At 61.9% G+C, this 53,446-nt stretch carries 59 protein-coding genes, 4 tRNA genes and 1 rRNA gene (1 of these 64 cut by a window edge); 26 read left to right on the top strand and 38 right to left on the bottom strand.

The genetic code is table 11. From position 1 onward, the window contains the following. A protein-coding gene (locus ACIP6G_RS15020; protein ID WP_400291074.1) for a MerR family transcriptional regulator crosses the window boundary here: on the top strand, nucleotides 1-782 show its 3' portion. 28 nt of this gene lie to the left of the window's left edge; 782 of the gene's 810 nt are visible here — the last part of the coding sequence; its start codon lies off the left edge, out of view; its stop codon occupies nucleotides 780-782. Here ACIP6G_RS15020 and ACIP6G_RS15015 read toward each other — a convergent pair. Then, the gene (locus tag ACIP6G_RS15015) at nucleotides 767-2,002 is read right to left on the bottom strand and encodes an ROK family protein (RefSeq protein ID WP_400291072.1); all 1,236 of its coding nucleotides are present in this window, start codon (nucleotides 2,000-2,002) and stop codon (nucleotides 767-769) included. The genes ACIP6G_RS15020 and ACIP6G_RS15015 overlap by 16 nt on opposite strands. Nucleotides 2,003-2,135: 133 nt before the next feature. Between ACIP6G_RS15015 and xylA the strand changes: the two genes are divergently transcribed. The 4 genes from xylA to ACIP6G_RS14995 are packed head-to-tail and all read left to right on the top strand — an operon-like array spanning nucleotide 2,136 to nucleotide 6,636. After that, nucleotides 2,136-3,323 carry a xylose isomerase gene (gene xylA / locus ACIP6G_RS15010; RefSeq protein WP_400291070.1) on the top strand — a complete coding sequence of 396 codons (1,188 nt, stop codon included), beginning with the start codon at nucleotides 2,136-2,138 and terminating at the stop codon, nucleotides 3,321-3,323. Between the two features lie 40 nt (nucleotides 3,324-3,363). Continuing rightward, nucleotides 3,364-4,791 carry a xylulokinase gene (xylB, locus tag ACIP6G_RS15005; RefSeq protein ID WP_400291068.1) on the top strand — a complete coding sequence of 476 codons (1,428 nt, stop codon included), beginning with the start codon at nucleotides 3,364-3,366 and terminating at the stop codon, nucleotides 4,789-4,791. A gap of 9 nt (nucleotides 4,792-4,800) precedes the next feature. Beyond that, nucleotides 4,801-6,069, top strand: a complete 1,269-nt coding sequence (locus ACIP6G_RS15000; RefSeq protein WP_400291066.1) for an FAD-binding protein — start codon at nucleotides 4,801-4,803, stop codon at nucleotides 6,067-6,069. A gap of 33 nt (nucleotides 6,070-6,102) precedes the next feature. Beyond that, nucleotides 6,103-6,636, top strand: coding sequence for a TetR/AcrR family transcriptional regulator (locus ACIP6G_RS14995; protein ID WP_400291064.1), 534 nt, complete (start codon nucleotides 6,103-6,105; stop codon nucleotides 6,634-6,636). Here the strand turns inward: ACIP6G_RS14995 and ACIP6G_RS14990 are convergent. After that, nucleotides 6,633-6,839 (bottom strand): hypothetical protein, encoded by a 207-nt coding sequence (locus ACIP6G_RS14990; RefSeq protein WP_400291062.1) that lies wholly within the window; start codon nucleotides 6,837-6,839, stop codon nucleotides 6,633-6,635. The two genes, ACIP6G_RS14995 and ACIP6G_RS14990, sit on opposite strands and share 4 nt — an antisense overlap. Before the next feature lie 341 nt (nucleotides 6,840-7,180). Next, a complete protein-coding gene (locus tag ACIP6G_RS14985) occupies nucleotides 7,181-7,588 on the bottom strand; it encodes a winged helix-turn-helix transcriptional regulator (protein WP_400291060.1) in 408 nt (135 codons plus the stop codon). An 87-nt stretch (nucleotides 7,589-7,675) separates the two neighbouring features. Here ACIP6G_RS14985 and ACIP6G_RS14980 point away from each other — a divergent pair, with 87 nt between their 5' ends. After that, on the top strand, nucleotides 7,676-8,080 hold the full coding sequence (locus tag ACIP6G_RS14980; RefSeq protein WP_133834957.1) for a RidA family protein: 405 nt from the start codon (nucleotides 7,676-7,678) through the stop codon (nucleotides 8,078-8,080). A 121-nt stretch (nucleotides 8,081-8,201) separates the two neighbouring features. Here ACIP6G_RS14980 and ACIP6G_RS14975 read toward each other — a convergent pair whose 3' ends face one another. The 3 genes from ACIP6G_RS14975 to kynU form a co-directional block, all read right to left on the bottom strand. Further along, nucleotides 8,202-8,825, bottom strand: a complete 624-nt coding sequence (locus tag ACIP6G_RS14975; RefSeq protein WP_105658007.1) for a thymidine kinase — start codon at nucleotides 8,823-8,825, stop codon at nucleotides 8,202-8,204. Between the two features lie 106 nt (nucleotides 8,826-8,931). Then, nucleotides 8,932-10,314 carry an amino acid permease gene (locus ACIP6G_RS14970; RefSeq protein WP_400291058.1) on the bottom strand — a complete coding sequence of 461 codons (1,383 nt, stop codon included), beginning with the start codon at nucleotides 10,312-10,314 and terminating at the stop codon, nucleotides 8,932-8,934. A gap of 123 nt (nucleotides 10,315-10,437) precedes the next feature. Then, complete coding sequence (gene kynU, locus ACIP6G_RS14965) at nucleotides 10,438-11,718, bottom strand: kynureninase (RefSeq protein ID WP_400291056.1); 1,281 nt, start codon at nucleotides 11,716-11,718, stop codon at nucleotides 10,438-10,440. Nucleotides 11,719-11,845: 127 nt separating this feature from the next. Here kynU and ACIP6G_RS14960 point away from each other — a divergent pair, with 127 nt between their 5' ends. From ACIP6G_RS14960 to ACIP6G_RS14945, 4 genes are all read left to right on the top strand, one after another. Next, nucleotides 11,846-12,331, top strand: a complete 486-nt coding sequence (locus ACIP6G_RS14960; RefSeq protein WP_105662647.1) for an Lrp/AsnC family transcriptional regulator — start codon at nucleotides 11,846-11,848, stop codon at nucleotides 12,329-12,331. A gap of 72 nt (nucleotides 12,332-12,403) precedes the next feature. Further along, nucleotides 12,404-12,835, top strand: a complete 432-nt coding sequence (locus ACIP6G_RS14955; RefSeq protein WP_400291054.1) for a hypothetical protein — start codon at nucleotides 12,404-12,406, stop codon at nucleotides 12,833-12,835. After that, entirely contained in the window at nucleotides 12,828-14,276 is a 1,449-nt protein-coding gene (locus tag ACIP6G_RS14950) for a sensor histidine kinase (protein WP_400291053.1), read from the top strand. The genes ACIP6G_RS14955 and ACIP6G_RS14950 overlap by 8 nt, the downstream gene beginning before the upstream one ends. Then, on the top strand, nucleotides 14,273-14,941 hold the full coding sequence (locus ACIP6G_RS14945; protein ID WP_400291051.1) for a response regulator transcription factor: 669 nt from the start codon (nucleotides 14,273-14,275) through the stop codon (nucleotides 14,939-14,941). The genes ACIP6G_RS14950 and ACIP6G_RS14945 overlap by 4 nt, the downstream gene beginning before the upstream one ends. Nucleotides 14,942-14,959: 18 nt before the next feature. Here ACIP6G_RS14945 and ACIP6G_RS14940 read toward each other — a convergent pair whose 3' ends face one another. The 6 genes from ACIP6G_RS14940 to ACIP6G_RS14915 all read right to left on the bottom strand — a co-directional run bounded on the left by ACIP6G_RS14940 (nucleotide 14,960) and on the right by ACIP6G_RS14915 (nucleotide 20,522). Beyond that, the gene (locus ACIP6G_RS14940) at nucleotides 14,960-15,778 is read right to left on the bottom strand and encodes a polyphosphate polymerase domain-containing protein (protein WP_400291049.1); all 819 of its coding nucleotides are present in this window, start codon (nucleotides 15,776-15,778) and stop codon (nucleotides 14,960-14,962) included. Beyond that, nucleotides 15,778-16,446, bottom strand: a complete 669-nt coding sequence (locus tag ACIP6G_RS14935; RefSeq protein ID WP_400291047.1) for a DUF4956 domain-containing protein — start codon at nucleotides 16,444-16,446, stop codon at nucleotides 15,778-15,780. The genes ACIP6G_RS14940 and ACIP6G_RS14935 overlap by 1 nt, the downstream gene beginning before the upstream one ends. Before the next feature lie 286 nt (nucleotides 16,447-16,732). Next, nucleotides 16,733-17,149 carry a DUF3151 domain-containing protein gene (locus ACIP6G_RS14930; RefSeq protein ID WP_105657906.1) on the bottom strand — a complete coding sequence of 139 codons (417 nt, stop codon included), beginning with the start codon at nucleotides 17,147-17,149 and terminating at the stop codon, nucleotides 16,733-16,735. A 2-nt stretch (nucleotides 17,150-17,151) separates the two neighbouring features. After that, nucleotides 17,152-18,174, bottom strand: a complete 1,023-nt coding sequence (fbaA, locus tag ACIP6G_RS14925) for a class II fructose-bisphosphate aldolase (protein WP_105657905.1) — start codon at nucleotides 18,172-18,174, stop codon at nucleotides 17,152-17,154. A gap of 191 nt (nucleotides 18,175-18,365) precedes the next feature. Then, entirely contained in the window at nucleotides 18,366-19,628 is a 1,263-nt protein-coding gene (locus ACIP6G_RS14920; RefSeq protein ID WP_400291044.1) for a peptidoglycan DD-metalloendopeptidase family protein, read from the bottom strand. Nucleotides 19,629-19,865: 237 nt separating this feature from the next. Continuing rightward, a complete protein-coding gene (locus ACIP6G_RS14915; protein ID WP_105657903.1) occupies nucleotides 19,866-20,522 on the bottom strand; it encodes an RNA methyltransferase in 657 nt (218 codons plus the stop codon). Between the two features lie 139 nt (nucleotides 20,523-20,661). On the opposite strand from ACIP6G_RS14915, the gene ACIP6G_RS14910 reads away from it, so the two are divergent. From ACIP6G_RS14910 to ACIP6G_RS14895, 4 genes are all read left to right on the top strand, one after another. After that, nucleotides 20,662-21,504 carry an HAD-IIA family hydrolase gene (locus ACIP6G_RS14910; RefSeq protein WP_105657902.1) on the top strand — a complete coding sequence of 281 codons (843 nt, stop codon included), beginning with the start codon at nucleotides 20,662-20,664 and terminating at the stop codon, nucleotides 21,502-21,504. 79 nt (nucleotides 21,505-21,583) lie between these two features. Then, complete coding sequence (locus ACIP6G_RS14905) at nucleotides 21,584-22,222, top strand: TetR family transcriptional regulator (RefSeq protein ID WP_400291042.1); 639 nt, start codon at nucleotides 21,584-21,586, stop codon at nucleotides 22,220-22,222. Nucleotides 22,223-22,257: 35 nt separating this feature from the next. Continuing rightward, nucleotides 22,258-22,983: an ABC transporter ATP-binding protein gene (locus ACIP6G_RS14900; protein WP_400291040.1), complete on the top strand. Its 726-nt coding sequence runs from the start codon at nucleotides 22,258-22,260 to the stop codon at nucleotides 22,981-22,983. Next, entirely contained in the window at nucleotides 22,980-23,705 is a 726-nt protein-coding gene (locus ACIP6G_RS14895; RefSeq protein WP_400291038.1) for an ABC transporter permease, read from the top strand. The genes ACIP6G_RS14900 and ACIP6G_RS14895 overlap by 4 nt, the downstream gene beginning before the upstream one ends. 3 nt (nucleotides 23,706-23,708) lie before the next feature. Here the strand turns inward: ACIP6G_RS14895 and ACIP6G_RS14890 are convergent, their stop codons facing one another. The 4 genes from ACIP6G_RS14890 to ACIP6G_RS14875 are packed head-to-tail and all read right to left on the bottom strand — an operon-like array spanning nucleotide 23,709 to nucleotide 29,313. Further along, nucleotides 23,709-26,039, bottom strand: coding sequence for a glycoside hydrolase family 3 N-terminal domain-containing protein (locus ACIP6G_RS14890; RefSeq protein WP_400291036.1), 2,331 nt, complete (start codon nucleotides 26,037-26,039; stop codon nucleotides 23,709-23,711). Nucleotides 26,040-26,084: 45 nt separating this feature from the next. Continuing rightward, nucleotides 26,085-26,972, bottom strand: coding sequence for a carbohydrate ABC transporter permease (locus tag ACIP6G_RS14885; RefSeq protein ID WP_400291034.1), 888 nt, complete (start codon nucleotides 26,970-26,972; stop codon nucleotides 26,085-26,087). Then, nucleotides 26,969-28,006 carry a carbohydrate ABC transporter permease gene (locus tag ACIP6G_RS14880; RefSeq protein ID WP_400291032.1) on the bottom strand — a complete coding sequence of 346 codons (1,038 nt, stop codon included), beginning with the start codon at nucleotides 28,004-28,006 and terminating at the stop codon, nucleotides 26,969-26,971. The genes ACIP6G_RS14885 and ACIP6G_RS14880 overlap by 4 nt, the downstream gene beginning before the upstream one ends. Nucleotides 28,007-28,014: 8 nt before the next feature. Further along, complete coding sequence (locus ACIP6G_RS14875) at nucleotides 28,015-29,313, bottom strand: ABC transporter substrate-binding protein (protein WP_400291030.1); 1,299 nt, start codon at nucleotides 29,311-29,313, stop codon at nucleotides 28,015-28,017. A 216-nt stretch (nucleotides 29,314-29,529) separates the two neighbouring features. Here ACIP6G_RS14875 and ACIP6G_RS14870 point away from each other — a divergent pair, with 216 nt between their 5' ends. Then, nucleotides 29,530-30,600 (top strand): LacI family DNA-binding transcriptional regulator, encoded by a 1,071-nt coding sequence (locus ACIP6G_RS14870; RefSeq protein ID WP_400291279.1) that lies wholly within the window; start codon nucleotides 29,530-29,532, stop codon nucleotides 30,598-30,600. 81 nt (nucleotides 30,601-30,681) lie between these two features. Here ACIP6G_RS14870 and pyrE read toward each other — a convergent pair whose 3' ends face one another. Further along, entirely contained in the window at nucleotides 30,682-31,239 is a 558-nt protein-coding gene (gene pyrE, locus ACIP6G_RS14865; protein ID WP_400291028.1) for an orotate phosphoribosyltransferase, read from the bottom strand. Between the two features lie 39 nt (nucleotides 31,240-31,278). On the opposite strand from pyrE, the gene ACIP6G_RS14860 reads away from it, so the two are divergent. Then, complete coding sequence (locus tag ACIP6G_RS14860; protein ID WP_400291026.1) at nucleotides 31,279-31,716, top strand: MarR family winged helix-turn-helix transcriptional regulator; 438 nt, start codon at nucleotides 31,279-31,281, stop codon at nucleotides 31,714-31,716. A gap of 92 nt (nucleotides 31,717-31,808) precedes the next feature. Continuing rightward, a complete protein-coding gene (gene nadE, locus ACIP6G_RS14855) occupies nucleotides 31,809-32,633 on the top strand; it encodes an ammonia-dependent NAD(+) synthetase (protein WP_400291024.1) in 825 nt (274 codons plus the stop codon). Nucleotides 32,634-32,636: 3 nt separating this feature from the next. Here nadE and ACIP6G_RS14850 read toward each other — a convergent pair whose 3' ends face one another. The 4 genes from ACIP6G_RS14850 to ACIP6G_RS14835 all read right to left on the bottom strand — a co-directional run bounded on the left by ACIP6G_RS14850 (nucleotide 32,637) and on the right by ACIP6G_RS14835 (nucleotide 34,832). Next, nucleotides 32,637-32,936: a transcriptional regulator gene (locus ACIP6G_RS14850; protein ID WP_105657891.1), complete on the bottom strand. Its 300-nt coding sequence runs from the start codon at nucleotides 32,934-32,936 to the stop codon at nucleotides 32,637-32,639. Beyond that, nucleotides 32,933-33,373, bottom strand: coding sequence for a hypothetical protein (locus ACIP6G_RS14845; RefSeq protein ID WP_105662662.1), 441 nt, complete (start codon nucleotides 33,371-33,373; stop codon nucleotides 32,933-32,935). Before ACIP6G_RS14845 ends, ACIP6G_RS14850 begins: the two co-directional genes overlap by 4 nt. Next, a complete protein-coding gene (locus tag ACIP6G_RS14840) occupies nucleotides 33,370-33,573 on the bottom strand; it encodes a hypothetical protein (protein WP_105657889.1) in 204 nt (67 codons plus the stop codon). Before ACIP6G_RS14840 ends, ACIP6G_RS14845 begins: the two co-directional genes overlap by 4 nt. A gap of 116 nt (nucleotides 33,574-33,689) precedes the next feature. Then, entirely contained in the window at nucleotides 33,690-34,832 is a 1,143-nt protein-coding gene (locus tag ACIP6G_RS14835; protein WP_400291021.1) for an acyl-CoA dehydrogenase family protein, read from the bottom strand. A 72-nt stretch (nucleotides 34,833-34,904) separates the two neighbouring features. Here ACIP6G_RS14835 and ACIP6G_RS14830 point away from each other — a divergent pair, with 72 nt between their 5' ends. Next, complete coding sequence (locus ACIP6G_RS14830) at nucleotides 34,905-35,408, top strand: MarR family winged helix-turn-helix transcriptional regulator (protein WP_400291019.1); 504 nt, start codon at nucleotides 34,905-34,907, stop codon at nucleotides 35,406-35,408. On the opposite strand, the gene mmsB is transcribed toward ACIP6G_RS14830, so the two are convergent. Beyond that, complete coding sequence (gene mmsB, locus ACIP6G_RS14825; RefSeq protein WP_332727630.1) at nucleotides 35,403-36,299, bottom strand: 3-hydroxyisobutyrate dehydrogenase; 897 nt, start codon at nucleotides 36,297-36,299, stop codon at nucleotides 35,403-35,405. The genes ACIP6G_RS14830 and mmsB overlap by 6 nt on opposite strands. Beyond that, nucleotides 36,296-37,348 carry a 3-hydroxyisobutyryl-CoA hydrolase gene (locus ACIP6G_RS14820; protein ID WP_400291017.1) on the bottom strand — a complete coding sequence of 351 codons (1,053 nt, stop codon included), beginning with the start codon at nucleotides 37,346-37,348 and terminating at the stop codon, nucleotides 36,296-36,298. The genes mmsB and ACIP6G_RS14820 overlap by 4 nt, the downstream gene beginning before the upstream one ends. A 105-nt stretch (nucleotides 37,349-37,453) precedes the next feature. Between ACIP6G_RS14820 and ACIP6G_RS14815 the strand changes: the two genes are divergently transcribed. After that, complete coding sequence (locus ACIP6G_RS14815; protein ID WP_105657885.1) at nucleotides 37,454-38,254, top strand: exodeoxyribonuclease III; 801 nt, start codon at nucleotides 37,454-37,456, stop codon at nucleotides 38,252-38,254. Nucleotides 38,255-38,256: 2 nt separating this feature from the next. Continuing rightward, complete coding sequence (locus ACIP6G_RS14810) at nucleotides 38,257-39,111, top strand: hypothetical protein (protein WP_286134704.1); 855 nt, start codon at nucleotides 38,257-38,259, stop codon at nucleotides 39,109-39,111. A 52-nt stretch (nucleotides 39,112-39,163) separates the two neighbouring features. On the opposite strand, the gene ACIP6G_RS14805 is transcribed toward ACIP6G_RS14810, so the two are convergent. From ACIP6G_RS14805 to ACIP6G_RS14790, 4 genes are all read right to left on the bottom strand, one after another. Then, nucleotides 39,164-39,237, bottom strand: a tRNA-Asp gene (locus ACIP6G_RS14805). A gap of 61 nt (nucleotides 39,238-39,298) precedes the next feature. Then, a tRNA-Phe gene (locus ACIP6G_RS14800) sits at nucleotides 39,299-39,371 on the bottom strand. Nucleotides 39,372-39,420: 49 nt separating this feature from the next. Then, nucleotides 39,421-39,494, bottom strand: a tRNA-Asp gene (locus ACIP6G_RS14795). A 55-nt stretch (nucleotides 39,495-39,549) separates the two neighbouring features. Continuing rightward, nucleotides 39,550-39,622: transfer RNA gene (locus ACIP6G_RS14790), tRNA-Glu, on the bottom strand. A 138-nt stretch (nucleotides 39,623-39,760) separates the two neighbouring features. On the opposite strand from ACIP6G_RS14790, the gene ACIP6G_RS14785 reads away from it, so the two are divergent. Further along, the gene (locus tag ACIP6G_RS14785; RefSeq protein WP_400291014.1) at nucleotides 39,761-40,132 is read left to right on the top strand and encodes a metallopeptidase family protein; all 372 of its coding nucleotides are present in this window, start codon (nucleotides 39,761-39,763) and stop codon (nucleotides 40,130-40,132) included. A gap of 778 nt (nucleotides 40,133-40,910) precedes the next feature. Continuing rightward, complete coding sequence (locus tag ACIP6G_RS14780; RefSeq protein WP_400291012.1) at nucleotides 40,911-42,659, top strand: NlpC/P60 family protein; 1,749 nt, start codon at nucleotides 40,911-40,913, stop codon at nucleotides 42,657-42,659. Nucleotides 42,660-42,736: 77 nt separating this feature from the next. On the opposite strand, the gene ACIP6G_RS14775 is transcribed toward ACIP6G_RS14780, so the two are convergent. Beyond that, entirely contained in the window at nucleotides 42,737-43,714 is a 978-nt protein-coding gene (locus ACIP6G_RS14775; RefSeq protein ID WP_133834979.1) for a universal stress protein, read from the bottom strand. 169 nt (nucleotides 43,715-43,883) lie between these two features. Here ACIP6G_RS14775 and ACIP6G_RS14770 point away from each other — a divergent pair, with 169 nt between their 5' ends. Next, nucleotides 43,884-45,335 (top strand): NCS2 family permease, encoded by a 1,452-nt coding sequence (locus ACIP6G_RS14770; protein ID WP_181148871.1) that lies wholly within the window; start codon nucleotides 43,884-43,886, stop codon nucleotides 45,333-45,335. Nucleotides 45,336-45,427: 92 nt separating this feature from the next. Further along, nucleotides 45,428-45,937 (top strand): DUF2087 domain-containing protein, encoded by a 510-nt coding sequence (locus ACIP6G_RS14765; RefSeq protein ID WP_400291010.1) that lies wholly within the window; start codon nucleotides 45,428-45,430, stop codon nucleotides 45,935-45,937. Here ACIP6G_RS14765 and ACIP6G_RS14760 read toward each other — a convergent pair. After that, nucleotides 45,934-46,761: a spermidine synthase gene (locus tag ACIP6G_RS14760; RefSeq protein WP_286134238.1), complete on the bottom strand. Its 828-nt coding sequence runs from the start codon at nucleotides 46,759-46,761 to the stop codon at nucleotides 45,934-45,936. The two genes, ACIP6G_RS14765 and ACIP6G_RS14760, sit on opposite strands and share 4 nt — an antisense overlap. Further along, nucleotides 46,754-47,260 (bottom strand): GNAT family N-acetyltransferase, encoded by a 507-nt coding sequence (locus tag ACIP6G_RS14755; protein WP_286134237.1) that lies wholly within the window; start codon nucleotides 47,258-47,260, stop codon nucleotides 46,754-46,756. Before ACIP6G_RS14755 ends, ACIP6G_RS14760 begins: the two co-directional genes overlap by 8 nt. Before the next feature lie 152 nt (nucleotides 47,261-47,412). On the opposite strand from ACIP6G_RS14755, the gene ACIP6G_RS14750 reads away from it, so the two are divergent. Further along, entirely contained in the window at nucleotides 47,413-47,793 is a 381-nt protein-coding gene (locus tag ACIP6G_RS14750; RefSeq protein WP_400291007.1) for a hypothetical protein, read from the top strand. On the opposite strand, the gene ACIP6G_RS14745 is transcribed toward ACIP6G_RS14750, so the two are convergent. From ACIP6G_RS14745 to ACIP6G_RS14715, 7 genes are all read right to left on the bottom strand, one after another. Beyond that, nucleotides 47,790-48,479, bottom strand: coding sequence for an O-methyltransferase (locus tag ACIP6G_RS14745; protein WP_133834982.1), 690 nt, complete (start codon nucleotides 48,477-48,479; stop codon nucleotides 47,790-47,792). The genes ACIP6G_RS14750 and ACIP6G_RS14745 overlap by 4 nt on opposite strands. Continuing rightward, entirely contained in the window at nucleotides 48,476-48,796 is a 321-nt protein-coding gene (locus tag ACIP6G_RS14740; protein WP_400291005.1) for an MTH1187 family thiamine-binding protein, read from the bottom strand. Before ACIP6G_RS14740 ends, ACIP6G_RS14745 begins: the two co-directional genes overlap by 4 nt. Nucleotides 48,797-48,849: 53 nt before the next feature. After that, nucleotides 48,850-49,167, bottom strand: coding sequence for an AzlD domain-containing protein (locus ACIP6G_RS14735; RefSeq protein WP_105657874.1), 318 nt, complete (start codon nucleotides 49,165-49,167; stop codon nucleotides 48,850-48,852). Continuing rightward, nucleotides 49,164-49,895 carry an AzlC family ABC transporter permease gene (locus ACIP6G_RS14730; RefSeq protein ID WP_400291003.1) on the bottom strand — a complete coding sequence of 244 codons (732 nt, stop codon included), beginning with the start codon at nucleotides 49,893-49,895 and terminating at the stop codon, nucleotides 49,164-49,166. Before ACIP6G_RS14730 ends, ACIP6G_RS14735 begins: the two co-directional genes overlap by 4 nt. Beyond that, a complete protein-coding gene (locus ACIP6G_RS14725; protein WP_105662673.1) occupies nucleotides 49,876-50,562 on the bottom strand; it encodes a hypothetical protein in 687 nt (228 codons plus the stop codon). The genes ACIP6G_RS14730 and ACIP6G_RS14725 overlap by 20 nt, the downstream gene beginning before the upstream one ends. Before the next feature lie 5 nt (nucleotides 50,563-50,567). Next, nucleotides 50,568-51,437, bottom strand: coding sequence for a glycerophosphodiester phosphodiesterase family protein (locus tag ACIP6G_RS14720; protein ID WP_105657872.1), 870 nt, complete (start codon nucleotides 51,435-51,437; stop codon nucleotides 50,568-50,570). Between the two features lie 210 nt (nucleotides 51,438-51,647). Then, nucleotides 51,648-52,205, bottom strand: coding sequence for a dihydrofolate reductase family protein (locus ACIP6G_RS14715; protein ID WP_105662675.1), 558 nt, complete (start codon nucleotides 52,203-52,205; stop codon nucleotides 51,648-51,650). Between the two features lie 239 nt (nucleotides 52,206-52,444). On the opposite strand from ACIP6G_RS14715, the gene ACIP6G_RS14710 reads away from it, so the two are divergent. Further along, a complete protein-coding gene (locus ACIP6G_RS14710) occupies nucleotides 52,445-52,966 on the top strand; it encodes a hypothetical protein (RefSeq protein WP_400291000.1) in 522 nt (173 codons plus the stop codon). A gap of 197 nt (nucleotides 52,967-53,163) precedes the next feature. Here the strand turns inward: ACIP6G_RS14710 and rrf are convergent. Next, nucleotides 53,164-53,280, bottom strand: a 5S ribosomal RNA gene (rrf, locus tag ACIP6G_RS14705). Nucleotides 53,281-53,446 lie beyond the last annotated feature (166 nt).

The raw sequence follows: 53,446 nt of genomic DNA, 5'->3' as shown, positions 1-53,446 counted from the left end.
TCGGCCAGGTTACCCACCGTATGCTGCGGCATTGGGATACTGCCGGCCTGCTCACCCCCGCCCATGTGGCCCCGTTCAGCGGCTACCGCTCCTATGATCCTTCCCAGCTTCAGCGTTTGCATCAAATCGTCGCCTTGCGGGATTTGGGGTTCGGGCTCGAAGAGATTTCCATAATCCTGGATCAGGGAGCAACAGCTGGAAAAATAGCCGAGCTTCTGCACATTCGCCGGGCGCAGGTTGAGGCCGAACACCAGTTGGCCACGCAGCGCTTGGCAGATGTACAGCGGCGCCTGCACTTGATCTCCAAGGAGAAGCACATGTCACGTATTGAAATCATCCACAAGCCATTGCCCGCGGTGCGCTTGGCCGCAGGCCGTTTCACGGTGGCCGAGCAACCTGAAATCGCCGGTCGCGTCGGTCCCCTCTTCGACAGAATCGCGCAGTCCCTTCAGGGCCAGAGCCTTGCCACCCCCATTGCGCAATACGATGGCACCGAGGATGGCGTAGAGGTCATTGCCGGATACGCCACTAGCGCTATGAACCTCGCCGGGGTCGAGATCATCGAGCTTCCTGCAGTGCCCGAGGCGATCTGCGGGGTGCACTTGGGAGCCATGGACACCATCCATGAAAGCTGGCAGGCCGTGCACGAGGAAGTCTTGGCCCGCGGGCTAGTCCCATCCGGTCCGTGCCGCGAAGCCTATGTGCGCGCCGTGTCGGAAAACCAAGCGGATTGGGTGACCGAGCTGCAGCAACCGGTCAGCAAGCCTCAGCCAACCAGCTGATGCGGGGCCTCCAGCAGGTCTCCCACTACGCTGCGCGCGGCGCCGACCAGCGCACCGGTTTGGCCCAGCGGCGAACACAACAGCCGCGCTTGGGCGGCGATGCTTGGCGCGTGCACCTGCAGGCTGGCTTCCATGGCAGGACGCAACCACTGCTCCAGGGCGGCAAAATGCCCGCCAAAGACCACGGTGGAAACGTTGTACAGGCGCATGGCCGAGGCTACGGCAATTCCCAAGGATTTTCCGGCCTCGGCCACCGCGCCCACTGCCGGTTCGGCACCGGTTTCCAGCGCTTGGTAGAGCCGGCCAATTCGCTCCTGGCGCGATTCGCTATCGGCAACCGCCCCGAGGTTGGCAGCGGCCAGAATAGCTTCCTGCCCGGCGACGGTTTCCAAGCAGCCACGCCCGCCGCAGCTGCACGCCTTGCCATCGGGGGCGATCACCACATGCCCGAGTTCGCCGGCATGCCCCTGGGGTCCGACAAAGAGTTCAGCGTCGATGATCAATCCGCCGCCAATGCCCACTTCCCCCGAGACAAAGAGGAAGTCGCGGTCCTGGGCCGCCATCAATTGCTGCTGGGCCAGCGCCGAGGCGTTGGCTTCGTTAAAGAGCCTGAAGCGGGTTTTGGGTTCGGGCAGCAGCGCCGCGACATCCAGTTCCTGCTCCACCCAACCGAGGTTAGGGGCCTGCAAGACGGTGAACTGCTCCTCGTCCACCAAGCCCGGGACGGCGAGCGCTCCGCCAAGAATCGCCAGTCCTTGGGATTGGGCCGCTTCTTGCAGATTGCGGCTCAGTTCCCCCAGCGCGGCGAGCACTTCTCCGGAGTGCGAGCGGTGATTGGTGCGCGGCCGGATTTCGTGCGCCAGCAGTTTCCCGCTCAGGTCAACTAATCCGGCGGCAATGTAGTCGACATTGATTTCCATGCCCATCACGCAGCGCGCGGGATTGAGCACCAGCCCCACCGAGGGCCGTCCGCGCTCCCCGTCGCGGTGCACGCCGATTTCAATGGCCAACCCGGCAGCCAACAGGTCGGCGACCAAGCTGGAGACCGAGGCCTTGGTCAATTGGCTGCGCTGGGCGATATCAGCTCGCGATAGCCTCCCGGCATCGCCGGTGCCGGCAATCACCGACAGGACCCTGGCCAAGTTGGCTTTGCGCACGTCCCCGACGTTGCCCGGGGCGGAGGATGCTGCGGCTCGGGCGCTGGACGCTGGTTGGCGCATGCCTTCTCCTTGTGGAAATTCCTGGAATGGATTTGCGGGTTTCGCTATTGACTCTAGCGTATTGCCACCCATATAGTTCAGAACATAAACTAAATGGCGGAAGCCATACCACCCCGATCCAAGGATGCATCCCATGACTCTTCAGCCAACCGCCGCCGACCGCTTCACTTTTGGACTGTGGACCGTGGGATGGACCGGTGCCGATCCCTTCGGTGTCGCCACCCGCAAGAACCTGGACCCGGTAGAAGCCGTCCACAAGCTTGCCGAGCTCGGCGCCTATGGCATCACCTTCCACGACAATGACCTGATTCCTTTTGACGCCACCGCTTCCCAGCGCGAGCAGATCCTTTCGGACTTCCGTGCAGCACTGGAAGAAACCGGCCTGAAGGTCCCGATGGTGACCACCAACCTGTTCAGCCACCCGGTGTTCAAGGACGGCGGCTTCACCTCCAACGACCGCTCGATCCGCCGCTTCGCACTGGCCAAGGTCTTGCACAACATCGACCTGGCAGCCGAGATGGGCGCCGAAACCTTCGTCATGTGGGGCGGCCGCGAAGGCTCCGAATACGATGGCTCCAAGGACCTGGCAGCAGCACTGGACCGCATGGGCGAAGGCGTGGATACCGCGGCCGGCTACATCAAGGACAAGGGCTACAACCTGCGCATCGCGCTGGAGCCGAAGCCAAACGAACCACGCGGCGACATCTTCCTGCCCACCGTTGGCCACGGCCTGGCTTTCATCGAGAAGCTGGAACACGGCGACATCGTTGGCCTGAACCCGGAAACCGGCCACGAGCAGATGGCTGGCCTGAACTTCACCCATGGCATCGCCCAGGCGCTGTGGGCAGGCAAGCTCTTCCACATCGACCTCAACGGCCAGCGCGGCATCAAGTACGACCAGGACCTCGTCTTCGGCCACGGCGATCTGACCAGCGCCTTCTTCACCGTTGACCTGCTGGAGAACGGCTTCCCAACCGGCGGACCGAAGTACGACGGCCCACGCCACTTCGACTACAAGCCATCGCGCACCGACGGCTACGCTGGCGTCTGGGACTCGGCCAAGGCCAACATGTCCATGTACCTGATGCTCAAGGAACGCGCACAGGCATTCCGCGCAGATCCAGAAGTACAGGAAGCCATGAAGCTTTCCGGTGTCTTCGAACTGGGCGAAACCACCCTGAACGCTGGCGAAACCGCAGCACAGCTGATGAACGATGCGGCAAGCTTCGCCGACTTCGACGCCAACGCCGCGGCGCAGCGCAACTTCGCGTTCATCCGCCTGAACCAGCTGGCTATCGAGCACCTGCTCAACGCCCGCTAAACCCCGCATACCCACCCCACCGAAGGAAGCAGCCCGAACAATGACGCTCGTTGCCGGCATCGACTCGTCCACCCAATCATGCAAGGTGGTCATCCGCGACGCCGCAACCGGCGCATTGATCCGCTCCGGACGTGCCTCGCACCCTGAGGGCACCGAAGTGGATCCAGAGTTCTGGTTCACTGCGATGCAGGCTGCTATCGCCCAGGCCGGCGGCCTGGATGATGTAGCCGCAGTTTCGGTGGGTGGGCAGCAGCACGGCATGGTGGTGCTCGATGAATCGGGCACCGTCATCCGTCCGGCGCTGCTGTGGAATGACACCCGCAGCGCCCAGTCCGCCACCGACATCATTTCCGATGCCGGTGACGGCGATATGGAAGCCGGCGCCAAGTACTGGGCACAGCGCACCGGCACCCTCCCGGTCTCCTCGATCACTCTGACCAAGCTGCGCTGGCTGAAGGACAACGAACCGGAAAACGCCGCCAAGGTCGCCGCCGTCTGCTTGCCGCACGACTGGCTGTCCTGGCGACTGGCCGGTTACGGTCCGGGCAGCGGCGCCGAAGGCTTGGCCGCGCTGCGCACCGATCGCTCCGATGCCTCGGGCACCGGATACTACCGTCCCGCCGAAAACGCCTACGACCTCGAGGCGCTGGAGCAGCACTTAGGCCACGCCCCGCTGCTGCCAGCCGTTGCAGGGCCGCTGGAATCCATTGGCCGCACCGCGTCTGGCGCATTGATCGGTGCCGGCGCGGGCGATAACGCCGCAGCCGGATTGGGCGTAGGCGCCAAGGTGGGCGATGCGGTGATGTCCCTGGGCACCTCCGGCACCGTCTTCGCGGTTGCCGATTCCCCCTCGGCAGATGCTTCCGGCCTGGTGGCAGGCTTCGCCGACGCTACCGGCAACTACCTGCCGTTGGTATGCACCCTGAACGCCACCCGCATCTTCGACGCCACTGCCAGCCTGCTGCAGGCCAGCCTCGAAGAATTCAATGACCTGGCGCTGTCCGCCGCCCCGGGCTGCGACGGCCTGGCCTTGCTGCCCTACTTCGACGGCGAGCGCACCCCTAACCTGCCAGAGGCCACCGGCTCGCTGCATGGCATCACCCGAGCCAACTACACCGCCGCGAATCTGGCCCGCAGCGCGGTGGAAGCGGTAGTTTGCTCGCTGGCCGACGGCCTGCGCGCACTGGAAGCGCAAGGCGTCCAAGCCCAGCGCGTCATCCTGGTCGGCGGTGGCGCGCAGTCCCGCGCGGTCCAGCAGATCGCCGCACAGATCCTGGGCTTGCCAATCCTGGTCCCCGCCCCGGGCGAATACGTGGCCGATGGAGCCGCCCGCCAGGCGGCCGGCGTCCTGGCCGGAGAATTCCCCCACTGGGCACAGGGCACTGCCCAAGTCCCGGCGATGGAACCGGCCCCGCAGGTACTGGAACGCTACCGCGCACTGGTTTCCAGCCAGTGGCTCGACAAGTAGGGAATAGCCGTGGAACTGCGCAACAGGGAACTGAACTGGGCCGGAAATCTTGAATACCGGGCCAAAGAACTGCTCTACCCCACCAGCCTTGCACAGTTGCGGAACCTGGTGCGTGCTGCAAAATCCGTGAAGGTCCTGGGATCGCGCCATTCCTTCAATGACATCGCCGATACCGAGGAGCTGATGATCACTCTGGCCAAGATGCCAGAAGCCATCGAGATTGATGAGCAGGCCATGACCGTGCGCGTCAGCGCCGGCACTACCTACGGTGCCCTGGCTGATGCACTGCAACGCGCCGGCTATGCCCTGCACAATCTCGCCTCCCTGCCGCATATCTCGGTTGCCGGGGCGGTATCCACGGGAACCCACGGTTCCGGCGAAACCCATGGCAACCTCGCCACCGCCGTGCGCGCGGTGGAACTGGTGCTGGCCGATGGCTCGCAGCTGAGCGTGAAGCGCGGCGACGAGGATTTCAATGGCATCGTGGTCGGCCTGGGTGCGCTGGGCGTGCTGACTCACCTCACCTTGGATATCGTGCCCAGCTTCGAGGTGGAGCAGACCGTCTACCAGGACCTGTCCTGGGACAAGGTGCTCGAGGACTTCGACACCATTCAGGCTTCGGCCTACAGCGTCAGCCTGTTCACTGACTGGAGCGGCGAGCAGGTAGGCCAGGCCTGGCTCAAGCGCCGCGTCGGCGACGCGCTGGCAGAGCATATTGACCAGGGCCGATTCGGCGGGTTCCCGGCGACCGCTGCGCTGCACCCGCTGCCCGGCGCCGATGGCGGGATCTGCAGCATCCAGTTGGGCCAGGCGGGTTCATGGTCGGATCGCTTGGCGCATTTCCGCATGGACTTCACCCCCAGCGCCGGCGATGAATTGCAGACCGAATACCTGGTCCCGCGCGAGCACGCGGTAGAAGCGATCCAGGCTATCCGCAGCCTTTCCCCCGCCATCACTCCCCTGCTGCTGGTCTCGGAAGTGCGCACCATTGCCGCCGATGACCTGTGGCTCAGTGGAAACTACGGCCGTGACGGCATCGCCCTGCACTTCACCTGGAAGCCCCGGCAGGAGGCTGTCGAGGCGCTCCTTCCACGGATCGAGGAAGCACTGGCGCCTTTTGCGGCACGCCCGCATTGGGGCAAGCTCTTCGCAGCCACCTGCGCGCAGCTGGCCGGGCTGTATCCGAAGTTCAACGACTTCATTGCATTGGCGCAGCGCCTGGATCCGTCCGGCAAGTTCCGCAACGACTTCCTGGACCGCACGGTGTTTGGAGCCTGAGCGCGCACCGGCGTTGCGACTAGACTTGTCACCATGGCATTGACTCAGTTAACGGTCGTGGACACCGCGGTCGGCATCCTGCAACAGTTCGGGTTGGCTGATTTGTCGATGCGCCGATTGGCCAAGGAACTCGATGTCCAGGTCGGTGCGCTCTACTGGCATGTGAAGAACAAGCAGGAGCTGCTGGCGCAGGTTGCCGCCCAGCTGCTGAACACCCCTGCGCTGTCGGTGGCTGCCGAGGACTACAACTCCCCATCCGAGGCGATCCTGCAGCTGGCACGCAAGCTCTACCTCGCGTTGCTGCCGATCCAGGACAGCCCCGAGGTCATCGAAGTCGCCACCGCGATGCGGGCCACCGAGCTCCAGCCGGTGCTGCAGCTTCGCACCCTGCTGGAAGCAGCAGGACTGCCTGCCGAAAACGCCCGCCATGGCCAGCAGCTTTTGCTGAACCACGTGCTCGGCTCGGTTGCCTACCGCCAGAACCTAGTGCAGCTCGATGTCGACGCACCCCTGGCTGATGGCTTCGACTGGGGGCTGCAGCGGGCCGTTGCCGGCCTCATCGGCTAACGCCTCGCGCCGGGAATTCCCAACTCTGCCAGCTCCCGCGCGCTAGCGGTCAATTCTCGAACTTCCTTCTTGGCCAAGGCAGCTTCCGGGTTATCGCTCAGGACCGAGACGTCCTCAATCAAACTTGCCAGGTAGTTCTTCGCTTCCTGCACCGAGTCGATAAGCAGCTGGGCTTGTCGAGCACCCGAGCGGCAGCGATCCATTCCTGCGCGAAGTCCCAGTATGGTTGGGCGTCCTGCGTGATCCGCTGGTTGTCGAGCTCTTCGACCAGCATGCCAGGGTCGTGGAGCACTGCCATGGCAACAGCTTCGGCTGCACGCCCTTTCTCGATCGCATCATGCATCAATTCCTTGTTCACGACTCCCTCCAGGAATCCCTGGTATTTGCCTGCGGCCGCAAGCAGGCGATTCCTTCCGCAATGGGTTTTGCGCCCTCTAGCTGTCCGGCATGAATCGGTGTCGATGAATATTCGAATCCGTGGCCTTCGGTACCGCGCCTTCGAGAGATCCCGATGCGCCGGAGGCAGGGCCAGCGGGATGAATCTTCATTCTGGAGGTTCTTCCTGGAATGAGCCATCGCCGTTCTGTTCTTCGAACTGGTCGTATCGTTCCCGCGCTTGTTCGATATCGGGCATATGGCTCACTGTCCAGTCGAGGAGCGCATCGATCGGTGCGCGCATGGTCTTGCCTATCGGCGCAACACGGTACTCGACTGCTACCGGACGGGAGCGCAATACCCTGCGGTCGATGACGCCATTTCGCTCCAGCCGGCGCAGCGTATTGGTCAAGGACTTCTGGCTCACTCCCGGAACGGCTCGCCGCAGCTCGTTGAATCGCTTGGGTGATTCGCAAAGCTGGCTCAAGACATGCAAAGACCACTTGTCCAAGACCTGGTCGAGCAGTTCGCGGTGGGAAGCCGATATGCCCAGCGGCGATTCGGAGGTTTCTTCCATTGCACCTAGTTTCGTTGCAGTTGCTTTTGTAGACCAAGTATAAGTTTTATACCTGCATCCAGCAGCGAACTACTGAAGGAGAATTCCATGCCAGTGAATTATTCAAGCCCCGCCGGGATGCTCCCCGGAACTCCCTACCACCACGTAGCGGTGGGATCCGGCACGCGGCATATCCACATCGCCGGACAGGTAGCCCACATGCCCGACGGCTCCAGGATCCCCGACGATTTGGCTGGCCAGGTGGCGCAGGCGCTACGCAACGTTTCCGCAGGCTTGAACTCGGCAGGGGCGGGGTTCCAAGACGTCGTCAGGCTGACCGTATACGTAACCGACTGGGAAACCAGCAAAATATCGGAGTTCATGCAAGGAGTCGAATCCGTCGCGGAGGAAATCGGGTTGCAGCTTCCGATGCCGCCTGCATCGTTGATCGCCGTGGCCCAACTGTACGAGCCAGCAGTTCTCGTGGAGATCGAAGCTACAGCGATACTCTGACCCGCAGCGAAAACGCCGAATGGGCCGCGGCCAGCGCCTTACCCGGCTGGCCGCCACTGGGTGGACCGGCCTCCGGCGGCTTTCGGCCGGCGCGAGGCTTCCGGTCCGAAAGGCTACCGAGCTAGCTCAGCTTGCCGCCGGAGGCTTCCAGATAGCAGGCAGCGCACAGCGACTCGTACCAGACCTCTTCACCGTCGATAGCGACCTGGTCTCCATCAAAAACAATGTGGTCACCCGATCGGCGGGTATTGAACATGGCCTTGCGCCCGCAGCGGCAGATGGTCTTCAGCTCTTCAAGTGAGTGCGCCAGTTCCATCAAGCGTGCCGAGCCCGGGAAGGCACGGGTGCGGAAGTCGGTACGGATACCGTAGGCGAGCACCGGGACATCATCGAGCACGGCAATGCGCAGAAGATCATCGACCTGGGTGCGGGAGAGGAATTGAACTTCGTCGACCAGCAGGCAGGCTACCGGCGGCGCATCCACATGCGGCAGCAAGGCATCAGGGTCATCGCCGAGGCAATGGGCCGCGAACTTCTCCCGAAGGTTCTCTTCCGGCCCCACGCTGAAGTCGACTTCGCGTTCGATTCCCAGGCGGGAAACGATTGATTTCTCGCCCTTGGTGTCAACCCCCGGCTTGGCCAGCAGGATACGCTGGCCGCGTTCTTCGTAGTTGAAGGCAGCCTGCAGCAAGCTCGTGGATTTGCCCGAGTTCATCGCTCCGTAGCGGAAATACAGCTTGGCCACCATTGCTCCTCGAAAGTTGCGGTGCCTGCCAACTGGCAGGCCCCTTAAGATCTTAGTGCCCGCGCCGCGGATCGCCAGCGAACCGGCGCCGCGGACGATTGCCCTGCTATTTCACCGCAGGCTGTTTCTTGCCGGCGAAAACCAGCCTGTAGAGCACCGACATCACGATGACGAAGGGAACACCGAAGATCAGGGTGTACTTGAATTCCGGCACGAAGAACGAGGTCACCAGCAGGCCGGCGAGCAGTACCGAGCCGAGAATCGACGCGGCCGGGTAGCCTGGCAGCTTGTACTCCAGGACGGCCCGGTCCAGGCGCACCTGGCGGCGGAAGGACACGTGGGTCACCAGGATCATGAACCACGTCGCCAGGGCACCGAAGGTAGCCAGCGACATCATGATGCCGAAGCCTCCCTCCGGAACCAGCGCGTAGACCAGTGCTGCCACGGCGATGCCTCCGGCAGACATCCACACCGCGTGGATAGGAGCGCCCGCGCTGTTGGTCCGGTGTGCCAGGCGCGGCGCGTGCCCGGAATCAGCCAGCGAATGCAGCATGCGGGTTGCCGCATAGAGCTGGGCGTTCATGGCCGAGAGCGCGGCAATGATGAGCACGAAGTTCAGTACCGAATCGGCGAACGGGATACCCATCTGGGACATCACAGTGACAAATGGCGATCCGCCGGCCAGCAGTTCGCTGGTGGGCGCCACCGCGAGGATCAGAGCCATGGTGAACACGTAGAAGAGCAGCAAGCGCAGGAAGGAGACCTTGAAGGCCTTGCGTACGGCAATCTTGGGGTTCTTTGCTTCTGCGGCGGCAATGGAGATCGCCTCGATGCCCATGTAGGAGAAGATCGCCACGATGACAGCGGTCCACATGCCGAACAGGCCATTGGAGAAGAAGCCGCCTTCGGCCGAGTAGTTATGGAACCCGTATTGGTCGCTGGGGTCGTGGAACACCAGCCAGAGGGCAATGATGATGAACGCGACCACCGCGAAGACCTTGATCGCGGAGAACCAGTATTCGGTGGTTCCGAAGATCTTCACGCTGGAGAAGTTCACGCCCAAAAGCGCGGCCGAGAAGACAAGGACCCAAACCAGCCCTGGAATCTCGGGGAACCAGTACTGCATGTACTCGCCTACCGCGCTGACTTCGGTGCCCACGGCGAAGATCAGCGCAGACCAGTACAGGTACTTGGTCAGGTACCCGGCGAAACGTCCAAGATAGCGTTCGGCGTAGACCCCGAAGGAACCGGCCACCGGCTGCTTGACGGTCATTTCCGCCAATGCGCCCATGACCAGCAAGGCGACGACCCCGCCAATGAGGTAGCTGATGATCACCGAGGGACCGGCCATGGCGATGGCGAGCTTGCTGCCCGCGAAAAGACCGGTGCCGATGGCACTGCCCAGCGCGATCATGGACATCTGCCCAGGAGTCAGCGACTTCTTCAAACCCGAACCGACTTCAGTGGCGCGTACCGGCTGCTTGCCCAACGATGCTCCCTTTAGACCTATGCGAACAGCACGGCATCGAAAATGCCGTGCTGCTGTTAAGGTTACTCTCGCGCAGATTCGCCGGCTTCGGCGCACCAAGACCCGAAAGCGGCGGAATTTGCGTTATGTCACGGCATTACGCACGGCGTACTCTTCGCGCTGCCAGGCATTGGTGTGCAGAATTTCACGCAGTTTCTCCACGGCGTCCCAGATATCGGTACGCGTCAGGTACAGCGGGGTGATGCCAAAGCGCAGGACTTCCGGTTCGCGGTAGTCCCCGATAACGCCCTGGTCAATGAGCGCAGCGATGATTTCGTACCCATGCTCATGGCGGAAGCTGACGTGGCTGCCGCGAGCAGCATGTTCGCGTGGAGTCACCAGTTCCAGGCCGTAGCCGGCGCAGCGGGTTTCAACCAGCTCGATGAACAGGTCCACCAGCTCCAGCGAGTTGGCGCGCACCTTGTCCATGTCCGCTTCCAGCGCGATATCCAGGCCGACCTCGATCATGGCCAGCGAAGTAACCGGCTGGGTACCGCACATGAAGCGGCGAATGTCATTTGCTGGAGTGTAGCTGCCAGCCATCTCGAAGGGCGACTTGTGCGACCACCAGCCGGACAGCGGCTGCCAGAAACGTTCATGGTGGCGGGCATTGACCCAGATGAAAGCCGGAGAACCCGGGCCGCCGTTGAGGTACTTGTAGGTGCAGCCCACGGCGTAGTCTGCATCTGCGGCATTCAGGTCAATCGGCACTGCACCCGCGGCATGGGCCAAGTCCCAGACCACCAGGGCTCCGGAGCCGTGGATTGCTGCGGTGGTCTCGTCCATGTCCCACATGGAACCGGTGCGGTAGTTCACGTGCGACAGGGCAACCACGGCGACAGTCTCGTCCAGTGCAGCGCGCAGCGACGCCTCGCCATCGATGAGCTTCACTTCATAGGCCACACCGGTTTCCTGCGAGAGCGAGTTGACCAGGTCGGCCAACCCCTCGGCGATATAGATGTCCGTGGGGAAATTGTCTCGTTCGGTGAGAATCACCCGGCGCTGCGGGGCATCGGCCTTCTGCGTGCGCAGTGCCGAGGCCAAGGCCTTGAACAGATTCAGCGTGGTGGTATCGGTGATCGCGGTTTCGCTGGGGTTCGCGCCCAGCAGCCGCCCCAGCTTGTCGCCGAGCTTCAGCGGCATCTCGAACCAGCCGGCGGTGTTCCAGGAACGGATCAGGCCCTCGCCCCATTCTTCGGTCACCACCTGGGCGGCACGTTCGGCCGCACCCTTCGGCAACGCGCCCAATGAGTTGCCATCGAGGTAGATGACGCCTTCCGGGAGGTTGAAGCGGTTGCCAAAGGCCACCAGCGGGTCTGCCGCGTCCAACTGGGCAAGGGTCTCTCGGGTCAGTTCCGTGGTCATTGGATCTCCTGTTCAGCCAAGATCAAAGCGGGAGAACTTCCGTTCTCCATGGTGTTTCCATCGTAGAATCAAATTCGATATAGTGCGACTAAATCTGAACTTTCCCAAAGAATTGAGTTGATCAACCGTGGCAGGTTCATTATGGACAGTTCAAGGCGACGCCAAGCCGAATCCTGTTCGTGTAGACGAAGCGGATTTGTCCATTCTCGCCGAGCTGAGCAAGGATGCTCGAATTGCCAATAACGTCCTGGCTGCAAAAGTCGGCCTGGCGCCGTCCACCTGCTTGGGCCGGGTGAAAGCCCTCTCCAAGGCGGGGGTGATCACCGGCTACCATGCTGCGATCAATGAGCAACTTCTTGGCGTGGCCGTCAACGCCATGATCTCTATTGTGGTCTCGTCCACAGCCCGAGACCGCTTGCTCTCCTCGGCGCATCAGCTCAAAGAGCTCGCCGAGGTCAAGGAAGTCTTCGTTCTTGGCGGCTCGCCGGATTTGCTGGTTCGGGTGGCTACCCGAAGCATCGAAGACCTACGGGCATTCGTGGCCGCGCACTTGGGCTCCAACCGCGCGTTCTCATCCACCCAGACGGTAATTATCTTCGAGCACCTGGCTTAGCCGAGACAGGCTTTTTGTCATCTAACGGCGTCTCTCATCTATATCTCATTTATTTCAGCCACAATGAAAAACATGGGAAAGGAAGCTTTGCGCCGCGTCTTTGCGACAATCGCTGTCATCGCAGTCGTATTTCTTGGCGCGTTCGGAATCACCCAAGCCTTGGAAGGTCCGGCGGACCAGGACCTCGGGGAAGGGTTCATCTTCGAAGAAGCAACTCCGTCTCCGACGAGCGGCACCCCCAACAGCCCCTCCTCCTCGCCTTCTGCCCCAGCGACTGGATCCCAAAAGCCGTCTTCCAGCTCGAGCACCTCCGCCAAGCCGAAAACCTCGGAAAAGCCTAAGCCTAGCGCTACCCCGACACCGAAGCCCAAGCCGAAACCTCCAGCACCGGCACCGCCAAAGAAGACCGTCGTTCCGCTGCCTCCCTCGGGCACCCAGTACGACGATGATGACGACGACGATGACGATTACGACGACTACGACGATGACGACGACGATGACTAGAGCGCCAGAACGCCGCTGGTCCATCCGAGCACGGGTCCTGACCGGCATGATGCTCCTGGTAGGCCTGGCCCTGCTGACAGCGGGTACCGCGAGCTTTGCGGTTCAACGCCACGAACTGAATGAACGCCTCGACGAGTCATTGACCCGCACTGTCAAGGAATTCGAAGTTCTCACCGATACTGGTGTCGATCCGCGAACCATGGAACGCTTCAAGCACGCCGAAGACTTGCTGTATATCGCAATGCAACGCACCCTGCCCTCCCCGAAGCAGGGCATGCTCTCCCTGGTTGGTGACGAGGTGCGTTGGACCGCACCGGATATCGTCAACACCCGACTGGAAGATGATCCGGAATTCCTCGAATGGGCCAGAAGCGTCCAGGACGCCAACCATATCCGCTTGGGAACTGTCGACACGGACATCACGACCTACCGCGCCGTCGTTGTTCCGGTTAGCCTCCCTGCAGACCACGAGCATGGCGCGTTCGTGCTGGCCTACGACTACTCTGCCGAGGCCATCGCCAACGACCGCAACTTCATGATCTATGGTGCCGTCGGCGCCTCGGTCATGCTCGTGGCCGCGCTGGCCGCCTGGCTTGTGGTTGGCCGAATGCTCGACCCGATCCGCCGCCTGCAAACTACCGCGCAGCAGATCTCGGAGACCGACGTATCCCAGCGCATTGAAGTTTCCGGAAATGACGAATTCGCCGAATTGACGGTCACCGTCAACGAAATGCTGGATCGCCTTGAAGGCGCGCTCAGGTCCCAGCGCCAGCTGCTCGATGATGTCGGGCACGAACTGCGCACGCCGGTGACTATCATCAACGGGCATCTGGAATTGATGGATCCCAACGATCCGGACGACGTTGCCCAGAGCCGCGATATCGCCATGGACGAGCTCGGGCGCATGTCCTTGCTCATCAATGACCTAGTCACCCTGGCAAAGTCCAACCGCACGGATTTTCTCCAGGTGGAGCCGGCAGAAGTCGGCAAGCTGCTTGACGACATCCTCGACAAAGCCCGCGGCCTGGGGCCTCGCCAGTGGCGCGTGGACTACCGCACCGAGGCCACCGTTGCTCTCGACCCGATCCGGACCACCCAAGCCATGCTGCAGCTCTGCGCCAACGCGGTGAAGTTCTCTGCTGCGGATAGCCGCATCGGCTTGGGCAACGAGATCGTGCGCGATGGGCATGGCAACACCACCTTGCGCTGGTGGGTATCCGATGCGGGCGTGGGCATCCAGGCTGAAGATCTTGAACGTATTTTCGAGCGCTTTGGACGGGGCCAGAACTCTGTTCGTTCTTCGGGGTCCGGCCTGGGGCTGAACATCGTGCAGGCCATAGCGGAGACCCACGGCGGACGCGTGTGGGTGAGCTCGGAACATGGCAAGGGTTCGACGTTCTACATTGACATGCCGTTGACGACTGGAAGCAAGGAAGCATGAGCCAGATACTGATCATTGAAGATGAACCGCGAATCAGTTCGTTCGTAGCCAAGGGGCTGCGTGCTGCGGGATTGACCTCATCCATCGCAGAAACCGGGCATGATGGCTTCACCCAGGCCATTGACGGTGACCCTGAGCTGATCATCCTCGACCTCGGCCTGCCGGATGAGGACGGCTTCTCGGTATTGCGGCGTCTGCGCGCCGCGCAGATCGATACGCCGGTGATCATCTTGACCGCACGCGGCAGCGTGGAAGACACAGTAGCCGGCCTGCAGAACGGCGCCGACGACTACATGGCCAAGCCATTCCACTTCGATGAGTTGCTGGCGCGGGTGCGCTTGCGCCTGCGCGCCGAGGACAATGCACCTGAAGTTTCCTCGCTGGCCCACGAAGACCTGATCATGGACCTGCTGCGCCGCCGGGTGACGGTCAATGAGCGCGAAGTCGACCTTTCCGCGCGTGAATTCGCCTTGGCCGAAGCCTTCTTGCGCAACCCGGGCCAGGTGCTGAGCCGCGAGCAATTGCTTTCCCGGGTCTGGGGCTATGATTTCGACCCCGGATCCAACGTGGTGGATGTGTATGTCCGCTACCTGCGCAACAAGCTCGGCTCGGAACGTTTTGAGACGGTACGCGGATTCGGCTACCGACTCGCCTCGGAGCGCTAGCCGAATCCTGCACGGGATCTAGCGCAACGTCGGATCCGGAACGAAGCTCTGCTGGAGCAAACGGCTCCAGCGATTGGCCGGCAGCTGCGGGTTCAGCAGTGCAATGCCGATGCAATACTTGGACATCGATACCTCTCGGATGCCCAGCTCGGCCAAGGCCTGGTCCGACGCGCCCCGGCCATCAGCGGACTTGGTCTCCACGACAACCAGGTCCGGTCCGTCAACCCTCGAATCGCCGTTGGCGTATTCCAGTTCAACGTCGCAGGTCAGCCGTTCGCCATCGATGGGGTTCACGAAAGTTGCACGCCGGTAGGCACTGTCCAGCACAGGTTGCAGTTGGGGCACGTCCTGCCCGTACTCGCTGCGCAGGACCGATTCCAAGAACTCGAGGTTCTCTTCGGTCAGCTCGCCGGCGCTGTCCAGATCCTGCTCGACGCGATGCTTCACCGTCGAGCCGCGAAGCCCCTTGGTCTTGATCTCGAACATCGACAGCCCGGTGTCAGCATAAGTGCGCGAGCGCACCTTGTATCGCCGTCGCCGACCCTGGCGGTGGGCGCGGTACTGGTCGTAGTCCTCGGTATCGAAATACACCGATTCGTAGCGGAAGGTGCGCAGGCCATCGATCTGCATGATCTTGAATTGATCGCCCAAGCGCTCGGATAATGCCGTGAACTCCTCTGGGGCCAACAGGAACTTCTTGTCGACTCGGGTCTGCAGCGCCGCTTCGGAGATCACGTCTTCGAGACTGATCGGCTCCCGGCCGATGACGGCTTCTTCAAGAGCCGCGCGCGCCTGGGAGACGACGAGGTCCGCTCCCTTGGCCGCATATGTCGTCATCAGGACCACGTCTCCTGCTTGGCTCCGTTCTGCGCTGCCGGTGCGGACTGGCTGTTCGCCAATTCATAAGTGCCGGAGAAGCTCTCGGATGCGCTGGCCTTAGCAGTGGACTTGCCTCCGGCAACGTTGGTGCGGAAGCGGACATCAACGATGGTCAGATCGCGAACCATATCCAGCTCGACAACTACTGTTCGCAGCACCTTGGCATCCAGCAGTTCTTCCAATGCAGCCTGCAGATCCGCCTTCTTCGGGTAGGCACGTTCCAGGGTCACGGTCTGGCGCTCGGTGCGCGGAGCGAAGCTCGGGTGGTCAGCAAGGAACATCACCAGAACCAGGGCCGCGGTGGCCGCTGGAGCCAGCCATGCCGGGTCCGGGTGCAGGCCGTTGACCAAACCAATGGCCAGCGAAATGAAGTAGTAGGCGACTTCTTCCTGGGTCAGCGTGTCTGAGCGAAGGCGAATGATTGAGAGGATGCCGAAGAGCCCCAGCCCCAGCCCCATGCCTGCGCCGCTGCCTGAAAGCAGCAAGGTGACCGCGAAGATTCCCATGCTCAAGGCGATATATGCGAGCACGAGGTCGCGGCGGAAGTGGCGGCGGAAGTATACGAAGTACACCAGAACCGTAATGCCGATGACGTTTGAGGCTAGTCCCGTCCAGAATGACAACATTGCTATCCCTTTCGAAAGTGTGAAGTGATGATCCCTTCTTTATGAACTTTAGGTGAACTAAATGAGTCCAAAAGTAGAACAACATGAGAACGCCCTCATGTTACTGAATAGGTCTTGACTTGCATGTTTGCCTTCTGCTGACGGAGAGTGTGCCGTCTGGCTGGTTTTACTCAGCTTCCGCGCACCCGAGTTCTCTTACTTCTTGAGCATGCCCTCGAAGCGTTAAACAGCTAACGGCGGCTATTCTCTTTGCGAGAATAGCCGCCGTTAGCTGTTGGAGTATCGCTTACTTGCCAGCTTCGATTTCAGCCTTGGCCGTCGAATCCGAATCGTTCAGGAACTTGCCGATGCGGTCGACTTCTTCAGTCTCGCCGATGGCTGCGGCCGCACGGCCCAGCGCATAGAGCGAGCGAAGGAAGCCTCGGTTTGGCTCATGGCGCCAAGGCACAGGGCCCTGTCCGCGCCAGCCGGCTTTGCGCAGCGAGTCCAAGCCTCGGTGGTAGCCAACTCGTGCGAACGCGTACGACTCCACGATGCGGCCCTCACTGTGCGCTTCGTTGGCAAGCAGCGCCCAAACCAGTGACGAGGCAGGGAACTTTGCCGCCAGGTCCGTGGCTTCATCACCGGCTTCATAGCGTGCCAGCACTTCGGTTTCTTCCGGAAGCAGGGTTTCCGGGATACCCAGCAGGTTTTCTCCGACCATGGTTACTTCAGCGACTTTCCGGCCGAGCCTAGCTGCTGGGCAGCTTCAACGATGCGGGCAGCCATGGACTCTTCAGCCTTGGCGCCCCAAACGCGCGGGTCATAGGTCTTCTTGTTGCCAACTTCGCCGTCGATCTTCAGCACGCCATCGTAGTTGCCCAGCATGTGGCCTGCGACCGGACGGGTGAATGCGTACTGGGTGTCGGTGTCGATGTTCATCTTGATCACGCCGTAGGCAACAGCGTCAGCGATTTCCTGCTCGGAGGAGCCCGATCCGCCGTGGAATACGAGATCGAATGGGTTAGCCTTGCCGATTTTGGCACCAACCTGGGCCTGGATATCCTTCAGGATCTCTGGGCGCAGCTTTACGTTGCCTGGCTTGTAAACGCCGTGGACGTTGCCGAAGGTCAGCGCGGTGATGTAGCGTCCCTTTTCACCGGCGCCCAAAGCCTCGATGGTAGCCAAGGCATCTTCGACGGTGCTGTACAGCTTGTCGTTGATCGCGTTCTCGACGCCATCTTCTTCGCCGCCCACGGCACCAATTTCAACTTCGAGGATCTGCTTCGCGGCAGCGGTGCGTGGCAGCAGTTCAGCAGCAATACGCAGGTTCTCTTCGAGGGTCTCAGCCGAGCCGTCCCACATGTGGGAGTTGAAGAATGGATCGCGGCCTGCAGCGACTTCAGCCTCCGAAGCGGCCAGCAGCGGCAACACGAAACCGTCCAGCTTGTCCGCTGGGCAGTGGTCGGTGTGCAAGGCGATGTTCACGCCGTAGTTCTTGGCAACCTGGCGCGCGAAGGCCGCGAAGCCCAGCGAGCCGGTAACCATATCCTTGATGGATGCACCAGACCAGTATGCGGCGCCGCCGGTGGAGACCTGGATGATGCCGTCGGATTCAGCCTCTGCGAAGCCGCGAATTGCGGCGTTCAGAGTCTGCGAGCTGGTCACGTTCACTGCTGGGAAGGCGTAGCCGCCTGCCTTGGCAGCATCGATCATTGCATTGTACTTATCGGGGGTTGCGATAGGCATGCTTCACTCCTGGTGATTAGCGAGGTTACGCGTCTCCATTGACGGCGGTTCGCCATCCATCCTATCGGCTATGTCACTAACTAAGCCCTAAATCTCGTATCGTGACACGGGGAATTCCGCGGTTTACCGCAAAGCAAACGGCCAACCCAGAGCTTGTCTCATTATGGTTGGCCGCTGGCTTTTTACGTTCTCTATTCGGTTGTTGCGCTTACAGAGGTGCTTCCCGACGGAGCTAGCTGTGTCTTGGTCGTGGTGCTGGGCACTGATGCAGAGCTCTTGGAAGCCGCCGGAGTTTCAGTTCCGGTCGAGGCCGACTTCGACGAATCCGCCTTTGGTGCAGAAGCTGAGCCGGTTGGAGTATCCGTAACGGCTTCTTCTTCTGGCTTCGTTGGCTCTGGAGTTGGAGCCTCCATCTCATCAGTGGCATCCGGATCTTCGGGTCCGTCCGTAGCGCCTGGACTCTTCGTAGCGTCTGGACTCTTCGAATCGTCAGGGCTCTTGGAACTATCTGGGCTCTTCGAGCTATCAGGGCTCTTCGAACCGTCCGGGCTCTGTGAACCATCTGGAGACTGCGAACCGCTCGGGCTTTCACTCTCGCTCGGCGACGGGGGCTGTGATTCCGATGGGCTTGGCTTCGGCCGTGGAATGCTTGGAGTGTCATCCTCGGGGACAATGACGTCTGGATCCGGGCCGCTTGGAGCCCGATCAGGAAGGCGGGAGCCGTTGCCCTTGGGAGCACTGCCCGCATTGACTGTCAGCCGCTGCGAATTAATCATCGCCTGGCGCTGGCCCGGAATGGTTGGCAGGTAGTTGCGCGGATCATGCCAACGGCCGTCGATGATGACCTCGAAGTGCACGTGGCAACCGGTCGAGTTGCCGGTAGTGCCAGCCAGGGCGATCAGTTCACCCTGCTCGACTCGCTGCCCCACCTTGGCAATCAACTTCGAATTGTGGCTGTAGCCAGTCTGGACATTGCTGCCGTGGTCGATAGTCACGCGCATGCCGGAGTGCCCAGCCCATGCCGATACGGTCACCGTTCCAGCTTCAGAAGCGTAGACCGGCGAGCCGCAGGAAATAGGGTAGTCCTGGCCAATGTGGATCTGGTTGCCAGGACCGGTAGGGTTGGCACGCCAGCCATAAGGGCTGGAAATACTGCGGGTCTTGACCGGGTGCATCAGTTGCAGGTCGCCAGGCAATTTGCCGAGCTCGCCGACCATGCCCGCAAGCAGAGCTGAGGATTCGTTGTCATTGCCGGACGCTTCTGAGCCCGCGTCAGCGCCATCAAGCATTCCAACGGGACGGCCGTCAATAGCCAGCTCCTTGCCGGAACCGCCAAATGAGTTCAGCGGCGCATCTGCACTGACGTAGACCGGTCCGTTGAACATTGATGGATCTGCCACAGCATCGATGCCTACAGGGATATCGCCCTGCCTGGAGTCACCGGCCTGAGCCATGATCGGGATCGCCAGGGCTCCCGTCAGTCCGAGCGCGGCGACGATAGAAGTGGACCATATAACCAATGGCCTTCTGCGTCGAGGCAGCCCGGGCAACAGTAAGTCACGGTTTACTTGATGACGTCGTTTCACGACCGCCCTCTCCCAGATCACGTTTTCATAACTAAAACCCAGAGTAGGCGGAAAATGATAACTAATCCAGATGCTCGACTAAACTCGTCAGTATTAAATTTCTTGTTAACCTACTTTTTGCCCAAACACGTGCCTGCGTACCCACGCATGCATGGCAATCCCGGCTGCGGATGCCGCGTTGATTGAACGAGTCGAGCCGAACTGCTCGATGGACAAGGTGTCCTTGGCCGCAGCGTGGACTTCCGGGCTGAGTCCCGGACCTTCCTGCCCGAAGACCAGCACGCAGTCCTTCGGCAGGTCGTAGGTCTCCAGGGGAACGGAGTCCGGGAAGATATCGATTCCCAGAATCGTCAACCCCTCGCCCTCAGCCCAGGCAACGAACTCCTCCACCGTTGCATGGTGCCGTACGTGCTGGTAACGATCAGTAACCATGGCGCCTCGTCGATTCCAGCGGCGACGGCCGATGATATGGACTTCTTTGGCCAGGAAAGCGTTTGCGCTGCGTACCACGGTGCCGATGTTCATATCGTGCTGCCAGTTTTCAATGGCGATATGGAAATCGTGGCGGCGTTCGTCAAGATCAGCAATGATGGCGTCCATCGTCCAGTAGCGGTACTTGTCCGCGACGTTGCGCCGGTCGCCCTCGGCAAGCAACTGGGGATCGTATTTTCCGTCGGTTGGCAGTTCCCCCTCCCAGGGGCCTACTCCGATCACATGCTGCGCGCTCGGGTCATTAACTGGTTCATGCGTTTCTTCGTTCACAGTATTAAGCCTAGTTCGTTATGTTCGCGCCCTTGTTCACGGCGCATTTGCGTGCGCCTGTGTAATCTCTTAATAGAACGGGATACTTTCAGTGCCGATAGCTCCCACCACATATTTCCCTAGGGAGGATCCACGCCTCGTGACAACTTCAATCCGCGGTACGCGAACTGTCCACGACATCAAATGCTGGCTCACGGACATGGACGGCGTATTGGTTCACGAGAACCAGGCCATCAAGGGCGCCGCCGAGATGCTGAGCTACTGGCGCGACAACAACCTGCGCTTCCTGGTCCTGACCAATAACTCCATCTACACCCCGCGCGATCTGCGTGCCCGCTTATTGGCCTCAGGCCTGGACGTCCCGGAGGAAAACATCTGGACCTCCGCGATGGCCACTGCAGAGTTCCTGGCTCGCCAGCGCCCCGGCGGCCGCACCTTCGTCATTGGCGAAGCCGGTTTGACCACTGCCCTGCATGATGCGGGGTTCATCATGACCGACCAGAACCCTGACTACGTCGTGCTGGGCGAAACCCGCACCTACTCTTTCGAAGCCATCACCAAGGCCATCCGCCTGATCGAAGGCGGGGCGAAGTTCATCGCCACCAACCCGGACGCTACCGGGCCGTCCACCGAAGGCATTATGCCAGCCACCGGTGCGATCGCGGCTTTGATCTCGCGTGCAACCAACCGCGAGCCATACGTGGTGGGCAAGCCGAACCCAATGATGTTCCGTTCTGCCCTGAACCGAATCGATGCGCACTCGGAAACCACCGCAATGATCGGCGACCGCATGGACACCGATATCGTTGCGGGCATGGAAGCCGGACTGCTGACCGCATTGGTCTACACCGGCATCACCGCCCGCGAGGACATGGACACTTTCCCGTTCCGCCCGGACCTGCAGTTCCCATCCGTGGCGAATCTGCACGCGGAACTCGCCAAGGGTGCCGCTGCAGCGGAAGCGCCTGCAGCCAAGAAGTAGCAGCTAGCGGATTCAGCAAGGCCGGGCTTTTGCCCGGCCTTGCTGCGTTGACGCAAGATTCCGGAAGTATGCTGAAACCGTGACCGAGCAAGTACCGAACGAGGTCCCGAGCGCGCGGAAGCGTGGACGGCCCAAAGGCAGCAACACGGGGACAACTAGAGCGGCGATCCTCAAAGCCGCGTCCAAGGAGTTCTCCCGTGCCGGATACGAGGCAGCCAGCCTCCGGTCGGTAGCGCGCCGAGCCGGGGTGGATCCAGCACTGGTTCACCACTATTTCAAGGACAAGAGCGACTTGTTTGTCCAGACCATGCGCATCCCCGTCAACCCAGGGGAAATCATCGCCGAGGCGGCAACAGCGCCGTTGGAGGAGATGGGCGAGGCGCTGACTCGCGCATTGCTCGCTACCTGGAGCAAGCCGGCTTTCCGCACGGCTGCAACGGCAATGATCCGGGGCTTGGTCTCCAGCAGCAGCGCGGCGAAAATCCTCCGTCCATTCCTGCAAGAGCAGATCTTCTCGCGCTTGGGTGCGCGTTTGCCGGAAGAAAGCGCCGAGCCGAGGGTAGCCCTGGTGGCCAGCCAGATTGTCGGCCTGATTGTCGCGCGCTACATCATTGGCTTGGAGCCTTTGGCCTCCATGGATGATGAGCGGGTTATCGAGCTGGTGGCCCCCACCATCCAGCGCTACCTCACCGGCCAATTGCCTGCGTTGAACCATTGACATGCTGCTGGCAGAGGTCCCTAATTCATTATGTGATGAATAAAACGGCTTGTGTCGATGTGCAGCGGCTCGACATCAGACGCGGAAGAGCATTGGTCCTGGACCACGTGGAATTCCAGCTCGCGCCGGGACGGATCATCGGCTTGCTCGGCCCCAGCGGCAGCGGCAAGAGCACCTTGCTGCGAAGCATCGTGGGCAACCAGGTCATCAGCAGCGGAACAGTCTCCGTTCTCGGAAAGCCCGCCGGACACAAGTCCCTGCGCAACCGGGTCGGCTATATGACCCAGGCAGCCAGCGTCTATGACGATTTGAGTGTCCGGCAGAACATCGCCTACTTCGCCAAGATCCTCGGCCAGCCCCCAGCCGAAGTGGATCGAGTCCTCGAAGCCACGGACCTGGCGGACCAGGCTGGCCGGCTGGCCATGGGCCTGTCCGGCGGACAGCGCAATCGGGTGTCCTTGGCCATCGCGCTGCTCGGCTCGCCGGAAATTGTCATCCTGGATGAACCCACGCTGGGTTTGGACCCGGTGCTGCGTGCGGATCTGTGGGCGATGTTCTCGCAGTTGGCGGCCACCGGCCTGTGCCTTGTCGTCTCCAGCCATGTCATGGACGAAGCCATGCGTTGCGATGAAATCCTGCTGCTGCGCGAGGGGAAGCTGCTCGGCCAGATGAGCCCGGCTGCATTGATGGAGTCAACCGGTGCAGACAATCCCGAAAATGCCTTCGTTGCCCTGGTCGCGGCAAAAGGGAACCAGCCATGAAACGGACGTTCGCCACCGCCGGGAGGGTTCTGGCCCAGGTGCGCCATGACCCGCGGACCATTGCCTTGATGCTCATCGTGCCCAGCCTGCTGATCGGCCTGATCGCATGGATCTTCACCGACACCCCGGCCTTCAGCCGCATTGGCCCGGCAATGATCGCCTTGTTCCCCTTCGTGGTCATGTTCCTGGTAACCAGCATCGCAACACTGCGCGAGCGGCGCAGCGGAACCCTTGAGCGCTTGCTGAGCATGCCGCTGGCCAAGGGCGAATTCATCTTCGGCTACGCGCTGGCGTTCACCCTGGTTGCGATCCTCCAGACCATGATCGCGGTCAGTTTCGCCATCTGGGTTTGCGGCTTGGAGATCGAAGGCAGTTTCTGGCTGCTGTTCGCGGTGGCCGCCCTCGACGCGCTGCTGGGCATCAGCCTCGGCCTGATGGCCAGCGCCTTCGCACGCACCGAATTCCAGGTGGTTCAGTTCATGCCGGCGCTGGTCATCCCGCAGTTCCTGCTGTCCGGAATCATCCTGCCCCGCGAGCAGCTGCCCGGCGCGCTGGAGGCCATCGGCGACTGGCTTCCGCTGTCCCACGCCATCGACGCCCTCTCGGATGCCGCGGCGGGAACAGTGGATTCGGCGACGGCAAGAAGCATGCTGGTCATCGCCGCCTGGATCGCCGCCGCGCTGATCGTCGGTTCCCTGACCCTGCGGCGGCGCACCGCCTAGCGGCTACGCGATGTCCACCGGGGTGTCCAGCACGCGGCCCTCGGCCACTTCGCGCACCTTCCCGGTGATCCGGAACTCGGCCTGCAGTGGCAGGTCCTCGCTGCTGGTTCCCACCAGCGCGGTGAACTTGCCCGGTTCCACAATGCGCTTCCCGGACAGCCCGGTGAACGAGGTTCGGTCAGCATGCACGGTGAAAGCCACGCGCTTCGACTCCCCTGCCTCAAGCTGCACCTTGGCGAAGCCGGCCAGCCAGCGGCGCGGGCGCACCACCTGCGACACCGCGTCAGCCAGGTACAGCTGCACCACTTCGGCACCGGAGCGCGCTCCGGTATTGGCCACGGTGGCACTGACCCGAATGGTGCCGTCGGCAGCGATTTCAGTTTCCGGCAGTGCCAGCCCGGAGATCTCGAAGCTGGTGTAGGAGCTGCCGTAGCCGAAGGGGTAGAGCGGACGCGGATCGAGGTTGGTTACGCCTTCTGAATGCCACGCCAGCTTGGAAGCCAGGTAGGTGCCCGGCTGCCCGCCGATATGGTCGGGGATTTGCACCGGCAGCTTGCCCGAGGGGTTGACCTCGCCGGTCAGCACGCCAGCCAGTGCCGGCCCGCCTTCCACCCCGGGCATGAAGCACTGGATGATGGCCGCGGTGCGATCAGCGAATTGCCCCAGCGAATACGGGCGCCCAGTGACCAGCACCAGCACCGTCGGGGTCCCCGTGGCCAGCACGGCTTCCACCAGATCCCCCTGCCGCCCGGGCAGGCGCAGGTCGACGACGTCGCAGCCCTCCCCCGAGGTGCCACGGCCGAAGAGCCCGGCGAGGTCGCCAACGGCAACCACCGCGACTTCGGCGTTGCGGGCGGCCTGGACCGCCTGGGCGATGCCCGAATCATCCAGATCGGTGAAGTCCACGCCACGGGCATACTCGATCTGCGATCCGGCGAGCGCGGGAGCCTGCTGCAAGGCTTCGAGGATCGAGGCCATCGGCACGCCGTAGTCCTGCTGCTCGGCGAAGCGCGAGTAGACATGATTGGTGAAGGAGTAGCAGCCCAGGTGGGTGCGCGGCTGGGAGGCGCTGGGCCCGATGACCGCCAAGCGTGCCGGGCTGGCCAAGGGCAGGATCTGCTCGTTGCGCAGCAGGATGATCGATTCCTCGGCCATTTTCCGGGCATGGGCACGGTTATCGGCCGAATCCAGTTCCACGTCATCGCCCAGCCAGGCCTGGCGCGGGTTCCAGCCCGGATCCAGCAGGCCCATCTGCAGCTTCTGGGCCAGCACGCGGCGCACCGCGGTGTCCAGGACTTCCTGCTCCAGCGCTCCGGCGCGGACCGCCTGGGCCAGGTTGGCGAAGGCGGTGGTCTCCGGGAGCTCAACGTCCATGCCGGCTTCCAGGGACAGCCGGCCCGCGGCGTCCTCGTCTTCTGCGACTTCGTGCATGCTGTGCAGGAAGCTGACGGACCAGTAGTCCGCCACGACGGTTCCCGCGAAGCCCCAGCGGCCCCGCAGCACTTCGGTGAGCAGCCGGTGGCTGCCAGCGGGCGCTTCGCCATCCACGTCCGCATAGGAGTTCATCACGGACTTCACTCCACCCTCGCGAACTGCGCGTTCGAACGGCGGGAACACCGTGTCTTCCAGCGCCCGGGGGCCCATGGAGACCGGCGCGTGGTTGCGCCCGGCTTGCGAGGCCGCGTAGCCGGCGAAGTGCTTCAAGGTGGCGTGCACCCCCGAGTCCTGCAGGCCGCGCACGTAGGCTACGCCCAGCTCCCCAACCAGGTGGGGGTCTTCGCCCATGGTCTCTTCCACCCGGCCCCAGCGGTAGTCGCGGGTGACGTCCAAGACCGGGGACAGGCCCTGGTGCACTCCCATCTTCAGCATGTCGGCGCCGATGCGCCGGGCCATGCCGCCAATGAGTTCCGGGTTGAAGGTGGCGCCCCAGGCAATGGACGCCGGGTAGCAGGTCGCGCCAAGGGTGGTGAAGCCAGTCAGGCATTCCTCGTGGGCGATGGCCGGGATGCCCAAGCGGTTCGCGGCAATGACCTGTTCTTGCAGCTCGACCAGGCGTTCGCGGCCTTCGGCGGGGGCCAGCGGGATGGTGCCGAAGGCGCGGGTGATATGCCCCAAGCCGTCCTTGATGGCGGTTTCGAAGCTGGGGCCTGCGGTGAAGGTGTCGGCCATCGGCGCGACGTTGCCTTCCCCGTCCTGGTTTTCTTCCTCCGGGCGGATCCAGAACGAGCCCAGCTGCCCGGCTTTCTCTTCCAGGGTCATTTCATCCATGAGCGCGGCGACGCGCTGTTCGGCAGGAAGTGAGATGTCGTGCCAGGTTTGCTCGACGGTTTTCATGGCAGTTCCTTGTCTTCAAAGATTTCGATTGCTTGCGGGGGCGGATCAGCCCTTGACTGCGCCCTGCAGTCCATTGACGATGCGCTTCTGCATGGCCAGGAAGAAGATCAGTGCCGGGATCATCGCCAGCGCGGTGAACGCGAAGACGCCGGCGGTGTCGGCCGAGTGCTCGCTGGAGTAGTCGGCGACGCCCAGCGGCAAGGTGCGCATATCCCCTTGCAGCAGCAGCAACGGCAGCAGGTAGGCGTTCCACGAGCCGACGAAGGCCAGTACGCCGACGGTGACCATGCCCGGCCCGGACAATGGCAGCAGGATCCTCCAGAAGAAGCCGATGCGGCTGGCGCCATCGAGCTGGGCGGCTTCTTCCAGCTCCTGGGGCAGCGCCATCAGGAAGGGGCGCAGGATGACCACGGTCATGGGCAGCGCGAAGGCCGCCTGCGGCAGGGCGACGCCCCACCAGGTGTTGCCCATGTCCAGGTCCCGGGTAATCAGGATGAACAGCGGAACAATCGCCACGGTGGCCGGGAACAGCAAGCCAAGCACGAAGACCATGAAGATCGGCTCGCGCAGGCGGAACTTGTAGCGGGCCAGCGGGTAGGCAGCCATGATGCCGAAGACCACCACGACGTTGGTGGTGATCACCGCGATCATCGTGGAGTTCAGCGCGTACTGCCAGAAATCCGGGTTCTTCAGCACCCCGGCGTAGTTCTCCAGCACCCACGGCTCGGGAAGGCCTGCCGGGTTCTCGGCCAGCTGCGCGTTGGTGCGGAACCCGCCGAGCACCCCGTAGAGGACCGGGCCCAGGGTGATCGCGACAACCGCCAAGGCGATGGCGTAGACCAGGACGTTTCCGCCTTGCCGGCCGTTGCGCTTCTTGGCGAGTTTTGCCTGGGCGGGGGTGTGCTGGGGCCTGGTAGCCAGGGTGGCGCTCATGCTTTGGCCTTCTTCCGCTTCGTGCGCTCATCATCGGGCTGCGAATCCCGCTTGAGGATGAACTGCTGGTAGGAGATGGCCAGAACCAGGGCGACGATGAACAAGATGACCGAGGCGGCCGCGGCGATCCCGAAGTTCTGGCGCTTGGTTCCTTCCGAAATCAGGAAGCTGGCCATCGTGGTGGTGGCGTTGGCCGGTCCGCCGCCGGTGAGGATCCAGACCATGTCGAAGAGCTGCAGCGAGCCGATCATGGACAAGAAGCCCCAGGTGCGCAGGGTGGGGCCCAGCAGCGGGATGGTGATCTTGCGCTGGATCTGCCACCAGGAGGCGCCGTCGATTTCCGCCGCTTCGTAGAGCTCGGACGGCACCCCCTGCAGCCCGGCAAGGAACAGGATCACCGCCAGGCCAAGATACTTCCAGGTCAGCACTGCCAGCACGGTCCCCAAAGCGAGTTCCGGCGTGCCCAGCCAGCCCTGGGCCGGCCCCTGGATTCCCAGCTTGGACAAGATGGTGTCGATCACCCCGTACTGCGGTTGCAGCAGCTGGAACCAGACCACCCCGGCGATGACTTCGGACAGCACGTAGGGCACGAAGATGATGGTGCGCAGCAGGGACTGGATCTTCATCTTCCGGTTCAGCAGCAGGGCGATGCCCAGGCCGATCGGCAGCTGCAGGGCGATGGAGCCGCCGATGATGACCAGGTTATGGACCAGGGCATCGGTGAACACCTCGTTGCCCAGCACCCGGACGTAATTCTTGAAGCCCACGAAGTCCACCAGCGGGCCGAAGCCCTTCCAGTTGTACATCGAGAAGCGCACGGCCTGGATGATGGGGACCAGCATGAAGACCGCGATCAGCAGCAATGCCGGGCTGACGAAGAACAGGATCTCCAGGTTCTTGCGCCGCTGCGCGGGCTTGCGCGTGCGCTTGGCACCGGCAGGCGGCAGTCCGCTTGGCGTGGAACGCCGCCTTTCGGAAAGCCCTGGGCCACCGCTGGCTGGCGGACTGGCTGCGTAGGTTACTTCTGGGGCCACGGCGTGGATCACTTCTCCAGGTCAGCGGCATCTTGGCTGGCGTCGACGATCTTCTGCGCGTCGGATTTGCCGGCGAAGAGCAGGGCGATCTCGTCGTTCATGGCCCCGCCAATGGAGGCGCCGAACGAGGTGTCGAAGTACAGCTGGAAATATGGCGCCTTGTCGCGCACGTCCATCAGCGAAGCCAATGCCGGATCCGAGATCGCGTCCTTGGCCGCCGGGTTGGTCGGCAGGCCCATGTCCAGCTCGGCGAAACCGCGCTGGACCTCGTCGGAGAGCATGTGCTTCACGAAGTCCACCGCCGCGTCGGGGGCGCCTTCGGAAACTGCCCAGGCGTCGCCTCCGCCAAGCTGCGCGGCCGGGTCGCCCTGGCCGCCCTCAATGGCAGGGAAGGGGAACCATCCGGCGTCTTCCCCCATGCCAGTGCCGTCTTCGGTCAGGCCCTGCATGACCCCTGGCTCCCAGTGGCCAGCCAATTCCATGGCTACCTTTCCGGTGGCCAGCAGGCCCGAAGCGGAGGTGGGGCCGGACTGCGCCGGGGTAGAGAGGAAGCCCGGGTTGAATGGCTCGGATTTGATCAGCTGGTCCACGTCTTCCCCGGCCTTGGTGAAGCACTGGTCGCTGAAATCGAGATTGGCGACCGAATCGGCCAGGGTCTGCTGGGAGCATTCGCGCACTGCCGCGTAGTACCAGTAGTGGGCTGCCGGCCATTTGTCGCCGGCGCCGATGGAAATCGGGTCGATGCCGGCCTGCTTCAGCTTCCCGGTGGCCGCAATCAGTTCATCGAAGGTCTGCGGGGCCGAGTCGATGCCCGCTTCCTTGAACAGCGCCTTGTTGTACCAGAACCCCGCACCGCCCAGCGAGAACGGCAAGGCGTAGGTCTTGCCATCGAGCTGCCAGCCGCCGGCGTTCTCGCCGAGGAAGGCGATTTCCTCGGAGGCCGCCTCGGTCAGGTCCTTGGTCAGCCCGGCGGCCACGTGGGCTGCGAGCTCCCCGCCACCACGTTCCATGTAGACATCCGGGGCGTCGCCGCTCTGGAAGGCCGCATCGAGCTTGGTGAGCATGTCCTCGTGCTGCATGGCGCTGACTTCGACCTCCACCCCTTCATGGGCGGCTTCGAAGTCGGCTGCAACCTGTTCGTAGTAGGCCTTGCCGTCGCCGTTATTGGAGTTGTGCCACCAGGTGATGGTGGTGGTTCCGTCTGCCGACGTCCCTTCCTGGCCTGCATCGGCGGCGCAGCCGGTGGCCAGCAGGGCAGTCGTGGCGGCCAGCGCCAGAATCTGCGCACCTCGGATCTTGGATAACATGCTCGTGCTCCTCAGCTGTGATGAAGACCTGCCGGCATCGGACGGCAGGCGATTGGCTCCACCAAGAATTGCACCGTGACGCAGGTCATGTCAATCGTTTTCGATAACGTTTTCGAAATCCATTGCGAAAACGTTGTCGAAAGATCCGCAATCGGTCGTCATGCCCCCGTGAAGTCACGGAATTCCGGAGTATTTTGCGCTACTGTTAGTGACGTGATGACCCCTCAGACCGGAATCCCCGGGATCGCCAATGCCCAGCAGCCGCAGATCCCCGGCGAGCCTTCCAGCGCACGCGTGACCATCAACGACGTCGCGCGCGCCGCGCAGGTCTCCGTCTCCACCGTCTCGAAGGTCGTCAACGGCCGCTACGGGGTCGCCTCGGCCACCATCGCCAAGGTCCACCAGGTCATCAGCGAACTGGGCTACGAGACCTCGCTGGTCGCCTCCTCGCTGCGCAGCACCCGCACCAACATCATCGGCATCCTGGTGGCGGAGTTCGAGCCCTTCTCGCTGGGCCTGCTCAACGGCATCTCCGCGACCCTGCGCGGAACCCAATACGATTTGATGGCCTACGCGGGCAACCTTTCCCCCGAAGGGCATGCCGGCTGGGAACGCCGCTCCCTGTCCCGCTTGGGCGGAACGCTGATCGACGGCGCCATCATCGTCACCCCCACCGTGGAAGTCCCGCACAGCTCGGTGCCGGTCGTCGCCATTGACCCGCATGCCGGTCCGGAAATGCCGATCGCCATCGACGTGGACAACCGTTCCGGGGCCTATACGGCCACCCGGCACCTGCTGGATCTGGGCCATCGCCGCATCGGGCACATCCGCGGGCGCGGGGATCTGGCTTCCGCGCACCTGCGCGAGCAGGGCTACCGCCAAGCGCTGGAAGAGGCCGGCGTGGAATTCGATGGGCAGCTGTCGCACGATGGCGATTACCAGCATGATGCCGCGGTGCAGGCCGCCCATGACCTGCTGGACCTGCCCCAGCCGCCCACGGCGATTTTCGCGGCCAATGACCTCTCGGCCCTGGCCGCCTTGCAGGTGGCCGGCGAGCGCGGGCTGCAGGTTCCCGGCGATCTTTCGATCATCGGCTTCGATGACATCCCGGCCGCGGCACAGTCCTCTCCCCCGCTGAGCACCGTGCGCCAGCCGCTGCATGAGATGGGGGCCCAGGCCGTGAACATGCTGCTGGGCCTGCTTGCGGGCGAGGACGTCCGCTCCCCCGGCCACCTGCCTGCCGTGCTCGTCCCGCGCGAGACCACGGGCCCCGCCCGCAGCAGCTAGCCGGGAAAAGCAGAGCACCCCGCCGCGCACCGGGAATTCTCCGGTGGGCAACGAGGTGCTGTGCAGGGAATCGCTTGCCGGCTACAGGCCCAGCTCGTTCTTGCCGTAGGCGAACAGGTACGGAACGCCGGCTTCTTCTTCGATGCGTTCCTTGGCTCCGGTGTCGCGGTCAACGATCACGGCCACGGCAATCACGTTGCCGCCGGCCTTGCGCACGCCCTCGACAGCGGTCAGCGCCGAACCGCCGGTGGTGGAAGTATCCTCGAGCACGATGACATCGCGGCCTTCGACGCTTGGGCCCTCGACCTGGCGGCCCATGCCGTAGGACTTCTGCGCCTTGCGGACCACGAAAGCGTCGATGGCGCGGCCCTTGGCCCGGGCGGTGTGCATGATGGCGGTGCCTACCGGGTCAGCGCCCATGGTCAAGCCGCCCACATTGCTGAATTCCAGCTTGGCCTCGTCCAGCAAGCCAAGCATGACTTCGCCAACCAAGCCCGAGGCTTCCTGGTGCAGGGTTACACGGCGCAGATCGATGTAGTAATCAGCTTCCTTGCCCGAGGACAAGGTGACCTTGCCGCGCACAATGGCTAGTTCTTGGATCAGTTCTTTTAGTCGCTCACGGGCGCTGGTTTCGCTCATACCCTCGATTCTAGTCGGCATCATGGCTAGGCTGATTCCATGAACGCAAAACGCCCCTTGGGTTACTGGCTGAAATTGGTGGATTCGCTGATTGACGAGCAGTTTGCAGCGACTTTGGAAGAGCACGGTGTGACACGCAGGCAATGGCAGGTGCTCAACCTGCTAGAGCAGCAACCTGCCACCGAGGCGCAACTGGACGCCGGGCTTTCTCCGTTCTTCGCCTCGCCGGATGAACCGCAATCATTGAGAGAGCACCTTGCCGAGTTGATCGAATCCGGCTGGGTTACGGCAATCAACGGCGAGTATTCCATCACCGATCGGGGCCACACCTCGTTGCTCAAGCTCAGTGAGCTCGTGGAAAAGATCCGCACCCAGTTCGGCCAGGATCTGGACGGTTCCGAATATGACGCGGTGGTCGAAGCCTTGGAGAAGATCGCGCGCAATCTCGGCTGGGACCCGGACCAGGACTCCGAATAGCCCCTCCGGGATTTGTTGAGAACAGATTAACTTTCGTTCCCAGCCTGTGCAGCGGTACCGCACGGCGAGGGCTCATGCCTAGGATTAGAAGCATGCGTGAACTGCAAGCAAAGATCATTGAAGAGCTGGGCGTGCGCCCGGAAATCGACGCGGCCGACGAAATTCGCCGTCGTATCGACTTCCTCAAGGACTATCTGGCCGCTACCGGTGCCCGGGGTTTCGTGCTGGGCATCTCCGGCGGCATCGATTCGACGCTGGCTGGCCGCTTGGCCCAGTTGGCCGTCGAAGAGGTGCGCGAATCCGGCGGCGAGGCGCGCTTCGTGTCGGTGCGCCTGCCGCATGGCGTGCAGAAGGATGCGGCCGATGCGGAAGCGGCCATGGATTTCGTGGCTGCCGACGAGCAGTTCGAGGTGAACATCCAAAAGCCTGTCGCCGCTTTCGATGAAGCCCTGGCCGATGCGGGCCACCTGGCTCTGAGCGATTTCAACCGCGGAAACCTCAAGGCCCGCACCCGGATGATCATGCAGTACGCCATGGCCGGGGACCGCGGGATGCTGGTCCTGGGCACCGATCACGCGGCCGAATCGATCACCGGCTTCTTCACCAAGTTCGGCGATGGCGGAGCGGACCTCCTGCCCCTGGCCGGGCTGAATAAGCGCCAGAACCAGGCACTGCTGCGCGAGCTGCAGGCTCCTGAGCTGCTGTGGGCCAAGGAGCCTACCGCGGACCTGCTGGACGGCCAGCCGCTGCGCGCAGATGAAGAGGAACTTGGCCTGACCTATCCGCAGATTGATGACTACCTCGAAGGCCGCGAGATTGACCCCGCGGCAGCCGAGGTCATCGAAAGGCGCTTCGTGGGATCCCGGCACAAGCGCACCGTACCGGCCACCTACTGGGATAAATGGTGGCGCGCTTGAGGATTACCCCAAGCCGGTGATTTCCTTCAGCGCCTGGACATGTTGCGCAAAGGCCTCCTGCCCAGCTGAAGTCAGCTTCGCCCAGGTACGAGGCCTTTTGCCCACATACCCTTTCTTGATCTGCACGTAACCGCCGGCTTCCAGTGCGCTCAGATGCCGGGAAAGCACCGAATCCGAAATGCCGATGGCTTCTTTCAAGGATTTGAAATCGGCTTCGTCCACGGCTTGCAAGGAGCCCATCAGTGAAAGCCGTACCGGGTTGGAGAAGTCGTCGTTGAGCCGTTCGCGAGCATGGGCATTCACTTGCGCACCATCGCAATTCCGGTCAGGAACAACGGCGCGGCAACGATAATCCAGATCAACGCGATGGCGCCCCAGCCCATGGGTCCCGCCCCGAGCAAGGCCACTGCCACCGCGTAAAGCACCATGCTCGCAATGAACCCCCGAAGATACATCTTGGAATGCCCGCGCGGCAGCGAGCGGTAGAGCTTCCCGTAAGCCAAGGACATTGCTGCAACGGATACGCAGAACAACGCCATGATGACGATGAAGCCGATAAAATCCGCATCGGGACGAAAGACCTGCAGCAGTGCGGCCAGGCCGCCCATGAGCACTCCCAAGATGATGCAATAGGTGCCCAGCAATTTGGCTCCGTACCCGGCGGCACGCTGCATTCCCTGCTGCGCCAACCCCAGGGCGGCCAGTTGCTCTTCAGGGCTCATTTTCTTGCCGGAACTCATTTGCTGGCCGCCTTGCGAGCCTTCTGCTGGCGCTGTGCGTAGACGGACGTCATGGTCATGCAAATTGCCATGAAGAAGCCCATGCCAATGAAGATCAGGGAGTTGTTGCCCGTGGCATAGGCGGTCATGGCCATTGCCGCGAAGGCCAGACCTGCCGCAACGGTGATGATGGTGTACCAGGTGCTGAATGGAATCTTCATTGTCCTGCTCCTTTGGCTTTGATCTTCCGAGTTCCCCAACCATAACAAGTACTTTCCACTTTGGAAAGTACTCGTTATGAATTAGCTGGAAAGATTCCAACGGACGGATGCCCCGGCTACACGAAGGCACTGACTCCGGTCAGGGCACGTCCCACAATCAGCGAATTGATTTCATAGGTGCCTTCATAGGTATGGAGAATCTCGACATCGCAGAAGACCTTGGCCATTTCGAAATCGCTCACAATGCCATTGCCGCCAAGCATCGCTCGGCCCAAGGCGGCCGAATCCCGCGCCAGGCGGGTGGCAGTGGACTTCGCCATTGCCGCATCCACCATGTGCAATTCCGCGCGCTCTTGCTTGCGGGCAATATCGCCCATCATGGAAAGGCAGGCGCTCAGGTTGCCTGCAATTTCGGCCAGGGGCTGCTGAATCAACTGGAAAGCGGCCAGCGGCTGCCCGAACTGCTGGCGCTGCGCGACGTACTCGCTGCAGATGTCGAGCGTTGCCATCATCGCGCCGACAGCCTGCCACCCCACCCACGCGCGAGATTGCATCAATAGCTGGTTTGCCGCAGCGAAGCTGGTCACCCCTGGAAGCTTATTCGCGACGGGAATCCGCACATTCTCCAGCCGAATATCCGCATTCTGCATGCTGCGCAGCCCGATCTTGTGTTCGATCTTGGAGGCGCTATATCCAGGGCGGTCCGCTTCAACGAGGTAGGCCCCGACCTGCGAAGTTTCCTCGTCCTTGGCCCAGACCAGCGCGAAATCGCTGAAGGTGCCCATGCCGATCCACCGCTTGGCCCCGTTCAGAACGTACTGGTCACCGTCGCGCTGCGCGGTGCTCCGTATGCCGCCGGCGATATCCGATCCATGTTCCGGTTCGGTCAGCGCAAATGCGCCGTAGGCTTCAAAGCCGGCGAGCTTGCCCAGCCACTGCGCGCGCTGCTCTTCCGACCCCAATTCGCGGATCATCCCGAGCACCAGTTCGTTGTGGATGCCGACCACGGATGAGATTGAAATATCGGCGCGGGCGAGTTCTGCATGGATCAGCCCCCGCAGCAAATGCGAGCTGTCCCCCAGCTGCAATCCGCCCAGTCCGAGTTCGGCCAGTTTTCCGATCAGCTCGGTCGGAAATTCTTCGCGGTTCCAATAGCCAACGGACTGCTTGCGCACCTGATGCTGCGCTACCTGCTTGATTCCAAGCAGTCGCTGCCGTTCGGTTCCACTTAGTTCTCCGGCCACATTCAAGAGGTCCATCCGGGGATTCCTTCCAAACCATAGGATGTCCAAGTATATTGTTGGACTAAGTCTTCTTTTGGGGGTATGCACATGACTTCTCCGCTCTCACGCGATCCAATCGCGCAAGCCAGGGAACAATGGATTTCCCATGGATGGTCAGCCGAGGCCGACTCCATGGCCGCAATTACCGCGGTGATGCGCACGGCATCGATTTACCTGCAGCGAGCCGATGCCATCCTCAAGCCGCACGGGCTGACCTTTGCGCGATTCGAAGTACTCGCCTTGCTCGGTTTCTCCAAGCGCGGCTCCCTGCCCATGAGCCAGGCCAGCCAGCTCCTGCAGGTCCACGCCACCAGCCTGACCAACTCGGTAGACCGCCTGGAAGCCACCGGTTTGGTGCGGCGCATCCCGCACCCGACCGACGGCCGCACCCGCCTTTTGGAGCTCACGGCCGCAGGCCAGCGAGTGCTGCCTGCGGCCCGCGGCGATCTGAACGAAAAGCTCTTTGCCCAGAGCGATCTCTCCGGCAACGACGCCACCGAGATTTTCGAGATCCTGGCCCGATTCCGCAAGGCCTCCGGGGACTTCCTATAGCGATCCGTCGCGGATCGCGTTGATAATCCCGGAAAAATCGGTTCCCGCATCGCCCTCATCGCTGAACTTGCGGTACAGCGCTGCGGCCAGGGAGCCGAGCTGGGCATCGGTACTCGTATGCTCCAGCGCGCTAGCTGCCAAGCCGAGGTCCTTGGCCATCAGCGCTGCGGCAAATCCTGGCTGGTAATCGCGATTGGCAGGGGAAGCAGGCACAGGTCCGGGCACCGGGCAATTGGTGGTGACCGACCAGCATTGCCCCGACGCGGAGGAAATGACATCGAAGAGCGCCTGGTGCTCCAAGCCCAGCCGTTCTCCGAGCACGAAGGCCTCGGCAGCGCCAATCATCGAGATGCCCAGCAGCATGTTGTTGCAGACCTTGGCGGCCTGGCCTGCGCCGTACCCGCCGCAGTGCACGATCCGCTTGCCCATGTGCTCCAGCAGCGGGGTGATCTCTCCGAGATCTTCGGCTTGCGCACCGAGCATGAACGTCAAAGTCCCCGCTTCTGCCCCGACCACGCCCCCGGATACCGGAGCGTCGGCGCTTCGATGCCCCGCGGCGACCGCAAGCTGCGCCGCTTCACGGGCCTGCGCTACGTCGATTGTGGAGCACTCCAGGAACAGCGTATTGGGCTTGGCGCTATCGAGCAGGTATTCGCGGTAGGCATCGAGCACGTGCTTGCCCGAAGGGAACATCGTGATGACGATGTCCACGCCGGCGGCCGCCTCGGCTCCGGTAGCCACAGTGCCGATGCCTGCCTCTTGGGCGGCCTGCACCGCGCCAGGAACCACGTCGAAGCCCTTGATCCGGTAGCCTGCCTTGTGCAGGTTGATGGCCATGGGCAATCCCATATGGCCCATGCCCAGGAATCCGATAACTGGTTTTGCGTTCATGAGTGGCTCTTTTCCGCTAGATCTTCACCGAGCAGTGCGAAAGTTAGTTCTGCCCCGAACAGGGGCTCCAAATGCCGTTGCGTGCGCTGGCCCGGGCTTAGCCCCGGGACTGCTTCCGTCCATTGCGCAGTGCGGTCCTTGTCGATGACTGCGGCGCGAATCCCCTCGGCGAAATCGGGGTCATCAAGCCGGTGAACGGCAGCCCGATACTCTCGTTGCAGGTCTGTTCTCAAATCCGATCCAGCCAGGTGGATCAGTTCTTCGGCCAAGCGCACCGAGCTCGGGCAGGCGGCGCCCAATGCCTTCAACGCCTCTTGGGCTTGCGGGCAGTCGTGCAGCTCCAGTGCACGCATGACCGCTGGGGTGCTTGCCTCGCCAAAGGCCTGTACCCATTCTTCGTGCAGGAAGCCAGGCTCCGGAGTCTCGGCATAGCTGGCCAGCACCGACGCGGCCGGCTGGGCCTCGAGGTCTGCGAGCACGTCGGGGATCCGGGCCTTGGGCACATACGAGTCGGCCAGGCCCAAAGCGATGGTGTCGGCCGCGCTGAATTTCATTCCAGTCAATGCCGCCAATCGTCCGGCCGCATGCGGGGCACGCGCCAGCAAATGCGTTCCGCCTACGTCCGGGAAGAATCCGATACCGACTTCCGGCATGCCGCAACGGCTGGTTTCGGTAACTATGCGATGGCTGCCATGCGCCGAGATGCCGATGCCACCGCCTAGGACGATTCCGTCCATGAGCGCAATGTACGGCTTGGGGTACTCGTCGATCAGGACGTTGAGCTGGTATTCAATGCGCCAGAAGTCAGCCGAAGCACCGCTGCGGTCCAAGATATCCCGGTAGATCGCCACGATATCCCCGCCGGCGCACAGGCCGCGCTCCCCTGCGCCCATAACCGCTACCTGGGCGATATCCGGGTCATCGCGCCATTCCAGCAGCACGTCGAGGAAGTCGCGGCACATGTCCGCGTTGAGGGCGTTCAGGGCCTTCGGCCGGTTCAGCGTAATGAGCCCCAGGTGCCCCCGGCGTTCGGTCAGAATCTCAGGCAACAGACTCTCCTTTGAGTGATTGAGGTCACCTACTAGTGTCGAATATACTCGGACTTCCAACTAAATTGAAGTGGCACAAGACAGCAAACTTGATAGGTTGAACTAGTGAAGATTGCAACCTGGAATGTGAACTCGCTGCGAGCCCGCGCCGACCGTGTTGAGGACTGGCTGCGACGTACCGATGTAGATGTCCTGGCTATCCAGGAAACTAAGTGCAAAGACGACAATTTCCCCTGGGAACTGTTCGAGAACAACGATTATGAGGTAGCGCACTTCGGAGTCAACCAGTGGAATGGCGTTGCCATCGCTTCTCGCGTTGGCCTCGAGGATGTTGAGCGCACCTTCCCCGGGCAGCCGGAATTCGGCAAGGCCGGCAAGAATCCGATCCAGGAGCCTCGCGCCATCGCGGCAACCTGTGGCGGAGTGCGTGTCTGGAGCCTGTATGTACCCAACGGACGCGCGTTGGATGATGAGCACATGGGCTACAAGCTGAACTGGCTGGATGTGCTCAAGCAGGAATCCGCCCGATGGCTGGCGGAAAACCCCGAGGCGCAGATTGCCTTGATGGGCGATTGGAACATCGCGCCAAAGGACGAAGACGTGTGGGATATCGACTTCTTCCTCGAGAACAAGTTGACCCACGTCTCGGCGCCAGAGCGCGCCTCCTTCGCTGCCTTCGAGGAGCTGGGCTTCACCGATGTCGTGCGCCCGCACACCGAAGGCGAATACACCTACTGGGATTACACGCAGTTGCGTTTCCCGAAGGGCGAAGGCATGCGCATCGATTTCTCGCTCACCTCGCCTGCGCTCACCGCACGCGTAACCGGCGCAAGCATTGACCGCGAAGAACGCAAGGGCAAGGGCGCCAGCGACCACGCCCCGGTCATCGTGGAGCTGGCCGACTAGTCATGGCGGCAAAGATGATTGGGCCCGCCGCAGAGCTGACCGCAGCTACAGCGCACCTGCGCGTCTACGAGCCGCTGGATGCTTTCGAGGATTGGGCCCAGTCCATCATCCTGCGTACCCCGCGGCGCACCGCGGAGCAGTGGGATGACTTCGAGAACGAGCGGCTGTGGAGCCGCACCCTGCGCCATGTCTCCGACCCGTTCCCGCATAATGAGCCGGAATTCTTCCGCAGCGTGAAGTCCTTGGACTACCAAGGGGCCGAGCACACGCGCTATTGCCCGGGGCAATTGCAGGCACGCAGCCTGCTCGCTGCCGAACAAGCCGAAGAAGCCATGCGGGCCGAGGTTTTCGACCTGCTGGTACCGCCGGCAGCGCGGCAGGCTAACGCACAACGCGTTGATGCCGACCGCCTGGCCAATGACCTGACCCATCTGCACACGAGGACCTCTTCATGGGGCATCCCGCTGGGCTGGTTTGCCCTCTTCCGCGAGGACGACGAGCACGAGCTGGTTCACAGCGGTGAGCAGCTGAAGACGGTTCGCATGTACGCCACTTTCGAACAGGCCATTGACCGCCTGGCTTGGGCAGTCCAAGCGCTGGCATCCCATGCGCCGCAGTCGCAGCTCTTCGAGGAGCTGGGCAGCCTTGGCGGATGGCTGGAATCCTTCGACAACAGATCGGTCATTGAACTGGATTATGGCCTGTTGGCAGAAATTGTGTGGCCCGATGATTCCGCGAACGACTTGATGCACGGCATTCAGGCGTTGGAAGACGAGGACATGACTAGCGCCGCCGCCGCATACCGCCGGCTGAGCAATCGCTGGATTGGTCCGCGGCATCTTGGCCGCGCGAACTAACTGCCCCTGGATACAGCAAAAGCCCCGGAATCCGGAGCTTCTGTTTAGTGTGCGACCCTGACGGGACTTGAACCCGCGACCTCCGCCGTGACAGGGCGGCGCGCTAACCAACTGCGCTACAGGGCCTAGTGCTTTGAATAAATTCAAGTCACACAGTAAAACCCCCGGGATAAACCGAGGGCCTGCGTGGCTCCGACCGGCGTCGATCCGGTGACCTTTCGATTTTCAGTCGAACGCTCTACCAACTGAGCTACAGAGCCTGGTACCACTAAGTGGACACCAAATCTACTATTGAAATAGTAAATTGAGCGACCCTGACGGGACTTGAACCCGCGACCTCCGCCGTGACAGGGCGGCGCGCTAACCAACTGCGCTACAGGGCCTTGCTTTCGCAAGCCAATGGATTTCTCCATCTGACAACCACATAATGGTTGCTTGTACCCCCAACGGGATTCGAACCCGTGCCGCTGCCGTGAAAGGGCAGTGTCCTAGGCCGCTAGACGATGGGGGCCTAAGTTGTTCGCTTCGGTTTCTTGCTTCTCCGTAGCGGACTCCAATAACTATACGCAGTGTTTTTTGCTTTTGCAAAATCGGCACCTGGACGAGTTTCACCCATGCCAAATCGGGTGCGCGGGCCTAGTCTGGAAGCATGCTTTTTGAGATGGATGACGACGAATTCCAGACCCTGGTCGAGCAGGCCATCGACGCCATTCCGGAGGCTGCATTCGCCATGATGGACAACGTCATTTTCTTCATCGAAGACGAGTATGAGCCGCTTCCAGGAGAACCAGAAAACCCTGAAATTCTGGGGTTATACGAGGGCATTGCACTCACGGAACGGGACCTGGACTGGGGCACGGGCGCACTTCCCGACCGCATAACGATCTTCAAGAATCCGACGCTTCGAGCCTGCGAAACACGTGAAGATGTAGTGCGGGAAATTGGGATTACAGTGATGCACGAAGTGGCCCATCACTTCGGAATCGACGACGCGAAATTGCACGATTTAGGGTGGTCATAGCCCCAAATCCGCAGAATCTTCTTTTGAGATCTGCCTCACAAAAATACTCGAATGCAGTGGTCGAGTCGAGGTCGAAAGAGACCCAAAGCACAGGCATGGCGCTTGGAATCGCCATCCGGGTCCAGTCGACCGGCGGGCAAGCCGCCCAAAAGCCGGCTCTCAACGATTCGCGCGCCGGTCGGTTTCCCGTTGCCCCGCTGGCGGCTGCTTTATCCGGGCGTGATCAGGTGCAGCCAGCCGGAGGAACCTGGCATGCCCCTTGCCCTTGTCCACCCAGCGACTCTGGGCCCCTCCGCCACCAAGGGGAGCGAGATGATCCCGATTGGGAGCACGGCACCGCACCCCTTCAAAAGGATTTCGCCATTGGAGCCGGCGCCTCCGAGGCAGACCCAGCGAAGCAGAGCTTTGCGCCCTCCCGGAGTACCTTTCCCTTTTAAAGGCAAACCTTTTTGCAGCCGCACATTCCCCTCCGGCACGTTACCCAAGCTTCATGACAATCGATACCTTGGTAACGAGGCGAGATATATGTCTGAGTAATTTCCCAGCCACTCTTGATCAGCCACACAGATCCCAAATGCCACTATCTTCGCAGATCACCGCCGAATACCCAGGCGAATTACACGAATGGGATTCATGTGACTGATGTGAACAGTGTTGCCAAGCGTGTCTTAATTGGCCTAATGTGCTATTTGGAGTCTTATCCGAATCGTGACCTACTCATCGGTGAAGGTCACGACTCACGCACTCCGCGTCATCCAAGTACTTAGTGAGGAACGATATGGCTACTCGCCACACGCTCGGTGTTGCTGCAAGCACCCTAGCCCTAGCGGTGTCCTGCATTGCAGGCGCTTTGCCCGCTTCCGCATCTACTTCAGCTCTGCTTCCTCAGTCTGTGGCCATCGCTGCCGCACCTAGCGCTTCCGCGCTACCTTCGGACGCAGAGGTCCAGGACGCAAAGAAGGATAAGGCTTCGACGAACGCGATGATCGCGCGCATCGAAGCTTCCCTGGCTTCCAGCCGCGCCGAACTGAAGCGCGTTGAAACTGAGGCCGCTCAGGCTCAGGAATCCCTGCTCACCGCCGGCGAAGAGCGCGATCTGCGCACCGCTGCGGCCGAGAAGGCTGTAGAACAGCTCGAGTACGCAAAGACTTACCTGGAGCAGAGCCGCAACGATCTGGGTGCTATCGCTTCGGATATCTACCGCAATGGCGCAGGCACCTCGACCCTGAGCCTGCTCCTTGATGACAACCAGGAAGGCGACCTGTTCTACAAGGCCGCTACCATCGACGCGTTGAGCGAACAGAAGGTCCAGTCCGTCAACACCGCCACCGAGGCCGAAGGCCTCGTTTCGGCTTGGCAGGAATATGCTGATGCGGCACAGAACGCCGCCGAAGAAGCTGCAGCCAACTATGACGCAGCCGCAGCGACCGCGAACAGCACCCTGTCCACCTACGAAGCAGCTATCGCACCTGAGAAGCAGCTGCGCGATGACTTGATCGGCCACCTCGCTACCTTGAAGCAGAAGGAAGAGGCCGAGGTTCGCCAGGCGGTTGAAGAGCGCGAAACGCAGGAGCAGGAAAAAGCTCTCGCGGACGCCATCGCCGAAGAGGAAACCGCCAAGGTTCCCGAAACGAAGCAAGACTCCGTTCAGCCGCTCTCGGTTGAAAAGCCACGTGAGCTGGAGCAGGCCGAACCTGAAGAGGAAACGGTCGAGTCGGAGCCTGAGGAGGTTGAAGAGGAACCGGAAGCTGTCGAGCCTCCCGTAGCGCCGAAGCCGGAGCCAACTAAAAAGGCCGAGCCAAAGCCGGAACCGACCAAAAAGGCCGAGCCAAAGCCGGAACCGACCAAAAAGGCCGAGCCAAAGCCGGAACCGACCAAAAAGGCCGAGCCGAAGCCGGAGCCAACCAAGAAGGCCGAGCCGAAGCCAGAGCCAACCAAGAAGGCCGAGCCAAAGCCAACCAAGAAGGCCGAACCGAAGCCGGAACCCACCAAAAAGGCCGAGCCGAAGCCGAAGACTACCCCGAAGCCGGCACCCAAGCCCGAGCCAAAGCCGGAGCCCAAGCCGAAGGTCACCCCGAAGCCAGCGCCTAAGCCTGAGCCAAAGCCGGAACCTAAGCCGGAGCCGAAGCCTGAAGTCGCGCCGCAGTCCGGCAGCAACTACTCAGCAGCGTTTTCCTGGGCCTTGAAGACCGCGGATGATCCCAGCAAGTACTACGTTTACGGTGCCAACGGTCCCGATGCTTTCGACTGCTCGAGCTTCTCGCAGCGAGCTTTCGGCAAATCCGGCATCAGCCTGCCACGTACTTCGTCCCAGCAGTTCGCTAGCGCCCCGCAGTACGTGTCGCTGAGCAACCTGCGCCCAGGTGACTTGGTGTTCTCGTCTTCCAACGGCGGTTCCTCGTTCTACCACGTAGCTATCTACATCGGCAACGGCCAGGTCGTCCACGCTCGCAACCCGAACGCCGGCATCTCGGTGACTCCACTGAGCTACGTCAACAACCTCTACCCGAAGGCAGCCCGCTACTAAGCGCCACCCCTCGAGCACGAAGGCCGCACACCCTTTTGGGTGTGCGGCCTTCCTGCATTCTGGCTACAGGCGTGCGGTCACTGCTCCTGCGCCCGCGTATCGAAGTCCTTGCGGTTCTCCAGGCGAGGGTCATCCGAGTCCGGCACGACCATCACCGGGCCCTTGGAGTGGTGCAAGACGCCCTGCGAGGTTGAGCCAAGCAGCATCCCGGTAAAGCCGCCGCGGCCCCGCGAGCCGGTGACGGTCAGTACCGCATGCTCGGATTCGCGGATCAGCACCTCGACGGGAGGCCCGGAGACCACATCGGTTTCCATCTTCAGCGCCGGATAGTGCGACTTCAGCCATTTGGAGCCCACACTCATCTGGTAGCGCACATCTTCCAGCACGGCTTCCTGGTCAACGGTCGCCGGCATCCATGCCAGCGCCGCCCCCACCGGCGGCACCGCGCAGATCAGGCGCAGCGTCAGGTCGCTGGCGATGGCCGCGTCCGCGGCTGCCAGCACCGCTGAACGCGCGCGGTCTGAACCGTCAACGCCGACCACGATGCAGTTGCGGTTCGACGCCGCGACGGCACCGGCCTCTTCCTGCTCCTTGGCCATGGCCAGCGGAACCACGACGGTCGGGCACTTGGAATGCGCGGGCAGTGCCGAGGACACCGAGCCGAGCAGGCGGCCAACGAAGCCACCGCGGCCACGGGTTCCGACCACTACCAATTCGGCGTCCTGGCTCAGGTCCAGCAGCACGCCGGACGGGTCCCCGGATTCGATATAGGTGCGGATGGCCGCCGTGCTGCCTTCAAGCTCTGCGCGCGCCTGGCGCACAATGTCCTCGGCTCCCCCGCGGATCAGGTCGTCATCCAGGGTCGAGTAGCCTGCGTCCATGGAGGACGCGGCGAACACCGGGATGGTGTAGGCGGACACGATATTCAACACGCTGCCGCGGCGTACCGCTTCGCGTTCGGCCCAGCGCAAAGCGCATCTGCTCTGCTGGGATCCGTCCACGCCAACGACAATTCCTTCAATCTTCTCTGCTGCGACTGGTGCTTCGTCACTCATCAGACTCGCTCCTCAACTACCTCAGATATAACGGGATGTGATTTCCCTTACCACCAATGTACTTGCTTCCGCAGTTCTAGGTGTGAGTTGGGTCTAAAGTTTTCGCGTACAGCCTACTGGACACTCGGATCGATATGAATCAGCGCCCGAAACGTCATAGAATTTTTCCATGTCCTCCTCCACACAAACCGCGTCCGGGAATGCTATGGCCGCGCGCATCGACCGATACTTCAAGATTTCGGAACGGCGTTCAACGTTCTCCACCGAAGTTCGCGGCGGCATCGCCACCTTCTTCGCGATGAGCTACATCGTCGTCCTCAACCCGCTGGTTCTTTCCGGTGCCGATTCCTCGGGCGGCGAGTTGGGCATCCAGCGCGTTGCCGCGGTGACCGCATTTGTCGCCGGCATCCTGACCATCCTGATGGGCATCTGGGCCCGCCACCCATTCGCCATGGCTACCGGCTTGGGCGTCAACGCCTTCGTCGCTATCACCGTGGCAACCAACCCGGAACTGACCTGGGCTGATGTCATGGGCCTGGTGCTCATTGCGGGTGTGGTCATGTTCGGCCTGGTGCTCACAGGGTTCCGGACCGCGGTGTTCAATGCGGTTCCAGCCGGATTGAAGACCGCCATCGTGGTGGGCATCGGCATGTTCATCGCACTGATCGGCCTGGTCAACGCCGGCTTCGTCCAGCGCCTCCCGGATGCCGCGAACACCACCGTTCCGGTGGGCCTGGGCTTCGACGGAGAGCTGATGGGCTGGCCGATCCTGGTCTTCGTTGTCGGCCTGCTGCTGACCATGGCCCTGGTGGTGCGCAAGGTCAAGGGCGCGATCCTGATCGGCATCGTCGTTTCGGCGATCCTTGCCAACATCCTCGAAGCCGTCTTCCACATCGGCGCGATGGAGACCAACACCTGGTCGCTGGTGGTTCCGTCGCTGCCCGAGTGGACCCTTCCGGACCTGTCGCTGATCGGCCAGGTCAGCGTGTTCGGCGCCTTCAGCAAGATCGGCGCCACTGCCGCTTCGCTGCTGGCCTTCGTCATCCTGCTCTCGATCTTCTTCGATGCCATGGGCACCATGGTGGGCTTGGCTTCGGAAGCTGGTTCCATGGACGAGAACGGGCAGATCCCCAACGTGGACAAGGTCCTGCTGGTGGATGCGGCCGGCGCGATCGTCGGCGGCGGCACCTCAAGCTCCTCGGCGCAGATCTTCGTGGAGTCCGGCGCCGGCATCGGCGAGGGCGCCCGTACCGGCCTGGCCTCGGTAGTCACCGGCCTGCTGATGATCGTCGCGATGTTCCTGAGCCCGCTGATCTACCTGGTGCCTTTCGAAGCCGTGGCGCCGGCACTGGTCGTGGTCGGTTTCATGATGATCACCCAGGTCTCCAAGATCGATTGGAACGACTGGGGCATCGCGCTGCCGGCCTTCCTGACCTTCACCCTGATGCCGTTCACCTACTCGATCGCCAATGGCATCGGTGCCGGCTTCATCTCCTACGTCTTCATCCGCGCCACGCAGGGCCGCGCCAAGGAAATCCACCCGCTGATGTGGGTTGTTTCCGCGGCTTTCGTGCTGTTCTTCGGCATCGGACTGATTGAGATGTGGGCCGGGGTCAAATAGCCCCGAAGCCCTCCAGGCGCCCCGTCATTGCTCCGGCGATGGCGGGGCGTTTTTTGCCTCCGTCCCGGCGGGCACTGGCTAGGATGGGCTCTATGAGCGATCAGCAGAACACCGCTGGGCAGTGGATCCAGGTGGCCGCAGGCTTGAAGAACACCTCGATGCGCCGGCTTCTCGGGGCCGTATTGAGCGGGCACGGGGTACCCGAGCAGGCCAATAAGTCCGAACGCAAGGACTTGGAGCACTGGGCCAGCATCGGGCTTCTGCGCCAAGAGGGGTCCGGCTGGGCGCTGAACGACGAACTGCTGGAGAAGACCTTGGCTTCGGCCTCGGCCGCGAAGACCGACCGCGTCGGGATCCGCCGCTTCTTCGACGAACACAAGCTGCATAGCCTCCCGGCGAAACCAGCGGACCGCCATGAAGTGCTGGTCTACCTGCGCAATGCGGTGATAGGAGCCGGGGACGAACTGCGCGAAGAGCAGCTCAATGAACGGCTGCGGGTATTCCACCCGGACGTCGCGCTGCTGCGCCGCTACATGGTTGACCACGGCCTGCTGCAGCGCGCAGCAGACAGGAGCGGATACCGGATGGGCCCCGGGAGCTAGCCGGTAATCGGCACGGCCCCGGTGGCGAAGCGCTGCACTGCCGCCCCGGAAACCAGCTGCGCCGGCAACGGCGCAGTGCGCAGGCTGCGTTCGAATGCAGGGCCGAGCTTGAGCGGTTCGTCGCTGGCCAGGAACACGATGTTCCCGTAGCGCCGGCCCTTGAGCATCGGCGGGTCGGCGATCATGGCCACATGCTCGAAGACCTCCAGCAGCGTCGCGGCTTCCGCCTTGGCGCCGGACAGGTCCGCGGTATCGCCGCAATTCATGATGTAGACGCCCCCGGCATCCAGCACGCGCTGGGCTTCGCGGGCGTAGTCCGCCGTGGTCAGCACGCGCGGGGTGGTGCTCCCGGCGAAGACATCGCGGATGATCACATCGCGGCTCGCATCGCTCAAGGTGGGCAGCACCTGGGCTGCGTCTCCCACGCGCAGGCGTACCAGCGGAGCGCGCGGAACCTCGAAGTGGACGCGCACCAGCTCGGCCAGCTTGGCATCCAGTTCCACCACGACCTGCCGGGCGTTTTCATAGCTGGCCGCGACCCAGCGGGCCATGGAGCAGCCACCTCCGCCAAGGTGGAGCACGCGCAGCTTGCGGGCGCGCCCGTCGTATTGCCCGGCCGGGAAACCGATGGCGAAGACCGGTTCCATCCAGCGCATGTACTCGAAATCGAGGTAGGCCGGGTCCTCCAGGTCCACATGGGAGGAGGGCACGCCGTTGACCTTCAGGATATAGCGGCTGGCGCCGTAGGGATCAGCTTCAATGATCGCCGTTCCGGTGTCGATCGGATACTCTCCGAGCATTGATTCCTTGGCATCCCTAGCCACGCGCGCGCACCATTCGTTGTTCGATTAAGCCATCCCAGCTGCCAGTCAGGGCTTCACTGGTTCCATCAGGCGTGAATCCCTGCTTCGCGAAGAAGGCCAGGGCCCTCTCGTTGCCTTGCAGGACCCAGACCAGGGCGTCGTGCTGTCCAAGGACAACATCGAAGAGGTGCTGGCCCAGTCCGGTACCGTAGTACTCTTCCAGGACATAGAGCATGCCCAATTCGACGTCTACTCCGGCATCCTGGTCTTCTTCGATGGCCGGAGTTCCACCGGCTAGCCCGATGATGCGGCCATCGCGGTCTTCCGCGATGAAGAATTGCGCTCCGGATGCCAGCCCGCGTTCCCACCAGGCTGTCTGGCCATCAAGTTGGCCTTCATGGTGGGCGAAAAAGGACTCATCGCGAAGTGTGGCGTACGCTTCTCGCCAGGCTTGCAATTTCATTTGCAGCGCTGGGCGGACGTCTTGTTCAGTAGCCAGTCGGATTCGGTAGTCGTTCATTTGCGGCACTTCTCTAGCCTACGGCAGTGACTTCGCTATTTTCTTCCAACGCACCAAGGCCCCCTCCTACTAAAGTAGTATTGCGGACTGTCCAAATGCTTGAAAAAATATTCACGTAGTCGTAAACTTTTTGGCTCAAAGGGGGGTCGGACTTGAACCGGAATACAAAATACGCTGCCTTGACTGGTGGCCTTGTCGGTTCCCTGACCCTGACCATCAGCCTTTCCTCGACCTTCTGGGTGATTTTGCTCGGTTGCGTTCTCCTAGCCGCCGGCTTCAGCATTCTGGCCAGGTTCGAACGCTTCTGGGGCCCGGCCGAACCGGACCACTACTACTACATCGTTCCCATGCTGGTTGGCCCGGTAGTTGCGGGGCTGGTGCGCAATACCGGTTATGCCCTGTGGGTCGGCCCGCCGATGGGTCTTCTCTGCGGATTGGGCGTGTACTTCTTGATCCTGAAGTCGCCGCCGTTCAAGCACGATGAAGCCGGGGAACTCGAATTCGAGCGCCCCGAGCGCTATCCAACGCGCTAGAGGACTCGCGCTAGCGCGAACCCGTCCCACCCCTTGACGCCTATAGTCTGCAGCGCCGTGGCTGATACGCGCGGGTCATCGCGCAACCACCGCAAAGAGTCCTGGATTCCGCGAACATCGGCTTCTTGCGTCCCATGCCGGGATGGGTCATCCAAGACCGCGCCGCTGCGCACCACGTTGTCGAGCACCAGCACGGTGCCTGAATGCGCCAGCTCCAGTGCGCGTTCCAGGTAGGGCACGTTGTTGCGCTTATCGGCATCTATGAAGATCAGGTCAAATGGTGCAACGCGTTTGGAAATCAGCGAATCCATGGAACCCTGAGCGGCCCCCAACCGGATTTCAACACGTTCTGAAAGCCCTGCCCGCTGCAAGTTCTCACGCGCAATCGAGGCATGCAGGGGTTCAAATTCGCAGCTGATGACGGTACCAGCTGCACCGACGCCCCGGGCGAGCCAGCTGGTGGAGTAGCCTCCGAGGGTTCCGATCTCGAGGACCCTCCGGGCACCTGTGATCTCGGTGAGCAGCTGGAGGAACTTTCCCTGGGCAGGACTGACTTCAATCCGTGGAAGCCCGGCACTATGGGAATGCTCCCGGCCTGCCTCCAAGGCATCAACGCGCAACCCCAGCGCCTGTTCCAAATATTCATCGACGGCTGCGGCATGGTGCTCTGCAGAATGGTGGATCATGACGACATGTTCTCCTCACTATCCTCAATAGCCTTCTCCAGGCGTTGGATTTTGCCATCGAGCTCACCTTCGTAACCGGGCCGAATATCGGCTTTCAACACCAGCGATACGCGCGAACCGAATCGGCCAACGGCCATGGTGGCTTGCTTGACTACCTCCATGACTTCGTCCCATTCACCTTCGATCTCGGTGAACATGGAGCTGGTGCGATTGGGGAGGCCAGAATCGCGGACGATTTTCACCGCTTCGGCCACTGCATCGTGGACCGAACCGTTGGGGTTGTCGTTACTTGGGGCTACGGAGAAAGCTACAATCATGCTTTCACTGTCCCACTACGCCTTGTGCTTGTCATCCGCCTTGCAGGCAATATCTAGGCAGCTAGTCCGCTCGCCCTCAAGACGATGGCCGCCAGAGCACCGACGACAACGACGACAAGATAGGGTGCCTTGAAAGCCAGTGCGATAATCGCCGCCGCGAGCGCACCGATACGGGCGTCAATCACCAGTTCCTGCCCGGAGGTGAAGGCGTTGACCGTCACCAACGAGGCGAGCAACGCAATGGTCAGCGTGGCCGCGACATGGGACATGGTCGGCGAGTCCAGAACCTTGCGTGGCACAAAGTAGCCGCAGAGCTTGATTGCGTAGGCCGTCAGGCAGGCTCCCAGAATCCACCAGCTCAATTCGCTCAAGGCTGGTCCTCCTCAATGCTTTCCAGATCGCCGTGCTCGGTCGCAGCCGGGGTCCGGCGGCCGGTGGCCACCGCGTAGATCGCAGCGCAGGCCGCGGTTACCAGAATCGGCAAGCCCGGCGCGGTGACCGGCACAGCCAGCGCGGTGAGGATTGCGGCCGCAATCGCGATCATGACCGGTTCAACTGACTTCAAGCGCGGCCAGAGCAAACCGATGAAGGCGGCGACCGCGGCGCCATCGAGCCCCCAAGCCGCGGGGTCCCCCATGCGTTCTCCGAGCAAGGCTCCGACGAGGGTGAACAGATTCCACAGGACGTAGACGCCCATCCCGGCGGTGAAGAAACCACGGCGCTTCTCGGCCAGGTCCGATTGCCCCAAGCTGACTGCGGTGGATTCATCGATGGTCACCTGGGCCATCCAGGGCACATGCCGTCCCAAAGGCCGCAATGCCTGCTTGATCTGCATCCCGTACACGGCATTGCGGATTCCCAGCAGCGAAGCGGCGGAGAACGCTGCCGAGGCAGCACCTCCGCCTGAGATCACGCCGATAAAGGCGAACTGCGATCCGCCGGTGAACATCAAGGCGCTCAAGGCAACGGTTTGCCACAGATCCAGTCCTGCAGCAATGGACAGGGCCCCGAAGGAAATGCCGTAGAGCCCGGTGGCGATCGCGATGGAAAGGCCCATCCTGGTCGCCGGAGTGAACCAGCTAGCGGACGTGGCGTGCATCGTACCTGACCTTGTAGACACCGCGCTTGACCTTTGCGTCGCCGATCTCGACGTGCTGCAGCTGGTTCAGGTGCTTCACGTGGGTGCCACCGCAAGGTTCGGCATTCACCCCGGCGATGCTCACGGTACGGATGCCCTGAGCATCGGTGGCCGTTGTGATTTCTCCGCCGCCAGCGATGAGTTCATCGACGCGTCCTTGGAGCCAGGCCTTGGCGGCGGCCCGTTCGTTCTCATCACCCAATGGCAGGTCGAGGCTGGCCGGATCGAAGTCGAGCCGCGACTGCCCAGGGAAGTGCGAGTGGCCCTGGTGCTGCCAGCCGCGGTCTTCGCCAGCGAAGCCCAGGACGTGCCCTGCGGTGTGCAATGCGGCATGGGAAAGGCGCAGCTCGCCATCGATCTCAGCTAGGACCTGATCACCCACCTGCCGGGCGCCGGCGCCGTACAAGACCACCAGTGCATTCGCGTCGCGCTGGACTGAGACAGGCAGCCCGTCCACGGTGCCTGAGTCTTCGGGCTGGCCTCCACCACGGGGATGGAAGATATTGGGGCTCAGGGCAATCCACTGCCCGTCTTCGCCGCTTCCCGTCGCAATGACTCGGGCCTCCGCAGCAAAAATGTACGTGTCCTGCAGGTACAGGTTGACCTGTGCGATTTCTCCGGTGTTCATGTGGCCTAGCTCAGCTCCAATTCTTTGCGCAGTTCTGCCGGGCGGTTGCTCGTCAATTCCCCGACACCCAGGTCCACCAGGAATTGCGCATCCGCGGGACGGTCAACCGTCCAGATGCGCGCCTTCAGCCCTTGTTCCAGCCATCGGCGCACAAGATGCTCATTGGCTCGGGTCCAGGCGACCCCGGATCCAATGATGCCAGCTCCCCCTGCGTTGATCAGTTCGATTCCTTCAGGCACGGAGCGGTAAAGAACATCGTAGACACCTGCTCGCCCCAGGTCGCCGGAATCAATGAGCTGCCGGACATAGTCCGGGTTGACCTCGGTCATCAGTTGGCACAATAGTGAAGTGCTGACGGTGCGTGCCAGATAGCGCAGGGAATTCGGCTCAAAGCTCATCAGGGTCACCGCGATCTGCCCTTGCGAGCCGGCCGTGCCCGTCTGCGGGTCGAAGCCATGGGCTGCGAGAACCTGCAGCACACCCTTTTCGAGCAGGTGGCCATAGGGGCTTGGATGCTTGATTTCGATAGCCAGGCCAATTGGCTTGCCGCGTGCTTCAATGAGCTCGAAAAGTTCGCCGAGGCTCAGGAGCTGTTCATTCTCCGCCCCGTACTCGGCCGGGACCATGCTCGGAACGACTCCAGTGAAGTCCATGGCTTTCATCTGGGCCAAGGTAAATCCGGCAACCAGACCGGCTGAATCAGAGGTGCGGTCGACTGTTGGATCGTGGTGGCAGACGACGATTCCGTCTTTGCTCAGATGGACGTCGCATTCGATTCCATCGGCGCCTTCGTCGATGGCCTGCAGATAGGCAGCACGAGTGTTCTCCGAATATTTATGGGAGCTGCCGCGATGGGCGAAAAAAAGCGTATCCATAATTCCTACGCTACGCGATCATCGCTCCTTGGCAACGCAGATTGCCCTCTGCCAAGACGCTTATTTCTTCGACTGCTTTCGTGGCTTCGGCCTGCGGATGCAAGCACTTGCTGCCATCGTGCAAAACACGAAGTTACCCGGCAAGAAAAGGTGTCCGCTTTCCTGATTCTGCCCCGGAATTCCAAGGCAAAATCGCCATCGTCATGGGAATCAGCCTGCACGCCGATAGCTGGCTGCGATTGCCCCGCTGGCCAGTGGCTGCGCTGATATCAACTGGAGGTGACGGGAATCCTGCAATCCTGCCTCATGCAGGGTTGGTCCATGCCCGGCGATGACTGGATGGACTAGGAAGTGGTATTCGTCGATAAGTTCCATCCGGTCCAGAACCGTTGCCAATTTGCCGCTACCGAGCAGCACTCCATTGGGGTACTGGTCCTTCAGCTTCTGCACCGAGGCGCGTAGGTCGCCGCTTAGCAAGTGCGAATTCTTCCACGAGTACGCGGTGCGGGTGCTTGAGACAACGTACTTGGGCTTCTCCTCCAGCTGCTGCGCCCAGCGAAGCAGCGCTGGTGGCGCTGCGATATCTCCATGAGCGACGGCCGGCCAGTAATCTTCCATCAGCTCGTAGGTGGCACGCCCCCAGAGCATCGCTCCGTGCGCATTCATCAGTCGTGTGAAGTAGTCGTGCAATTCGTCGTCGGCGATGCCTTCGCGATGATCTACACAGCCATCCAGCGTGACGTTGATGCTGAATGTCAATTGTCCCATCGCAAGCTCCTGTAGCTATAGCCTCACCACCAGGTCCCCGGTGCCTTGACTGTAGGGTTGCCGGCCAGCCACGTCAAGCAGCGACGATGCATCATCAGGCAACCGGTGCGAAAGCAAAGACAGGCCCGTTCGCATCGGCGATGTCCGCCCAGCATCTGCGTTGGATGCAGAACCTGTAAGCGAAATACAATTTCACGCTCATCTTCCGGGAGACTAAGCGTCAAAGGTAGGCTCGCAGTATGCCGCCACCAGACTCATCCCCAAGTTTGTCCCCTGGTCCCCGCGACCTCATGCCCATTGTCCAGGGCCTGGTCCAAGGCCCCTGGCCAAAGACCGAAGTCGAGCGTGAAGTCCTGTTCGGTGCCCTTGGATTCGTTTCCGGAAACAACGTTGATGCCGAAGACCACGATTCACCACATCAAATGATGAGCCTAGACCTCGGCCTGCCAGGAAAAATGGTGAGTTTTTGGGATACTTACCGTCAGCAATTCCTCAGCGTCTGCACCCACCTCTACGGATCGCTGAACGCCCAGGACCCGGTGGCCCAGTATGGCTACGAAGCCCTGCAGGCGCAGCTTTCCCAACTGTATGGCACTCCTGAGCGCCCTTGGGACGACGAAGATCAGCCGGTGGGCATGTGGCGCTGTAATGGCCGGAGCATCACCCTGCAGCTATTTGACCGGTCGGATAGCACCGTGATGCTCACCATCGAAGACCTGGCACTCGCGTCAATAATTGAAGCCGAAGAAGCAGCCCACTAGTCTTCTCACTCCTTGGACTGCTTGAAGCGGTTCAAAGCGATTGCGATGCTTCGATAATAGGCAGGCCGCAAGCCAACAGGAACAGTGCTTAAACAAGTGCAGGGGCCAGGCTTTCATGCCTGGCCCCTGCACGGGTTAAACAGGTGAGGCCCCGGCACCAAACGGTACCAGGGCCTCAAACCATCTACTCAAGTTAAGTCCGGCGGTGACCTACTCTCCCACACCCTCACGAGTGCAGTACCATCGGCGCAGTGGGCCTTAGCTTCCGGGTTCGGTATGGGACCGGGCGTTTCCCCCACGCTATGACCGCCGTAACAATCACGAAGCACACAAACCAAAACGTTTCCTGGTCAATGTTTTCCGGTGCTACAAAGTCTTGTAACTCATCCGTATTTGCTGGCTAGAGGTTGTTGTCTCGTAACCGCATAGTGAACGCGAACAGCATTGAAATCATCAGTTCAATATTGTTTTATTGTGTGT

It is taken from the genome of Glutamicibacter sp. NPDC088483 (genome assembly GCF_044753145.1).
In the GTDB taxonomy this organism is placed as follows: Bacteria; Actinomycetota; Actinomycetes; order Actinomycetales; family Micrococcaceae; genus Glutamicibacter.
Note: the sequence above shows the minus strand (reverse complement) of the source record. Positions and strands in the feature narration are given on the sequence as shown.

What these genes read in the sequence shown, in the direction of transcription:
- ACIP6G_RS14720 (WP_105657872.1), bottom strand. Translation starts at nt 51,437, where the DNA reads ATGGATACGCTTTTTTTCGCCCATCGCGGCAGCTCCCATAAATATTCG.
- ACIP6G_RS14780 (WP_400291012.1), top strand. Translation starts at nt 40,911, where the DNA reads ATGGCTACTCGCCACACGCTCGGTGTTGCTGCAAGCACCCTAGCCCTA.
- ACIP6G_RS14715 (WP_105662675.1), bottom strand. Translation starts at nt 52,205, where the DNA reads ATGGGACAATTGACATTCAGCATCAACGTCACGCTGGATGGCTGTGTA.
- ACIP6G_RS14930 (WP_105657906.1), bottom strand. Translation starts at nt 17,149, where the DNA reads ATGGTCGGAGAAAACCTGCTGGGTATCCCGGAAACCCTGCTTCCGGAA.
- ACIP6G_RS14955 (WP_400291054.1), top strand. Translation starts at nt 12,404, where the DNA reads ATGGGAAAGGAAGCTTTGCGCCGCGTCTTTGCGACAATCGCTGTCATC.
- xylB (WP_400291068.1), top strand. Translation starts at nt 3,364, where the DNA reads ATGACGCTCGTTGCCGGCATCGACTCGTCCACCCAATCATGCAAGGTG.
- xylA (WP_400291070.1), top strand. Translation starts at nt 2,136, where the DNA reads ATGACTCTTCAGCCAACCGCCGCCGACCGCTTCACTTTTGGACTGTGG.
- ACIP6G_RS14895 (WP_400291038.1), top strand. Translation starts at nt 22,980, where the DNA reads ATGAAACGGACGTTCGCCACCGCCGGGAGGGTTCTGGCCCAGGTGCGC.
- ACIP6G_RS14775 (WP_133834979.1), bottom strand. Translation starts at nt 43,714, where the DNA reads ATGAGTGACGAAGCACCAGTCGCAGCAGAGAAGATTGAAGGAATTGTC.
- ACIP6G_RS14725 (WP_105662673.1), bottom strand. Translation starts at nt 50,562, where the DNA reads ATGAACACCGGAGAAATCGCACAGGTCAACCTGTACCTGCAGGACACG.
- fbaA (WP_105657905.1), bottom strand. Translation starts at nt 18,174, where the DNA reads ATGCCTATCGCAACCCCCGATAAGTACAATGCAATGATCGATGCTGCC.
- ACIP6G_RS14900 (WP_400291040.1), top strand. Translation starts at nt 22,258, where the DNA reads ATGAATAAAACGGCTTGTGTCGATGTGCAGCGGCTCGACATCAGACGC.
- ACIP6G_RS14730 (WP_400291003.1), bottom strand. Translation starts at nt 49,895, where the DNA reads ATGCACGCCACGTCCGCTAGCTGGTTCACTCCGGCGACCAGGATGGGC.
- mmsB (WP_332727630.1), bottom strand. Translation starts at nt 36,299, where the DNA reads ATGAACGCAAAACCAGTTATCGGATTCCTGGGCATGGGCCATATGGGA.
- ACIP6G_RS14740 (WP_400291005.1), bottom strand. Translation starts at nt 48,796, where the DNA reads ATGATTGTAGCTTTCTCCGTAGCCCCAAGTAACGACAACCCCAACGGT.
- ACIP6G_RS14710 (WP_400291000.1), top strand. Translation starts at nt 52,445, where the DNA reads ATGCCGCCACCAGACTCATCCCCAAGTTTGTCCCCTGGTCCCCGCGAC.
- ACIP6G_RS14990 (WP_400291062.1), bottom strand. Translation starts at nt 6,839, where the DNA reads ATGGATCGCTGCCGCTCGGGTGCTCGACAAGCCCAGCTGCTTATCGAC.
- ACIP6G_RS14985 (WP_400291060.1), bottom strand. Translation starts at nt 7,588, where the DNA reads ATGGAAGAAACCTCCGAATCGCCGCTGGGCATATCGGCTTCCCACCGC.
- ACIP6G_RS14840 (WP_105657889.1), bottom strand. Translation starts at nt 33,573, where the DNA reads ATGAAGATTCCATTCAGCACCTGGTACACCATCATCACCGTTGCGGCA.
- ACIP6G_RS14980 (WP_133834957.1), top strand. Translation starts at nt 7,676, where the DNA reads ATGCCAGTGAATTATTCAAGCCCCGCCGGGATGCTCCCCGGAACTCCC.
- ACIP6G_RS14875 (WP_400291030.1), bottom strand. Translation starts at nt 29,313, where the DNA reads ATGTTATCCAAGATCCGAGGTGCGCAGATTCTGGCGCTGGCCGCCACG.
- ACIP6G_RS14935 (WP_400291047.1), bottom strand. Translation starts at nt 16,446, where the DNA reads ATGTTGTCATTCTGGACGGGACTAGCCTCAAACGTCATCGGCATTACG.
- ACIP6G_RS14950 (WP_400291053.1), top strand. Translation starts at nt 12,828, where the DNA reads ATGACTAGAGCGCCAGAACGCCGCTGGTCCATCCGAGCACGGGTCCTG.
- ACIP6G_RS14860 (WP_400291026.1), top strand. Translation starts at nt 31,279, where the DNA reads ATGAACGCAAAACGCCCCTTGGGTTACTGGCTGAAATTGGTGGATTCG.
- ACIP6G_RS15015 (WP_400291072.1), bottom strand. Translation starts at nt 2,002, where the DNA reads ATGCGCCAACCAGCGTCCAGCGCCCGAGCCGCAGCATCCTCCGCCCCG.
- ACIP6G_RS14920 (WP_400291044.1), bottom strand. Translation starts at nt 19,628, where the DNA reads ATGGCTCAGGCCGGTGACTCCAGGCAGGGCGATATCCCTGTAGGCATC.
- ACIP6G_RS14885 (WP_400291034.1), bottom strand. Translation starts at nt 26,972, where the DNA reads ATGAGCGCCACCCTGGCTACCAGGCCCCAGCACACCCCCGCCCAGGCA.
- ACIP6G_RS14940 (WP_400291049.1), bottom strand. Translation starts at nt 15,778, where the DNA reads ATGACGACATATGCGGCCAAGGGAGCGGACCTCGTCGTCTCCCAGGCG.
- ACIP6G_RS14755 (WP_286134237.1), bottom strand. Translation starts at nt 47,260, where the DNA reads ATGAACGACTACCGAATCCGACTGGCTACTGAACAAGACGTCCGCCCA.
- pyrE (WP_400291028.1), bottom strand. Translation starts at nt 31,239, where the DNA reads ATGAGCGAAACCAGCGCCCGTGAGCGACTAAAAGAACTGATCCAAGAA.
- ACIP6G_RS14810 (WP_286134704.1), top strand. Translation starts at nt 38,257, where the DNA reads ATGGCGGCAAAGATGATTGGGCCCGCCGCAGAGCTGACCGCAGCTACA.
- ACIP6G_RS14785 (WP_400291014.1), top strand. Translation starts at nt 39,761, where the DNA reads ATGCTTTTTGAGATGGATGACGACGAATTCCAGACCCTGGTCGAGCAG.
- ACIP6G_RS14830 (WP_400291019.1), top strand. Translation starts at nt 34,905, where the DNA reads ATGACTTCTCCGCTCTCACGCGATCCAATCGCGCAAGCCAGGGAACAA.
- ACIP6G_RS14870 (WP_400291279.1), top strand. Translation starts at nt 29,530, where the DNA reads ATGACCCCTCAGACCGGAATCCCCGGGATCGCCAATGCCCAGCAGCCG.
- ACIP6G_RS14945 (WP_400291051.1), top strand. Translation starts at nt 14,273, where the DNA reads ATGAGCCAGATACTGATCATTGAAGATGAACCGCGAATCAGTTCGTTC.
- ACIP6G_RS14765 (WP_400291010.1), top strand. Translation starts at nt 45,428, where the DNA reads ATGAGCGATCAGCAGAACACCGCTGGGCAGTGGATCCAGGTGGCCGCA.
- ACIP6G_RS14845 (WP_105662662.1), bottom strand. Translation starts at nt 33,373, where the DNA reads ATGAGTTCCGGCAAGAAAATGAGCCCTGAAGAGCAACTGGCCGCCCTG.
- ACIP6G_RS14745 (WP_133834982.1), bottom strand. Translation starts at nt 48,479, where the DNA reads ATGATCCACCATTCTGCAGAGCACCATGCCGCAGCCGTCGATGAATAT.
- ACIP6G_RS14770 (WP_181148871.1), top strand. Translation starts at nt 43,884, where the DNA reads ATGTCCTCCTCCACACAAACCGCGTCCGGGAATGCTATGGCCGCGCGC.
- ACIP6G_RS14835 (WP_400291021.1), bottom strand. Translation starts at nt 34,832, where the DNA reads ATGGACCTCTTGAATGTGGCCGGAGAACTAAGTGGAACCGAACGGCAG.
- nadE (WP_400291024.1), top strand. Translation starts at nt 31,809, where the DNA reads ATGCGTGAACTGCAAGCAAAGATCATTGAAGAGCTGGGCGTGCGCCCG.
- ACIP6G_RS14890 (WP_400291036.1), bottom strand. Translation starts at nt 26,039, where the DNA reads ATGAAAACCGTCGAGCAAACCTGGCACGACATCTCACTTCCTGCCGAA.
- ACIP6G_RS14995 (WP_400291064.1), top strand. Translation starts at nt 6,103, where the DNA reads ATGGCATTGACTCAGTTAACGGTCGTGGACACCGCGGTCGGCATCCTG.
- kynU (WP_400291056.1), bottom strand. Translation starts at nt 11,718, where the DNA reads ATGACCACGGAACTGACCCGAGAGACCCTTGCCCAGTTGGACGCGGCA.